General features: G+C 70.3%; 51 protein-coding genes (2 of these 51 only partly in view). 17 read left to right on the top strand and 34 right to left on the bottom strand.

Annotated features, from left to right (window positions below; all coding sequences use genetic code 11):
• Window positions 1-13 carry the 5' end (the start) of a hypothetical protein gene (locus ACIBI9_RS25665; RefSeq protein ID WP_397225419.1) on the bottom strand. It extends 377 nt beyond the left edge of the window, so 13 of the gene's 390 nt are visible here — the first part of the coding sequence; the start codon lies at window positions 11-13; its stop codon lies beyond the left edge, outside the window.
• Window positions 14-281: 268 nt separating this feature from the next.
• Window positions 282-929: a nitroreductase family protein gene (locus ACIBI9_RS25660; RefSeq protein ID WP_397224980.1), complete on the bottom strand. Its 648-nt coding sequence runs from the start codon at window positions 927-929 to the stop codon at window positions 282-284.
• A 61-nt stretch (window positions 930-990) separates the two neighbouring features.
• Here ACIBI9_RS25660 and ACIBI9_RS25655 point away from each other — a divergent pair, with 61 nt between their 5' ends.
• Window positions 991-2,397, top strand: a complete 1,407-nt coding sequence (locus ACIBI9_RS25655; protein ID WP_397224978.1) for an APC family permease — start codon at window positions 991-993, stop codon at window positions 2,395-2,397.
• A gap of 36 nt (window positions 2,398-2,433) precedes the next feature.
• Here the strand turns inward: ACIBI9_RS25655 and ACIBI9_RS25650 are convergent, their stop codons facing one another.
• The 4 genes from ACIBI9_RS25650 to ACIBI9_RS25635 are packed head-to-tail and all read right to left on the bottom strand — an operon-like array spanning window position 2,434 to window position 6,480.
• A complete protein-coding gene (locus ACIBI9_RS25650; protein ID WP_397224976.1) occupies window positions 2,434-3,429 on the bottom strand; it encodes a LacI family DNA-binding transcriptional regulator in 996 nt (331 codons plus the stop codon).
• Window positions 3,426-4,283 (bottom strand): carbohydrate ABC transporter permease, encoded by an 858-nt coding sequence (locus ACIBI9_RS25645; protein WP_397224974.1) that lies wholly within the window; start codon window positions 4,281-4,283, stop codon window positions 3,426-3,428. The genes ACIBI9_RS25650 and ACIBI9_RS25645 overlap by 4 nt, the downstream gene beginning before the upstream one ends.
• Window positions 4,283-5,167, bottom strand: a complete 885-nt coding sequence (locus tag ACIBI9_RS25640) for a carbohydrate ABC transporter permease (protein WP_397224972.1) — start codon at window positions 5,165-5,167, stop codon at window positions 4,283-4,285. Before ACIBI9_RS25640 ends, ACIBI9_RS25645 begins: the two co-directional genes overlap by 1 nt.
• Window positions 5,164-6,480: an ABC transporter substrate-binding protein gene (locus tag ACIBI9_RS25635; protein ID WP_397224970.1), complete on the bottom strand. Its 1,317-nt coding sequence runs from the start codon at window positions 6,478-6,480 to the stop codon at window positions 5,164-5,166. The genes ACIBI9_RS25640 and ACIBI9_RS25635 overlap by 4 nt, the downstream gene beginning before the upstream one ends.
• A 178-nt stretch (window positions 6,481-6,658) precedes the next feature.
• On the opposite strand from ACIBI9_RS25635, the gene ACIBI9_RS25630 reads away from it, so the two are divergent.
• A complete protein-coding gene (locus ACIBI9_RS25630; protein WP_397224968.1) occupies window positions 6,659-8,647 on the top strand; it encodes a beta-galactosidase in 1,989 nt (662 codons plus the stop codon).
• Window positions 8,648-8,755: 108 nt separating this feature from the next.
• Here the strand turns inward: ACIBI9_RS25630 and ACIBI9_RS25625 are convergent, their stop codons facing one another.
• A complete protein-coding gene (locus ACIBI9_RS25625) occupies window positions 8,756-10,087 on the bottom strand; it encodes an IS200/IS605 family accessory protein TnpB-related protein (protein ID WP_397224966.1) in 1,332 nt (443 codons plus the stop codon).
• A 117-nt stretch (window positions 10,088-10,204) separates the two neighbouring features.
• Between ACIBI9_RS25625 and ACIBI9_RS25620 the strand changes: the two genes are divergently transcribed.
• Window positions 10,205-10,477: a hypothetical protein gene (locus ACIBI9_RS25620; protein WP_397224964.1), complete on the top strand. Its 273-nt coding sequence runs from the start codon at window positions 10,205-10,207 to the stop codon at window positions 10,475-10,477.
• 338 nt (window positions 10,478-10,815) lie between these two features.
• Here the strand turns inward: ACIBI9_RS25620 and ACIBI9_RS25615 are convergent, their stop codons facing one another.
• Window positions 10,816-11,037: a DUF397 domain-containing protein gene (locus ACIBI9_RS25615; RefSeq protein WP_397224962.1), complete on the bottom strand. Its 222-nt coding sequence runs from the start codon at window positions 11,035-11,037 to the stop codon at window positions 10,816-10,818.
• Between the two features lie 11 nt (window positions 11,038-11,048).
• Window positions 11,049-11,942: a helix-turn-helix domain-containing protein gene (locus ACIBI9_RS25610; RefSeq protein WP_397224960.1), complete on the bottom strand. Its 894-nt coding sequence runs from the start codon at window positions 11,940-11,942 to the stop codon at window positions 11,049-11,051.
• A 473-nt stretch (window positions 11,943-12,415) separates the two neighbouring features.
• Between ACIBI9_RS25610 and ACIBI9_RS25605 the strand changes: the two genes are divergently transcribed.
• The 3 genes from ACIBI9_RS25605 to ACIBI9_RS25595 all read left to right on the top strand — a co-directional run bounded on the left by ACIBI9_RS25605 (window position 12,416) and on the right by ACIBI9_RS25595 (window position 13,856).
• Window positions 12,416-12,883: an ATP-binding protein gene (locus tag ACIBI9_RS25605; RefSeq protein WP_397224958.1), complete on the top strand. Its 468-nt coding sequence runs from the start codon at window positions 12,416-12,418 to the stop codon at window positions 12,881-12,883.
• A 104-nt stretch (window positions 12,884-12,987) separates the two neighbouring features.
• Complete coding sequence (locus ACIBI9_RS25600) at window positions 12,988-13,215, top strand: hypothetical protein (protein WP_397224956.1); 228 nt, start codon at window positions 12,988-12,990, stop codon at window positions 13,213-13,215.
• 308 nt (window positions 13,216-13,523) lie between these two features.
• Entirely contained in the window at window positions 13,524-13,856 is a 333-nt protein-coding gene (locus ACIBI9_RS25595) for a hypothetical protein (protein WP_397224954.1), read from the top strand.
• Window positions 13,857-13,927: 71 nt separating this feature from the next.
• Here ACIBI9_RS25595 and ACIBI9_RS25590 read toward each other — a convergent pair whose 3' ends face one another.
• From ACIBI9_RS25590 to ACIBI9_RS25570, 5 genes are all read right to left on the bottom strand, one after another.
• Window positions 13,928-14,302 (bottom strand): YchJ family protein, encoded by a 375-nt coding sequence (locus ACIBI9_RS25590; RefSeq protein ID WP_397224952.1) that lies wholly within the window; start codon window positions 14,300-14,302, stop codon window positions 13,928-13,930.
• A 5-nt stretch (window positions 14,303-14,307) separates the two neighbouring features.
• Window positions 14,308-15,144 carry an NAD-dependent protein deacetylase gene (locus ACIBI9_RS25585; protein ID WP_397224950.1) on the bottom strand — a complete coding sequence of 279 codons (837 nt, stop codon included), beginning with the start codon at window positions 15,142-15,144 and terminating at the stop codon, window positions 14,308-14,310.
• Between the two features lie 62 nt (window positions 15,145-15,206).
• Window positions 15,207-16,967 carry an ATP-binding cassette domain-containing protein gene (locus ACIBI9_RS25580; protein ID WP_397224948.1) on the bottom strand — a complete coding sequence of 587 codons (1,761 nt, stop codon included), beginning with the start codon at window positions 16,965-16,967 and terminating at the stop codon, window positions 15,207-15,209.
• Window positions 16,964-18,709: an ABC transporter ATP-binding protein gene (locus ACIBI9_RS25575; protein ID WP_397224946.1), complete on the bottom strand. Its 1,746-nt coding sequence runs from the start codon at window positions 18,707-18,709 to the stop codon at window positions 16,964-16,966. The genes ACIBI9_RS25580 and ACIBI9_RS25575 overlap by 4 nt, the downstream gene beginning before the upstream one ends.
• Before the next feature lie 298 nt (window positions 18,710-19,007).
• Window positions 19,008-21,536, bottom strand: a complete 2,529-nt coding sequence (locus ACIBI9_RS25570; RefSeq protein ID WP_397224944.1) for a hypothetical protein — start codon at window positions 21,534-21,536, stop codon at window positions 19,008-19,010.
• A gap of 313 nt (window positions 21,537-21,849) precedes the next feature.
• Between ACIBI9_RS25570 and ACIBI9_RS25565 the strand changes: the two genes are divergently transcribed.
• Complete coding sequence (locus ACIBI9_RS25565; protein ID WP_397224942.1) at window positions 21,850-22,938, top strand: PP2C family protein-serine/threonine phosphatase; 1,089 nt, start codon at window positions 21,850-21,852, stop codon at window positions 22,936-22,938.
• 88 nt (window positions 22,939-23,026) lie between these two features.
• Window positions 23,027-24,190, top strand: coding sequence for a pyridoxal phosphate-dependent aminotransferase (locus ACIBI9_RS25560; RefSeq protein WP_397224940.1), 1,164 nt, complete (start codon window positions 23,027-23,029; stop codon window positions 24,188-24,190).
• Between the two features lie 60 nt (window positions 24,191-24,250).
• Here ACIBI9_RS25560 and ACIBI9_RS25555 read toward each other — a convergent pair whose 3' ends face one another.
• The gene (locus ACIBI9_RS25555; protein ID WP_397224938.1) at window positions 24,251-25,300 is read right to left on the bottom strand and encodes a glycerophosphodiester phosphodiesterase family protein; all 1,050 of its coding nucleotides are present in this window, start codon (window positions 25,298-25,300) and stop codon (window positions 24,251-24,253) included.
• 212 nt (window positions 25,301-25,512) lie between these two features.
• Between ACIBI9_RS25555 and ACIBI9_RS25550 the strand changes: the two genes are divergently transcribed.
• The 3 genes from ACIBI9_RS25550 (at window position 25,513) to ACIBI9_RS25540 (ending at window position 28,407) form a co-directional block, all read left to right on the top strand.
• Window positions 25,513-27,111, top strand: coding sequence for an ABC-F family ATP-binding cassette domain-containing protein (locus ACIBI9_RS25550; RefSeq protein ID WP_397224936.1), 1,599 nt, complete (start codon window positions 25,513-25,515; stop codon window positions 27,109-27,111).
• A gap of 113 nt (window positions 27,112-27,224) precedes the next feature.
• Window positions 27,225-27,440 (top strand): helix-turn-helix domain-containing protein, encoded by a 216-nt coding sequence (locus tag ACIBI9_RS25545; RefSeq protein WP_020547488.1) that lies wholly within the window; start codon window positions 27,225-27,227, stop codon window positions 27,438-27,440.
• Window positions 27,441-27,591: 151 nt separating this feature from the next.
• Window positions 27,592-28,407, top strand: a complete 816-nt coding sequence (locus ACIBI9_RS25540) for an enoyl-CoA hydratase/isomerase family protein (RefSeq protein ID WP_397224934.1) — start codon at window positions 27,592-27,594, stop codon at window positions 28,405-28,407.
• 115 nt (window positions 28,408-28,522) lie between these two features.
• Here the strand turns inward: ACIBI9_RS25540 and ACIBI9_RS25535 are convergent, their stop codons facing one another.
• On the bottom strand, window positions 28,523-30,394 hold the full coding sequence (locus ACIBI9_RS25535; protein WP_397224932.1) for an ABC transporter ATP-binding protein: 1,872 nt from the start codon (window positions 30,392-30,394) through the stop codon (window positions 28,523-28,525).
• 194 nt (window positions 30,395-30,588) lie between these two features.
• Between ACIBI9_RS25535 and ACIBI9_RS25530 the strand changes: the two genes are divergently transcribed.
• On the top strand, window positions 30,589-31,740 hold the full coding sequence (locus ACIBI9_RS25530; protein ID WP_397224931.1) for an RNA-guided endonuclease InsQ/TnpB family protein: 1,152 nt from the start codon (window positions 30,589-30,591) through the stop codon (window positions 31,738-31,740).
• A 42-nt stretch (window positions 31,741-31,782) separates the two neighbouring features.
• Here the strand turns inward: ACIBI9_RS25530 and ACIBI9_RS25525 are convergent, their stop codons facing one another.
• On the bottom strand, window positions 31,783-32,673 hold the full coding sequence (locus ACIBI9_RS25525; RefSeq protein WP_397224929.1) for a sulfotransferase family protein: 891 nt from the start codon (window positions 32,671-32,673) through the stop codon (window positions 31,783-31,785).
• Window positions 32,674-32,731: 58 nt separating this feature from the next.
• Here ACIBI9_RS25525 and ACIBI9_RS25520 point away from each other — a divergent pair, with 58 nt between their 5' ends.
• Both ACIBI9_RS25520 and ACIBI9_RS25515 read left to right on the top strand, forming a co-directional pair.
• A complete protein-coding gene (locus ACIBI9_RS25520) occupies window positions 32,732-33,625 on the top strand; it encodes an LD-carboxypeptidase (protein ID WP_397224927.1) in 894 nt (297 codons plus the stop codon).
• A 33-nt stretch (window positions 33,626-33,658) separates the two neighbouring features.
• Window positions 33,659-34,528, top strand: a complete 870-nt coding sequence (locus ACIBI9_RS25515) for a hypothetical protein (protein ID WP_397224925.1) — start codon at window positions 33,659-33,661, stop codon at window positions 34,526-34,528.
• A 43-nt stretch (window positions 34,529-34,571) separates the two neighbouring features.
• Here ACIBI9_RS25515 and ACIBI9_RS25510 read toward each other — a convergent pair whose 3' ends face one another.
• The 10 genes from ACIBI9_RS25510 to ACIBI9_RS25465 form a co-directional block, all read right to left on the bottom strand.
• On the bottom strand, window positions 34,572-36,869 hold the full coding sequence (locus ACIBI9_RS25510) for an ATP-binding cassette domain-containing protein (RefSeq protein ID WP_397224923.1): 2,298 nt from the start codon (window positions 36,867-36,869) through the stop codon (window positions 34,572-34,574).
• Between the two features lie 114 nt (window positions 36,870-36,983).
• Complete coding sequence (locus tag ACIBI9_RS25505; RefSeq protein WP_397224922.1) at window positions 36,984-39,566, bottom strand: Tat pathway signal sequence domain protein; 2,583 nt, start codon at window positions 39,564-39,566, stop codon at window positions 36,984-36,986.
• 64 nt (window positions 39,567-39,630) lie between these two features.
• A complete protein-coding gene (locus ACIBI9_RS25500; RefSeq protein WP_397224920.1) occupies window positions 39,631-40,251 on the bottom strand; it encodes a rhamnogalacturonan acetylesterase in 621 nt (206 codons plus the stop codon).
• Window positions 40,248-41,147, bottom strand: a complete 900-nt coding sequence (locus ACIBI9_RS25495) for a carbohydrate ABC transporter permease (protein ID WP_397224918.1) — start codon at window positions 41,145-41,147, stop codon at window positions 40,248-40,250. The genes ACIBI9_RS25500 and ACIBI9_RS25495 overlap by 4 nt, the downstream gene beginning before the upstream one ends.
• Before the next feature lie 12 nt (window positions 41,148-41,159).
• On the bottom strand, window positions 41,160-42,131 hold the full coding sequence (locus tag ACIBI9_RS25490; RefSeq protein WP_397224916.1) for an ABC transporter permease: 972 nt from the start codon (window positions 42,129-42,131) through the stop codon (window positions 41,160-41,162).
• 146 nt (window positions 42,132-42,277) lie between these two features.
• Complete coding sequence (locus ACIBI9_RS25485; RefSeq protein ID WP_397224914.1) at window positions 42,278-43,711, bottom strand: extracellular solute-binding protein; 1,434 nt, start codon at window positions 43,709-43,711, stop codon at window positions 42,278-42,280.
• A gap of 116 nt (window positions 43,712-43,827) precedes the next feature.
• Window positions 43,828-44,457, bottom strand: a complete 630-nt coding sequence (locus tag ACIBI9_RS25480) for a YesL family protein (RefSeq protein WP_397224912.1) — start codon at window positions 44,455-44,457, stop codon at window positions 43,828-43,830.
• Between the two features lie 123 nt (window positions 44,458-44,580).
• Window positions 44,581-45,237, bottom strand: coding sequence for a DUF1961 family protein (locus ACIBI9_RS25475; RefSeq protein WP_397224910.1), 657 nt, complete (start codon window positions 45,235-45,237; stop codon window positions 44,581-44,583).
• Between the two features lie 136 nt (window positions 45,238-45,373).
• Window positions 45,374-46,393: a LacI family DNA-binding transcriptional regulator gene (locus ACIBI9_RS25470; RefSeq protein WP_397224908.1), complete on the bottom strand. Its 1,020-nt coding sequence runs from the start codon at window positions 46,391-46,393 to the stop codon at window positions 45,374-45,376.
• Between the two features lie 560 nt (window positions 46,394-46,953).
• A complete protein-coding gene (locus tag ACIBI9_RS25465) occupies window positions 46,954-47,610 on the bottom strand; it encodes an acVLRF1 family peptidyl-tRNA hydrolase (protein WP_397224906.1) in 657 nt (218 codons plus the stop codon).
• 85 nt (window positions 47,611-47,695) lie between these two features.
• Between ACIBI9_RS25465 and ACIBI9_RS25460 the strand changes: the two genes are divergently transcribed.
• Both ACIBI9_RS25460 and ACIBI9_RS25455 read left to right on the top strand, forming a co-directional pair.
• Complete coding sequence (locus tag ACIBI9_RS25460) at window positions 47,696-48,757, top strand: EAL domain-containing protein (protein WP_397224904.1); 1,062 nt, start codon at window positions 47,696-47,698, stop codon at window positions 48,755-48,757.
• Between the two features lie 262 nt (window positions 48,758-49,019).
• On the top strand, window positions 49,020-50,297 hold the full coding sequence (locus ACIBI9_RS25455) for an aminotransferase class V-fold PLP-dependent enzyme (protein ID WP_397224902.1): 1,278 nt from the start codon (window positions 49,020-49,022) through the stop codon (window positions 50,295-50,297).
• A gap of 14 nt (window positions 50,298-50,311) precedes the next feature.
• Here the strand turns inward: ACIBI9_RS25455 and ACIBI9_RS25450 are convergent, their stop codons facing one another.
• The 7 genes from ACIBI9_RS25450 to ACIBI9_RS25420 all read right to left on the bottom strand — a co-directional run bounded on the left by ACIBI9_RS25450 (window position 50,312) and on the right by ACIBI9_RS25420 (window position 56,015).
• Window positions 50,312-50,917 carry a response regulator gene (locus ACIBI9_RS25450; RefSeq protein ID WP_397224900.1) on the bottom strand — a complete coding sequence of 202 codons (606 nt, stop codon included), beginning with the start codon at window positions 50,915-50,917 and terminating at the stop codon, window positions 50,312-50,314.
• A complete protein-coding gene (locus ACIBI9_RS25445; RefSeq protein ID WP_397224898.1) occupies window positions 50,914-52,056 on the bottom strand; it encodes a sensor histidine kinase in 1,143 nt (380 codons plus the stop codon). The genes ACIBI9_RS25450 and ACIBI9_RS25445 overlap by 4 nt, the downstream gene beginning before the upstream one ends.
• A complete protein-coding gene (locus ACIBI9_RS25440; protein WP_397224896.1) occupies window positions 52,053-52,787 on the bottom strand; it encodes an ABC transporter permease in 735 nt (244 codons plus the stop codon). Before ACIBI9_RS25440 ends, ACIBI9_RS25445 begins: the two co-directional genes overlap by 4 nt.
• Window positions 52,787-53,671 (bottom strand): ABC transporter ATP-binding protein, encoded by an 885-nt coding sequence (locus ACIBI9_RS25435; protein WP_397224894.1) that lies wholly within the window; start codon window positions 53,669-53,671, stop codon window positions 52,787-52,789. Before ACIBI9_RS25435 ends, ACIBI9_RS25440 begins: the two co-directional genes overlap by 1 nt.
• A gap of 93 nt (window positions 53,672-53,764) precedes the next feature.
• On the bottom strand, window positions 53,765-54,610 hold the full coding sequence (hisG, locus tag ACIBI9_RS25430) for an ATP phosphoribosyltransferase (RefSeq protein ID WP_397224891.1): 846 nt from the start codon (window positions 54,608-54,610) through the stop codon (window positions 53,765-53,767).
• A 64-nt stretch (window positions 54,611-54,674) separates the two neighbouring features.
• Complete coding sequence (locus ACIBI9_RS25425) at window positions 54,675-54,938, bottom strand: phosphoribosyl-ATP diphosphatase (RefSeq protein ID WP_192785690.1); 264 nt, start codon at window positions 54,936-54,938, stop codon at window positions 54,675-54,677.
• A 114-nt stretch (window positions 54,939-55,052) separates the two neighbouring features.
• The gene (locus ACIBI9_RS25420; RefSeq protein ID WP_397224889.1) at window positions 55,053-56,015 is read right to left on the bottom strand and encodes an acetylxylan esterase; all 963 of its coding nucleotides are present in this window, start codon (window positions 56,013-56,015) and stop codon (window positions 55,053-55,055) included.
• 152 nt (window positions 56,016-56,167) lie between these two features.
• Here ACIBI9_RS25420 and ACIBI9_RS25415 point away from each other — a divergent pair, with 152 nt between their 5' ends.
• Window positions 56,168-56,252, top strand: the start of a protein-coding gene (locus ACIBI9_RS25415; protein WP_397224888.1) for a LacI family DNA-binding transcriptional regulator. The gene runs 956 nt beyond the window's last position; the window shows 85 of its 1,041 coding nt (coding positions 1-85); its start codon is at window positions 56,168-56,170; the stop codon falls past the right edge of the window.

The raw sequence follows: 56,252 nt of genomic DNA, 5'->3' as shown, positions 1-56,252 counted from the left end.
TGCGCGCGCGCAGGAACCGCAGTCGCCCACCTGGACGGGGGCCGGGCGGCGGATCGGGCCGACGATGCGCGGGACCGGGTTGGGGTGGCCGCTGCGGTCGAGCGCCGTGCCCGGGTTGTCGAGGTCGGGATCCGCCACAGCTCCCTGGCCCGTACGCGCGGCGGGAACCGCCCGGCGAGCCTGGCGCGATCGATCAGCCACTCCGGCTGGGGGTAGCTCCCGACCAGCGACGTCGGCAGGATCACGAGTGCCTCCTTCTCCCGGATCCTCCTACTGTGCGCCTACCAGCGATCGACGTGAAGCACTTCGTCGAGCGGCTGCCGCTTCGCGGGGGCGAACGTCTCGCCGAGATAGTGGGCGGTCGGGATGAGCACGCCCTGGCGGACGTCGCCGGGGATGCCGAGCAGCTCGGCGATCTCGCTCTCGTACGCCAGGTGCAGCGTCGTCCACGCCGTGCCCAGCCCGCGGGCGCGGGCGGCCAGCATGTAGCTCCAGGCGGCGGGCAGCAGCGACCCCCACAGCCCGGCCTGGTTCCCCTGGGGCAGCCCGCCGGCCCCCACCGTGATGCACCCGATCACCAGCGCCGGCACGTCCCCCATGTGCTCGGCCAGGTACAGCGAGCTCTCGCCCACCCGCCGCTGCTGCGCCGCCCGGACCGGGTCGTCCTGGAACAGCGCCCGCGCGGAGGAGCCGGACTCGAAGTACGCGGTGTGCGAGCGCTCGTAGTAGCTCCCGATCGCCTTGCGCAGCTCGGGATCGGTCACCACCAGCCAGTGCCACCCCTGCCGGTTGCCGCCGCTGGGCGCCTGGAGCGCGACGTCGAGGCACTCCCGTACGAGCTCCATGGAGACGGGACGGGTGAGGTCGAGACGCCTGCGCACGCTGCGCGTGGTGGTGAGCAGCTCGTGGTGGCTCAGTTCGATCGTCATACGGCCATCATGCCCCCGCGATCACGGTTTCCCCGCGGCTCCCAGCGAGAAGGACTAACACATGTCCGCAACCAGACCCCCCAGTCCGATCGAGGAGACCAGCGGCGGCGGCGAACCGAGTCTGAAGCAGGTGATGGGCCCGGGCCTGCTGCTGCTGTTCATCATCGGCGACATTCTCGGCACCGGGATCTACGCGCTGACCGGCCAGATCGCCGGCGAGGTGGGTGGTGCCGCCTGGCTGCCGTTCGCCATCGCCTTCGCGGTCGCGTTGATCACCGCGTGCTCGTACCTGGAGCTGGTGACGAAATACCCGCAGGCCGCAGGAGCCGCGCTGTACGTGCACAGGGCCTTCGGCAAACACCTCCTGACCTTCCTGGTGTGCTTCGCGGTGATGTGCTCGGGCATCACCTCCGCCTCGGCGGCGTCCCGGGCCTTCGCCGCCAACCTCGCCACCGGCTTCGGCCTGGACGTCGGCAATGGCGTCATCCTGCTGATCGCGCTGGCGTTCATGCTCCTGGTCCTGGCCGTCAACCTCCGCGGCGTCGGCGAGAGCGTCAAGATCAACGTCCTGCTCACCGCGGTCGAGCTCTCAGGTCTGCTGATCGTCATCCTGGTCAGCCTGTACTTCATCCTCGGCGGGAACGCCGACTTCTCCCGCGTCGTCACCTTCGAGACCGCCTCCGACAAGAGCGTGTTCCTGGCGGTCAGCACGGCCACGTCGCTGGCCTTCTTCGCCATGGTCGGGTTCGAGGACTCGGTCAACATGGCGGAAGAGACCAAGAACCCGGCCCGGATCTTCCCTCGCATGATGTTCACCGGGCTCGGGATCACCGGGTTGATCTACGTGCTCGTGTCCATCTGCGCCGTCGCCGTGGTCCCCGTCGGACAACTCTCCGAGAGCGAGACCCCGCTCGCGACGGTGGTGCAGACCGCCGCCCCCGGCTTCCCGATCTCCGATCTGCTGCCGTTCATCTCGATGTTCGCCGTGGCGAACTCCGCGTTGATCAACATGCTGATGGCCAGCCGGCTGCTTTACGGCATGGGCAAGCAGGGCGTGCTGCCGCCCTTCCTGGCCAAGGTGCACCCGGGGCGGCGCACACCGCAGGCGGCGATCGTGTTCACCACCGTGATCGCGCTCGGGCTGATCACGTTCGTCTCGCTGAGTCCCGACAGCCCGGTCGTGCCGTTGCTGGGCGGGACGACCTCGCTGCTCCTGCTGGCGGTCTTCGCGCTGGTCAACGTGTCCGTTCTCGTCCTGCGCAGGGAACGCGCGGTGACCGAGCACTTCAGCGCGGGGCGCGTCCTGCCCGTGGTGGGCGCGATCACGTGCCTGTACCTGGTCCTGCCGTGGTCCTCCGGACGTCCCTCCGGCCAGTACGAGATCGCGGGCGTGCTGCTCGCGCTCGGTCTGGTCCTCTGGGTGCTCACCTGGTACGCCCGCAGGAAGGAGAACGCGAACGCCGGCTGACCGGGCCGTCCGGCACGCGCCCGGCGGCTCACCGGATCAGGCCGACTCGCGGATCACCAGCTCCGTGGGCAGTATCACCGGGTCCACGTGCTCGGCGCCGTCGATGAGCGCGAGCAGCAGGCGTACGGTCTCCTGCGCCACCTCCGCCAGCGGCTGGCGGATCGTGGTCAGCGGCGGATGCGTCGAGAGGGCCACCGACGAGTCGTCGAATCCGCCCACCGCCACGTCGTCCGGCACCCTGCGGCCCGCCGCCCGCAGGGCGGCCAGGGCGCCGGCGGCCATCAGGTCGGAGGCCACGAAGACGGCGTCGATGTCGGGCGTGCGGGCCAGCAGCTCGGTCATCGCCCGCTCGCCGCTCGCCTGCGTCCAGTCGCCGTGCGCGATCAGCTTCTTCGTCGCCTTGCGGCCCAGCACGTCGGCGAAGCCCTCCAGGCGCTGGATGCCGCCGGGGGTGTCCATCGGGCCGGTGATCATGGCGATGCGTCTGCGGCCCTGGTTCACGAAGTATTCGGTCATCTGGCGGCCGCCCAGGCGCTCGTTGGCCGCCGCGTACGGGATGACGCCCTCGCTGCCGACGACGGCGCCGCAGGAGACCGCGGGCGGCCCCGAACGCAGCGCGTCGATGAACGGGTCGCCGGCGTGCGTCGACAGCAGCAGCACCCCGTCGGCGTGGCCGCCGCGGACGTAGCGGACCACCCGCTCGCGGTCGCCCTCGTCGCCCGCCAGCATCATCACCAGCGACAGGTCCCGCTCGGCGAGCATCCTGATGGCGACCCGGATGGTCGTGCTGTAGTTGGGGTCCTCGAACAGCTTCTCGTGCGGCTCCGACAGCACCATCACGATCGACCCGGTGCGCTGGGTGACGAGGCTGCGGGCGGCCCGGTTGACCACGTAGCCGGTCTCCGAGATGGCCCGCTCGATCGCCACGCGGGCCGCCGGGCTGACGTACTTGTCCCCGTTGAGCAGCCGGGACACCGTACCGCGGGACACGCCCGCGGCGGCGGCGACGTCATGGATCGTAGGGCGCTTCATTTCACGGCTCCGGAGGACAGATCGGTCTTCCAGTATCGCTGCATCGTGAGGAAGAGCGCGATCAAGGGAACGAGCGACAGGAAGGCCCCGGTGAGGATCAGGTTGTAGAGCGAGGGCTGGTTCGCCCCCGACTGCAGCAGCGTGAACAGGCCCACCGTGAGCGGGAACTTGCCGTCGTCGCCGAGCATGATGAACGGCAGCAGGAAATTGTTCCAGATGGCCACGAACTGGAACAGGAAGATCGTCACCATGCCCGGCACCATCAGCGGCAGGGCCACCCGGTACATCAGCCGCCACTCGGTGGCCCCGTCGATCCGCCCCGCCTCCAGCAGCGACTCGGGGATGGCCGCCGCGGCGTAGATGCGGGCCAGGTAGATGCTGTACGGGTGCAGGATCTGCGGCAGCAGCACGGCCCAGTAGGTGTCGGCCAGCCCGACCTTGGAGAACAGCAGGTACTGCGGGATCGCCAGCACCACGGCCGGCACGAGGATGCCGCCGATGAGCAGGTTGAAGATGATATTGCGGCCGGGGAAGCGGAACTTCGCCAGCGCGTACCCCGAGATCGCCGAGACCGCGGTCGACAGCAGCGCGCCGCCGCCCGCGTACAGCAGCGTGTTGGCCGCCCACAACCAGAACACCCCGTCCCGGTAGGCGAACAGCTGGGTCACGTTGTCGGCGAAGCCGGTGCCGAAGGCCAGCGTCGAGGTGGTGAACAGCTCGCCCGGCGACTTGGTCGCCGCGATCAGCACCCAGAGCACCGGGAACAGGCAGTAGATCGCGCCGAGCAGGAGCAGCCCGGTCGGGGCCACCCCCCACGGCCTGCGCGCGACCGTCGCGCGGTGTGTCGTGGCCATCAGCCCTCCCCGAAGGCGCGGTTGCGGACCACGCGCAGGAACCCGAACGACAGGACGAGCGAGATCGCCGCGATGACGATCGAGGTGGCGGCGGCCGAGTACAGGTCGCCGGTGACGAACGCGTCGCGGTAGACCTTCATGAGCGGGCTCCACGTGGAGCTGATCGTGTTGGTCAGCGGCCGCAGCGTGGTGGGCTCGGTGAACACCTGGATGGTCGCGATGATCGAGAAGACCGTGGTCAGGATGATCGCCGGGGTGAGGATCGGGATCTTCACCCGCAGGGCGATCTGGAGCTCGGACGCGCCGTCCAGCCGCGCGGCCTCGTACAGGTCGCGCGGGATCGCCCGGAGCGTGGTGTAGAGCACGAGCATGTTGAAGCCGGTCCCGCCCCACACCGCCACGTTCGCCATGGAGTACGTGACGGTGCTCGCGCCGAGGAAGTCGATGTCCAGGACGTCCCTGATGGGGCTGAGCGAGGGCAGGTAGAGGAACCCCCACAGCAGCGTGGCGGCCACGCCCGGCACCGCGTACGGCAGGAAGATCGCGATCCGCGAGAACCGGGCCAGGCGCACCCGCGCCGAGTCCAGCAGCAGCGCGAACAGCAGGGCCAGCCCCAGCATCACGACCAGCACCAGCGCGCCGTAGCCGAGCACGCGCAGCCAGCCGTGCCACAGCTCGGGGTCGGACAGGGCGGCGGAGAAGTTGTCGAACCCGACGAAGATCTCCTTCCGCGCGCCCTTGCCCAGCCCGAGCCCGGACACCTTGGTACGGCGCATCGCCAGCCAGACGGTGTACCCGATGGGCACCGCGAGGAAGAGCGTGAACAGCACGATCGCGGGGGTCAGGAACAGGTACGGCCACGCCCCCCTCTCGGACTTCTTCATGAGGCGATCTGGAATCCGGACTTGCGCATGTCGGCGACGGTAGCGTCCTGCATGCCCTGGATCGCGTCGGAGAACGATGACTTGTTCTGCACGGCCTTGTCGAAGTTGTCCTTGAAGGCGTTGTACGTCACGCCGACGTTCGGGCCGAATGTGAAGCCGCGGGCGACGGCGGAGACGGCGGCGGCCTGCTGCCAGAAGTCGGGCTGGTTGGAGAAGTAGTCGGGTGCCTGGCCGAGCGACGTCTGGGCCTTGGTGGCGGCCGGGTAGATGGCGGCCTCCTTGACCAGCAGGTCCAGGGCGGCGGGGTCGGTGTTCATCCAGGTGGCGAACTGGGCGGCGGCGGCCTTGTTCGGCGTCTTGGCGGACACGGCCGTGGACGAGCCGCCCCAGAAGCCGCTGAAGTTCTCGCCCGCGTTCCACTGCGGCAGCGGCGCGGCGGCCCACTTGCCCTTGGCCTTGGGCGCGTTGCTCGCCAGCACGCCCGGCGCCCAGACCGCCGACGGCCAGGTCAGCAGCTTGCCGTCGTTGAGTGCCTTGTTCCACTCGGGGGTGAAGTACGGCATGTCATCGATGACGCCCTCCTTGACCAGGCCGCCCCAGTAGTCGGCGACCTTCTTGGTGGGCTCGTCGGCGATGTTGACCTTCCAGGACTCGCCGCTGATCGACCACCACTGGGCCCCGGCCTGCTGGGCCAGGCCCGTGAACGCTCCCGGATCCTTGCTGGAGAACGTGCCGAGGTAGGCCTTCGGGTCCTTCTTGTGCACGGTGCGCGCGGCGTCGGCGTACTCCTGCCAGGTCTTCGGGACCGCGATGCCGTACTTGTCGAACAGGTCCTTGCGGTAGAAGAGCATCATCGGGCCGCTGTCCTGCGGGATCCCGTACACGCCCTCCGTGCCGAGCGTGACCAGGCCCCACAGGCCCTCGGCGAACTCGCCCTTGATCGAGGCGGTCTCGGCCTTGATGTCGGCCACCGCGTCGGCGGCGACGAACGAGGGAAGGTGCTGGTACTCGGCCTGCACCAGGTCCGGCGGGTTGCCGGCCTTGGCCGCGGTGAGGAACTTGGCCGCCGCGTCGTCACCGCCCGCCTGCTTGCTGACCGTGACCTGGATGTCCGGGTGCGACTGGTTCCAGACGGCGGCGATCTTGTCCATGTTGGGGGCCCAGGTCCAGTACGTGAGCTTGACCGGTCCCTTGGCGGCGGCCGTGGGGCTCTGCGCCGCCTCGGTGCTTTGGGCGGGTTCGCTGGACCCGCAGCTCGCGAGAGTGGCCGTGAGCACGACGGCCAGGGCGGCTCCGAGGCGGTTGGCGCGCATGCGTACCTCCAGAAGGTTCTGTGAACGTGCACAGAGTGAAACAACCACGAAACGCCAGTCAAGGGGTCGTTATGCTCTCGTTAATCAGCCATTATCGGGAGAAGTCGGGGCGGCTTCCCGGGAAGACCGGGTTGGCGCTACTGTGCACGTTCACAGAAGAGCTTCTCTAGGGGGATGGATGTATCCGGAGCGTCCTGCCGGCATCGCCTTTGGCGGCGACTACAACCCGGAGCAGTGGCCACGCGAGATCCTGGAGGAGGACGTGGCCCTGATGCGCGAGGCCGGGGTCAACCTGGTCAGCCTGGGCCTGTTCTCGTGGGCGCTGATGGAGCCCACGGAGGGGCGCTACGAGTTCGGCTGGCTGGACGAGATCGTCGACCGGCTGCACGAGGCCGGGGTCGCGGTCGACCTGGCGACGCCGACCGCCGCCCCGCCCGCCTGGTTCATCCGGAAATATCCTGACGTGCTGCCGGTCACCAGGGAGGGGACGCGGATCGGGTTCGGCGGCCGGCAGAGCGCCTGCTCCAGCGCCCCGGCCTTCCGCGCGGCGACCGCGCGGCTGGTGCGCGCGCTGGGCGAGCACTACCGCGGGCATCCGGCCGTGGTCATGTGGCACGTGCACAACGAGTACGGGGCGCCGCTCGGCGAGTGCTACTGCGAGCACAGCGTGGCGGCCTGGCGCGTCTGGCTGAAGGCCACGTATCGCGATATTTCCGCATTGAACGACGCCTGGGGTGCCACGTTCTGGGGCCAGACGTACACCGACTGGGCGGAGATCGACGCCCCCCGGTTCAACCACACGGTCGTCAACCCGGCCCAGCGCCTCGACTACGCCCGCTTCAGCGACGGCCAGCACCGCGAGCACTACGCGCTCCAGCGCGACATCCTGCGCGAGCTCACCCCGGGCGTCCCCGTGACCACGAACTTCGCCGGCACCGTGAACTGCAAGTCCACCGACCTGTGGCAGTGGGCCCGCGAGCTGGACGTGGTCGCCAACGACCACTACCTCCAGGCCGAGCGGCCGGACAACCACATCGACCTGGCCATGTCCGCCGACCTCGCCCGCTCGGTGGCGGGCGGCGCGCCGTGGATGCTCATGGAGCACTCGGCGGGGGCGGTCAACTGGCAGCCGCGCAACATCGCCAAGCGCCCCGGCGAGATGCGCCGCAACAGCCTGGCGCACGTGGCCCGCGGCTCGGACAGCGTGCTGTTCTTCCAGTTCAGGGCGTCGCGGTTCGGGGCCGAGAAGTTCCACTCGGGGATGGTGCCGCACGCGGGGACCGGCTCCGAGCAGTGGCGTGAGGTGGTCCGGCTGGGCGCCGACCTGCGCGGGCTGGCCGATCTTCGGGGCAGCCGGGTGCGGGCCGAGGTGGCGGTGGTCTGGGACTGGGAGTCGTACTGGGCACTGGAGCTGGACTGGCGGCCGTCGGTGGACCTGACGTTCAGGGAGCGGATGGACGCCTTCTACGAGGCGCTGTGGCGGGAGCACGTCACGGTGGACTTCGTCCATCCTTCAGCCGATATTTCGGGATATCGGCTGGTGGTGGCGCCCAGCTCGTACCTGCTGACCGAGGCGTCCGCCAAGAACCTCCACCGTTACGTGGAGGCGGGCGGCAACCTGCTCGTCTCCTACTTCTCCGGCATCGTGGACGAGCACGACACCATCCACCCGGGCGCCCACCCCGGCGCGCTGCGCGAGCTCCTGGGCCTGTCGATCGAGGAGTTCCACCCGCTGCGCGAGCACGAGACGGTGACGCTGGCGGGCGGCGACACGGCCCGGATCTGGTCCGAGCGGATCCACCCTGCGGGCGCGGTCGCCGTACGGGACTTCGCCACCGGGCCCGACGCGGGACACCCCGCCGTCACCCGCCACGACCTGGGCGCGGGCTCCGCCTGGTATCTCGCCACCGCCCCCGTGACGGGCCTGCGCGAGCTGCTCGCGCAGGTGCTCGACCACGCGGACGTGTCCCGGCCGCGCGGCCTCCCCGACACCCTCGAACTCGTACGCCGGGGCGGCCACGTCTTCCTGATCAACCACGGCGACGAGCCCGTGACGGTCGAGGGGGTGACCGGGACCAGCGTGTTCGACGGCGTACGGCACGAAGGATCGGTCACCGTCGCGCCCGGCGCGGTCACGGTGCTCAAGGTCTGGGTGAACCGTTCCTAGCGATGTCGGCCGATCTTGGCCGAATCGCTTTGCGCCGGATTGCGTCCGGTGGTTCCCCGAACGGTTTTGGGAACCTGGAACAGCGCGAGCTGGTCACCTCGGCGCCGGTCAGGTCTTGCCGCCCTCGGCGGGCGTGCCTGCGGTCCTGGGTGGGCTCGCGGTCCCACACGCTTTCGGGGTCGATGCCGGGGCGGGTGGTTGCCCGGATGCGGCCGGACCGGTAGCTCTCCGCGCCGCCATCCTCTGGTGGCGGGCGGTCACACCTGGCCGACGCCGTATCCCGTACCCGAGAGCGCGTCGTCCGATCGCCACCGCGGCGCCATGGTGCCGGGTGGCCCTGCTCTGATTGGTCTGCTGTTGGAGGGGGCGTTGCCAGTACTGGGCGCCCCACTTGGAGGTATAGGCAGGATCGACGGCGATCACGACCAGGCCGCGGTGGTAGGCCATGCCGCGCAGCCGTTCGCGAAACCGGGCGGTAGGGATGCTGGCGACGGTACGGCGGAAGGTCTTGCCCTGGCGCCCGCGTCCCATGGTCTCCCGGCCGGCGGCGCGGGCGTGGTCGAAGCCCAGGTTCTCGATCGCGATGCCGGTGCAGTGGTGTTGGTGGGCCAAGTGGATCAGTTCACTGATCGCCCGCCGCAGCCGCCCGTCGCGCCGGGAGGTGGGGCCGGTCAGTTCGGTCGAGACGGTGATGGGCTCGCCGATCGGGTTGCCACAGGCGTCGACGACGCAGGCGGCCAGGTGGTCGGCGTTGAGGTCGACTGCCAGCAACCGGGCGCCGGAGTCGGCCAGTTGGTCCGGGGAGGGCAGTGCTGCGGTGTCGGCGGACCAGGAGGCGTCCAGATACCAGCGGTCCCGCGCGGGGTCGTGGGTAATGTCGTAACGCACCGCCCGGTTGGCCTGGACTCGGTCCAGCCACTGGTCGCGTCGATGGTGAAAGCGCACGGTGGCGGCCAGCCGGTAGCGGCCCCTGCTGGCGTTGGCCAGGTGCCGCAGCGGCTCGGGCAGCACGATCGACACCGAGCCGTCGCCGGGGTCGACGGTGATGGTGTAGTTGCCGAACGGCGCTCCGGTCTCCCCATCGGCGGTGAGGAACATCCGCTCTGCGTCCCAGCGCTGGCGCCACTGCTGCTCGGTGAGGTCGACGTCGGCAAGGTGATGCCGTATCTTGGCCAGTCGGCGACCGCCGGCCACGATCCCCGGGCGGCCCTGCTTGATGCGGTCCTCCACACGCGCCAGCCTGGCCGTGAGCACCTGTAGCCGACGCTGTTTTTGCCACCGCTCGCTCTGGTCAGCGTAGCCGCGCACGCGCCCCTTGCGTTGCCCGCACGTCACCGCCAGTCGCTTGCCGATCACGGCGATGGCGCGGCGTAGGCTAGCGCGTTCGTCGTGCAGGCACCGCAGCGACAGCTGGTACTGGTCCTCCGATGCGCGGGTCATCGCCCCTGCCCACCGAGACGACGCCACTCTGGTGAGCCTCTTTTTCCGCTCGGCTCGCCGGTTCTCCCTGGCCTTGACGTTCCCGATGCGAATGCGCTCGGCAAGGTCGGCACGGGCATGGTGCCCAAGGTGACGGCCGACGGCGGTGAGAACCTCGATGTCACGGCCTGGCAGCCGCAGCCGATCCCGGATTCGCGCTCCCGCGGGAGCAGCGACGGTGAATGGCGCAGCGATCGTCCGCAGCCGTTTCCCGGTCGTCTGACGCCTGCCCATCCATCACCCTTCGCCGAGTTGCGCGCCGACCAGGCGGGCAACGAGATCAGCACGCCCGAATCAGAAGTGAGCCGGTACGTCTGGATGACGTGCCCACCCTCAAATCCTTCACGCTGAGTGATCAATAGGTTACCAATATTCGGCCATGTGAGTAGAACATGTGAGCGATACCTGGAGTGCCAGCCGCGCACAACCCAGCCTCACTGAGGCCAGCCCGCGTCGGCCCCACCGGCCAGACCGTCTACCCCACTTCTTCAGCGAGAGCATTGGCAGCTCGGCGAGCACATCGGCTACCGGCTTGCGCTGGCTATCTATGGTTGAACCTGGTGCTCGGCGTGATGTTGTTGGGAGCTGATCGATCGGAGCGACCCGCGCCCCAGTCGAGTATGCGGTTGGCGCCGCCACGTCGGACGACTCCCCTGGGAACTCACAGGCGGCCCGCGGGTCAGCAAGGGTCAGCAAGGGTCAGGAGATTTGACCAGATCGAACTCGCCGTGACGCACACCAGCGAGGAAGGCTTCCCACTCGTCTGGCCTAAAGGTAAGCGTCGCAGCGGCCCGATCCTTGGTATCCCGGACCTTGATCACAGCTTCGGTGATCGCCACCTCGACGCAGCTTGCACCGTTCCCGCTGAAGCTGCTGGTACGCCAAGGGAGGTCGGAAGCCTCGGGCTGCATCGCAACTCCTCTCAGTCCTGATCCTCGCTCAGAGCTTTGAGTAGCGTCGCCGTGTCCGAGGGGCTGAGCGCTACGGCGCGAAGATGCTCGAAAACCATGTTATGTCTAATTAGTTCGGCTTCCTCTTCAAGGAAGAGATCGCCGCCCATGCTGTCGATGTAGACGATGTCGGGGGCGATAACGCCGAAGCGCAAGATGATGAAACTGCCCGGCATACCTGGATGCGCGCCAGCCTTGAACGGAACTACCTGGATCGTGATCTGCGGGTTACGCGCCTGGGCGGCGAGGTGGCGAAGCTGGTCGCGCATGACGGTTGGCCCGCCGACACGGCGATGCAAGGCGGCTTCGTCGATGACTGCCCATAGGCGAGGGCTGTCTGGAGCCGTCAGGAGAAGTTGGCGCTTGAGCCTCGCGTCAACGCGGCGCTGCACTTGGTCGTCGGTTGCGGTGGGGAGGACGCCCGAAATGACCTCCCTTGCGTAGTGGGCTGTCTGGAGAAGGCCGGGAACGAAGATCGTCTCGAAGTTAAGGATCTCCCGCGCCTCTGCCTCGAAGTTGATGTAGGCGGTGTACTGCTCGGGGAGGCCAGAGTCGGATGGGTGCAGCCAGCCTCGCTTCCCGGCGTCCTTCTGCAAGTGGACCAAGGCGTCGCGATCGCGATCTGTCACGCCGTAAGCGGTGAGGAGAGCGTGAAGAGTTCGGGGCTGGGGTTTGGTTCGGCCGGTCTCGATGCGGTAGAGGGTTGCGACGTTCACGCCGGTTTGGGCGGTGACGTCTTCTTGTGAGAGCCCGGCAGTCTCACGGAGGCGACGAAGCTCAGCGGCCAACCGGCGCATACGGACGGTAGGCGGCTGACGTCTATGCGGCACTTGGACATCATCGCGCATGTAGGGCTCGTCCTGCATCTTGGTTGGTCTCTCGATTTCTGCAAGGTATGCATATAACTACCTTGCATTCACATGGTAACTGAACGCATACTGGGCGTAGTTGTAAGCCTCCCAGCCAGGCGCGAGCGATGGCGGCAGAAGCCAAGGATTTCTGGGCGTAGATGCAGCTCGGAGACATGGCCTTCCACGCTGTGCATGCAGATGCGGCAAGCTGCGAGACGGGCTGGGGTCGTCTTCGTGAGCAATGAATGCATAGTGGGCAGTCGCCAAATGACTGCCTGGCAGCGAAGGGCGGAGCTGTGACAGCACCTAACCGGGTGGACGAAGAAGTCAGGCAGCGGGTGCGGCCGGCACTGGAGTTGCGGATGAGGGTGTCGGACTGCGGGGTGGTCCTCCTTTCGGGACGAGGCTCGTTCATCGAGATGCCACGCATGTCGGAACCCAATGCGAGTGCGCGTGGCGCGTAGGGCAGATAGCTGGGTCGTCGTGACATGGGGGCGGCGGTGACCGGGCGATTTCTCGCGGAGTTGGTGTTTCCAGGGGTACCGAACTCAGTACCGGCCGCTCGTCATTGCGTCACGTGCGTCCTGAGAGCGGCGGGGCATCGAAACATGAACGCCGTGCAACTCGTTGTCAGTGAACTGGTCGCCAACGCGGTGGTGCACTCCGTCTCGGGCCTGGCCGGTGGCCTGATCATCGTGGACGTCCGGGCGATCGGCGACGATCTCGCGCGCATCGACGTGATGGACGATGGGGGTCTGACCGTTCCCCACGTATGTGAGCCCAGCGAGGTGGATTGCTCTGGGCGGGGCCTGCAGATCGTCAAAGAGACAGCGCTTCGCTGGGGCGTCCGCGACGACGCCCTTGGCGGCGCGGCCGTGTGGGCGGAAGTGCTCACAACCGACGGCTCGCCGCTCGGGCTGTCCGATGCGCCGGTCTGTGTGGCGCATCTGCGATGACGCCGCCAGTGAAGGCAGAAGGGGCCGAACGGACAAGCCGAAACGACAGACCGCGCCAGTGTTTCAGCCCGCACGTCAAACCCCCAACATCACAATGCCAGCAGTTGAAGTGGACGACACCGGACCGATGGGCGCCCAAGGGCCGTGTCCTGCTTTGGACGTGCGACTGCGAAGGGATCTTCTACGAATTGCGCCAAGCCGCTGGCCTGCAGTTCATCCGCCGGACCCAAATCGACGAGCGGGGAGTTCAGATGATCGAGGATAGCTATCCTTGGCGTGCTGCTGTCGCCGCCGCGCAATGGAACGCCCTGCTGATGGGCGAACTCCGATGAAGCAGTCACCGGCGCTCCCTCTATCAGAGTGACAGGCGAAGCGATGTCCCGCCGCAGGTGATCGGGTGCCTCGCCCTCTACGGCGGTGGGCTGCCCGAGGGCAGCCAGGCGGGGCTGTGGGGGTTGGGCGCTTCTGCCCCCGCTGCGACGGCACCGGCCTACGCCTGCGGATCGGCCGTCGCCTCTGGAACCGCGTCTGGCGTCCGTACCGGGAGGCTTCGTAAGCATCCCCTCGTCTGGTCACGATCGGCCGTGCGGTCTTCCGCATAGGCCAGAAGGTGATACCCCCTGCCGGTCGAGGGGAGGTGATGCCCGCGCGCAACCCGCGCAACGACGGACATCTGAGTCCCCGGGCCGACGCGGTGATCGGCGTGGCCGGATGGCAGACCCGCATTCCCCAGGCAGTCCTTATGATCGCGGTCATCAATGCCGATGCCGACGCGCTACGGTGCCGCCTGGGCACCCATCCGCATCCCGGTGTCTTCGCCCTGGCCTTTGCGCCCTGGCCGCTCGCAACAGTGCTGAAATGCCCCCCGGCGGCGCTGCCGACACGGGGACGGCTATCGGTGCATGATGTGCGCGTGACCACGCGTATGGGCCGCACAGTGCGCTATCTGGTCCCCGTATTCACCCCATGCTGAACCCGTCCGCAGCAAGGAGGCCACGCCGTCGCTGTGTGAGAGCGACGTCGCGCGCAAGCCCCGGTGAGGGGTCACAGCGCGCCGGCGTAGACCCAGCGGCCCTCGAAACGGACGAACCTGCTGTTCTCCTCCAGCTCCCCCGGATTGCCGCGCTCGACGTAGTGGGCGCGGAAGCGTACCGTGCCCTCGGTGTGGACGACGCTGCCGCCGGTCGTCTCCAGCACCTCCAGCCGCACCCAGCGCGTCTTCCTGTCCAGGTCGAGCCGGGCGGGGCGCGCGGACGGGTGCCAGGTGCGCAGCAGGTAGGCGGCGTCGCCCACGCCGAACGCGCTGTATCGGGACCGCATGAGCTGCTCGGCGGTGGCGGCCGCCGCCTCGCCCCGGTGGAACCTGCCGCAGCAGTCCTGGTAGGAGGCGGGCAGGCCGCACGGACATGTACGAGGCATGACCCCTATTGTGCCGGGACCGGCAGCCGCGCCGTGAGCTCGGTCAGCGTGGGGCCGAGCGGGGCGTCCAGGGTGAGCGAGGCGTCGGCGTCGCCGCCGGTCGCCCCCTGGTTGACGATGGCGATGGGGATGCCGAGCGAGGCTGCCTTGGTGACGAACCGCAGCCCCGACCTGACCGTCAACGACGACCCCAGCACCAGCAGCAGCCGCGCGCCCGCCACCAGGGCGAAGCACTCGTCCACGCGCGGCCGGGGGACGTTCTCACCGAAGAACACCACGTCGGGCTTGAGCATCCCGCCGCACGCCGCGCAGTCGACCACCTGGAACCCCGCCACCTGCGCGTCGGTGAGCACGGCGTCGCCGTCGGGGTTGATCCGGGCGCCGGCGGCCTCCCAGCCGGGATTGGCGGCCCGCAGCCGCCGCTCCAGCTCGGCGCGGGGCGTGCGCTCGCGGCACGACAGGCACACGACCCGGTCGAGCCCGCCGTGCAGCTCGATCACCCGCCGCGCCCCGGCGGCCTGGTGCAGGCCGTCGACGTTCTGGGTGACGATGCCGGCGAGCAGCTCGCGCCGCTCCAGCTCGGCCACGGCCCGGTGGCCGGCGTTGGGCCGGGCCTGGCCGATCTGCCGCCAGCCGACGTGGCTGCGCGCCCAGTATCGTTGCCGCGCCTGCGCGCTGCCGGTGAAGCGCTGGTACGTCATCGGCTCCGCGCGCCGGGCCCGGCCGGTCGGTCCTCGGTAGTCGGGGATGCCGGACTCGGTCGACAGGCCCGCTCCGCTGAGCACCGCCACGCCTCCCCCGGCGACCAGCTCGGCCAGTCGTGTCACTGTCACGACATCCATGGTGCCCGATCTCCGCGACCGCCCGTCCCCCGGCCCTGAACCAGGAGACGGATGTCACCCGGTCAGTCGCCCGTGCGTTCCTCGGCCTCGGCGATCCGCTCGGCGCTCCACAGCCGCCGCATCTCCGGGCAGCTCTTCAGGAGCTCGCCGAGCCGCCCGCGCCCCGCGACCCGGCCGCGGTCGAGGACCACGATCTGGTCGGCGCGTTCGAGCGCGGCCTGCCGGTGGGAGACGACCAGCAGGGTGCCGTGGCCGGCGATCCGCTCCCACAGGAGCCGCTCGGTCTCGACGTCGAGCGCGGACGACAGGTCGTCCACGACCAGCAGGTCCGGGTCGCGTACGAGGGCGCGGGCGGCGGTGGCCCGCTGCACCTGCCCGCCGGACAGCCGCACCCCGCGCGGCCCGACCACCGTGTCGAGCCCGTCGGGCATCGCGGCCAGGTCCGGCGCGAACGCGGCCAGTTCCAGCGCCCGCCCGATCTCGGCGTCGGTCGCGGGCCGGCCGAGGAGCAGGTTCTCGCGCAGGGTCTCGGAGAACAGCCTCGGGACCTGGCTCGCGTACGCCGCCCGGCCGGGGACGAGGAACGTGCCCGGGTCGTCGACGGGCACGCCGTTCCACGAGATCGTGCCCTCGTCCAGCGGCAGCAGGCCGAGCAGGGCGCGTACCAGGGTGGTCTTGCCCGAGCCGACCGCGCCCGTCACGACCGTGAACGAGCCGCGCTCGACCCGCAGGTCGATCCCCCGCACCCCGCCCGCGCTCAGCCCGCGGGCCTCCAGCACCCGCAGCGGGCCCGGGTGCGGGGGCACGGCCGGAACGGCCGGCGGGTCGCGGCGCAGCCAGACGTCGGCGCCGCGCGACAGGTCGTCGGCGCTCTCGTGCGGCGCCATCAGCCGGGTGAGCCGGTCGGTGGCGACCGCGGCCTGCGGCAGGCGGTAGAGGATGGTCCCGATCGACCGGGGCAGGGCCGTCAGCCAGCCGATGTAGCTGGTGAACAGCGCGAGGTCACCCACCGTGAACTCGCCGCCGCGCATGGCGGGGGCGGCCAGGAGCAGGACGAGCCCGATGCTGAGCTCGACGGTCGCGCCGGTCGTGGCGTCCAGCAGGTCGGTGGCCAGGCGGTCCTTGACGGCGGCCGCGCGCCGCCGCCGGTTGTGCTCGCGCAGCCGCTCCAGTGCCGCCGCCTCGGCTCCCGCGGCCTTGATCGCGAGCACGCCGCCGAAGAGCTCGCCCACGTACGCCGTGACGGCCGCGCCGAGCGTCCTGGCCCGCTGGTGCAGCCGCTCGATGGTCTGCCGCATGAGCCTGCTCAGCACGCCGATCGCGATCATCGGCAGCACCAGCGCCAGCGTGATGACCGGGTCGACGGACGCCATGATCGCCAGCGCCGCGGCGGCGAAGAGCGTCGTCCCGGCCAGGCTGACGCTCTCGTCGGTGAAGTCGACCGCGTCGGCCACGTCGTCCCGCAGGCGGGCGACGGACTCGCCGGCCGAGTGCGGCAGCCGCGCCGCGGCGGGGCCGCGGGCGGTCAGGACGGAGCGCAGGGTGTTGGCGCGCAGCAGGGTGGCCGCCGCGGCCCACCAGTAGACGCCGTACGTCCACGCGATGACGATCATCAGGCCCCGGGCGACCTCCACGCCCACGAACGCCGCGCACAACCACAGCGCCCAGCCCGGGTCGCCGCCGAGCCCGTCGAAGATCCGCTGCAGGACGAGCCCGCTCGCCAGCGGGATCACGTGGACGGGCAGCCAGAGCAGCGCGCCGATGAGATAGCGGCGGAAGTCGAACGTGGCCAGCCTGGTGGCCACCAGCATGACCGGTTTCACCGGCTCACCCCCGCCAGGTCGAGCAGGCGCCCGAACCTGCTGCCGGGGTCGGCGGCGAGGTCGGCGCGGCGGCCGTACTCGACGATCTTGCCGTGGTCGAGCACGGCGATCTTGTCCACGCGCGACAGCGAGGACAGGCGGTGCGCGATGATCACGCCGGTCCGGCCGTCGAGCAGGCGGTCGATGCTCTGCTCGATGCGGCGTTCGGTGGCGGGGTCGAGCCTGCTGGAGGCCTCGTCGAGCACGACGAGGCCGGGGTCGGCGAGGAACGCGCGGGCGAACGCGATGAGCTGTGCCTCCCCCGCCGACACCGCGCGCAGCTCGGTGTCGAGCCCGCCGGGCAGTCCGGCCAGCCAGTCGCCCAGCCCGACGCCGTGGAGGACCTCCCGCAGCCGCCCGTCCCCCGGTGAGGGCCGGAAGAGCGTGAGGTTGTCGCGCAGGCTCGCCGCGAAGAGCTGCACGTCCTGCGTGACCACGCCGATCCGCGTTCGCAGGGACGCCTGGTCCGCCTCGCGCAGGTCCAGCCCGCCGACCCGTACGGCGCCCTCGGTCGGGTCGTACAGGCGCAGCGCCAGGCGGGCGAGCGTGGTCTTGCCGCTGCCGGTGCGCCCCACGAGGCCCAGCGTCTCGCCGGGGGCCAGCGTGAGGGTGACGCCCGACAGCACCTGCTCGTCATCGCCGGGGTAGGCGAAGCCGACGCCGTCCAGGCGCAGGCCGAGCGGACCGGTCGGGGGCAGGGGGCGGGTGCCATCGGGCAGGGTGCGCCGCTCGGCCAGCAGGTCCGCGATGCGGGCCAGGCCGGCCAGCGCCGCCTGGTACTGCCTGATCTGGTCGATGAGCCGCTCGAACGGCGCCCGCACCATCAGCGTGTACTGGAAGATCAGCACGGCAGTGCCGACCGTGAGCGTCCCCGACCGCAGCGCCCAGGCGGCGAGCCCGAGCATGATCGCGGTCCCCGCGGCGAACGCCACCGACGTGCCCGCCAGCAGCGTGGTCCCGATGCGGGCGTCCTTGACCTCGGCGCGGTAGAGGGCGGCGCTGACCTGGTGGAAGCGGCGTACGGTGTGCTCGCCGGCGCCGTTGGCGCGAAGGTCCTCGGCTCCTGCCAGCCGCTCCTCCAGCATGCCGAACAGCCGCGCGCTCGCCGCGCGGGTCCGGGCGGCGGCCGGCACGGCCAGCCGCTGGGCGCGGGCCATCCCCCACCCGATGAGCAGGCAGTAGGCCAGCAGCGCGCAGCCGATGCGCCAGTCGACGCCGAGCACGATGACGACCACCCCTGCCAGGAGCAGCACGCTGGCCACGACGTCCATGAGGAACGCGACGACGAAGTCGGCCACGGCCACGACGTCGCCGTCCACGCGTTCGATCATCTCGCCGGGCGTGTGCCGGCCGTGGAAGGCCAGGTCGAGACCGAGCGCGTGCCGGGCGAGGCGCTCGCGCAGGCGGTTGGTGCCGTCCCAGGCCAGGCGGCCGGCCAGCCACGCGGTGACCAGCCGGGCGGCCTGCCCGGCGACGGCGAGCGCCAGGTAGCCGGCGGCGATCAGGGTCAGGTGCCTGATGCTCGCGCCGCCGATCGCGTCGTCCACCAAGCGGCGGGTGATCTGCGGCGCCGCGAGCGGGAGCGCGGTGGCGGCGGCGATCGCCGCGACGAGCGCGGCGCTCTGGCGGGGTCCTGGGCGCAGCAGGCGCAGGACGGAGGTGCTATGCGGTGGATTCCCTTGGTCGAATGATCTCGACAACAAACGTCATGCCCTTTGGATAGGAGGTCTCATTGCTCTGGCGGGACATGAACGTCGTCCTCATCGCCGACCTCCTTGATCCGATGGGCTCGCTCCAGGGAGTACAGCAGCCCGGCGCGGGCCGGGCAACCGATTTACCCGCTCCCCCTCAACCCCCGGCCCGCGGGCGGCACGCCCCGGTCACCCAGCGCACTTGCTTCCCCGGCCGGGTGTCCGAGGCGTCCCGCAACCGTGCCCCTCGACGGGCCCGGCGTCCGTGTCCTCCCCCTGGCCGACGCGCCACAGGGGTTGGGGGTCTCCATCAGCGGCACTCCCCCTGCCACGGGTACGGATGCGCCGCCCGCGCGCGCGGGACCATCGGGTCGGCCGCCCGCGAGCACGAATCCGCGCGCACGTCCGCCGGACCCGGATAGCGGGCGACCGCCCGCGAGCGCGTCGTCGGCGCGGGAGCGCAGGTGTCGGCCGCCTCCGGTTTCGGCCGGGGCGCCGGGCGGCCGCCGGCCGGGCGCAGGTAGACGCAGCGGAGCTCGGCGGCGAACCGGAGCCCGCCGTCGCGCAGCCAGCACTCCTCCGGCCCCGGCAGCGTCTCGGTCAGCGTGAGACGCTCGGCCGTGGCCGCCAGCCGGCCCAGCCCTTCGACGAGCGCGGGCGAGCGGGTGTCCACGTGGATCGGCCTGCGGTCGCGGGGCGACGCGGCGAAGAACGTCACGGGCAGCTCGTGCGTCTCCCGCAGCCGAGCCATCGCGACCAGCAGCTCGCGATCCCCGACCGCCTGCCCGAGCGTCTCGAACGACGCCCGGCCCACGCGCCACGCGCGCCGCGAGATGACCACGTTGTCCCAGGTCAGCCGGGGCACCCTGGAGAGGTGGCGCAGGTCCGGCCGCCGCACTCTGGGCAGGGCGAGCGCCGTGTGCAGCGCGGTGTCGTCGTGCTCGCCGTTGTGCAGCAGCAGCGGCCCGTCCACCCCCTTGGCCCGCAGGACGGCGCGGCGCCCGTCGCTGTGCACGTACAGCTCGTCGAGCCCGATCCGGCGCCGCCCGCCGTCGGCCGTCACCCCGCCCAGCTCCAGCACCGGCCCGGGGAACTCCAGCGGCGGCCGGCCGGCGGCGCGGCGCGAGATGACGTTGAGGGCGGTGTGGCCGCCGAGCGCCCGCACGATCGCCGCGTCCCGCTCGGCGACGAGCCCGGCGCCGTCGGGGTGGAACTGCAGGGCCCACGGCGTCAGCAGCGCGACGTCGTGGAGGTCGCCGAGGACCAGCGGGGTCAGCCCCGGCTCGTACGCCTCCAGCGACGGCGCGGCCACCATGACGTCGGCCGAGCAGAGCACGGGCGCGGCCGGCGGATCGGGGTCGTCCAGCAGGCCCGCGAGGTCGACGGTGGCGGCGCCGGGCGGCGCGGCCCGCACGATCGCGGCGATCCGCTCGGCGAGGCGGTCGCCGTAGCGGATCTCCAGGTCATCGCTCGCCCCCAGCACCTCGGCCAACCCGAACGTGCCCGCGCCGAGCCGGCCGGCGAGCAGCCGGTTGGTGCGCTGCCTGGTCAGCTCGGCGTCGGCGGCGAGCAGGTCGAGCACCTGGGGCACGCGGCCTTCCAGGTCGGCCGCCAGCCCTTCGCCGACGGTCACCCGGAGCGTGCCGGCGGCCGCCTCGTGCACGACGACGCCGTTGTCGCCGGGCCGGTCCTCGTGCGCCCGCCCGCTGCCGGCCAGCGTCTCGATCCGCCGCTGGAGGGCCAGCTTCACGTCGGGAGAGGCGGCGGGATACTGCGCGAGCAGCTCGGTGATCTCCCGTACGCGCCGCCCCACCGGCAGGTCGCCGCCGGGGCCGCAGGCGTCCGGGTGGGGGGTTTCGGCGGGGAGGCGTTCGCGGAGCCAGGACAGCGGGTCGGCGACCGTGGCCGGCGGACAGAGGTCGTGGGTGAGCAGCCCGCGGCGCACCGCCACCGCCAGGGCCGCGGCGGCCTGCTCCGGCTCCGTCCCCGACTCGGCGGCGATCTCGGCCAGCGTCCGGCTCCCGTCGCACAGCGCCACGAACGGCGCCGCGTCCGGCACGGCGTCCGGCACCGTGCCCGTCCACGTCCGGCGGCGCGGCACCAGCCCCGCCACGAGCCCGGAATCGGCCAGGACGCGCTGCTGGAGCGACTCGCCCACCCAGTCGGCCGGGTACGCGACCCGCCGCGGGCGCGTCAGGTAACCCGACCACGTGTGGCCGCCGGCCACCGAGGGCTCGACGCGGCCGTGGTCGAGCGGCCCGAAGCAGCACGTGGCGCAGAGCCCCTGCAGGACCGAGCCGACCAGGCGCCGCAGCCGGCCGCCCTTGGCGATGCCGCGCCGCAGATCGCGGTAGAGGCCGGGCGCGCGGCCCACGAGGGCGTCGAGGAAGCGTTCGTCGGCCGCGATCCCTGCCACGGCCGCGCGGGCGAGCGCCGCGTCGGCGGCCGTCGTGCCCGCCAGGGCGAGCCGGGCGTCCTCCAGCGACCCGGTCACCTCGTTCCAGGCGGCGAGCCAGCCGGCGGGCGCGGGCGTGTCGCCCGGGAGCGGGCGCAGGTCGCGCAGGCGGCTGCGCAGGCCACGCGGCAGCCGCCCGCCGCCCGTCCCGCGTGCGGGACGGGCGTCCCCGCCTGCGGCGCTGCGGACCGGGCGGGGGTCCTCGGCCGGGGTGCGGTGGGCCGGGGCCTCGGCGAGCAGGTCGAGCGCCCGCCGCTCCAGCCGTACGACCTCGGCGGCGGCCGCCGCGGCCCGCGGGTAGGCCAGGGATCGGACGAGCTCCCAGGGGAAGCCCGCGCTCCGGACGGTCACGGCCGGCAGCAACGTCCAGTCCTGCTCGCTCACACGGCCACCCCTTCTCGCGCGGAACTGCACCCGGCACGCCTTAACTCAAAATGCTTACAAGATCATCTTTGCTTGTCAATGACGCCATCGATGAGAAATCAATAAGCAGGCCATAATGCAGTCACCGCCGACACCGGCAAATCCCGCCATAAGGTGCAGAGTCGTTTACTTCTGGCTTGTATCCCCTTATCTTCCCTGTACAGGGGCCCGATCCAGGCACGACGGCCCGAATTCGGGCGCTCATTTCATGCTTTCTTCCGGACGTTCGAGAAAATCACCGTTACGCCGTTCCGCGACGGGGGATGAAAGACTCGTGACGGCTGGCGGGCGGCGCGAAGGGCCGTATCTCTCGACACCGGTGTTCGTCGCCGGGCTCGTCGTCATCACCGCGATGGTGGCCGCGCTCGACATCTTCACGGGCACGGCGGTGCGGCTGTTCCCGCTGCTGATCTTCCTCCCGGCGATCGTGGCCGGGCTGGGCACCGTGCGGCAGACGGCCGTCGCGTCGGTGTGGGTGGTCCTGGCGGCGGCGGGGGTCACCACGTATCTGGGCGGCGAGCTGGACGACAACCTGCTGGCCGCCGGGTTCACGGCCGTGTTCGGCGCCTTGAGCGTGCTCGGCTGCGCCTACCGGGTGCGGCGCGAGGAGGAGGTGCACCGGCTGCGCTCGGCGGCGGCCGCCCTCCAGCAGCTGATCGTGCGCCCGCTGCCGCTGCGCACCGCCGACGTCGTCATCGACGGCCTCTACCAGCCGGTGGAGGAGGACACGATGGTGGGCGGCGACATGTACGAGGTCGCCGTCTCCCACCACGGCACCCGGGTGCTCATCGCCGACGTGCAGGGCAAGGGCCTGCCCGCCATCGGGACCGCGCTGGCCGTGCTGGGCTCGTTCAGGGAGGCGGCCTACCGGGAGGAGACGCTGGCCGGGGTCGTCGAGGCGATGGAGAACGCCGTCGTCAGGCAGAACACCTTCGCCGCCACCACCGGGGAGCCCGAGCGCCTGGTCACCGCCCTGGTGCTGGACATCGGCCGGCGGCTGGACGTCGAGGCGGTCAACTGCGGGCACATCGCCCCGTACATGCTCCACCGCGGCGACGCGCGGCAGGTGAACCTCGGGGAGCCGTCCGTACCGCTCGGCCTGGGCACGCTCGCCCCCGCACCGCGCAGGGGCGCGCGGTTCGCGTTCCCGCCCGGCGCGGCGCTGGTGCTGTGCACCGACGGCGTCACCGAGGCCCGCGACCCCCGCGGCGCCTTCTACCCGCTGGAGGAGCGCCTGGAGGGCTGGGCCCCCGACCCTCCCGAACGGCTCGCCCAGGCGCTCGGCGAAGACCTGCGCGCGTTCACCAGGACCGCTCCGCGCGACGACATCGCGATCCTCACGCTGCGCCGGACCGAGTCCTGACCCGCCGGGAGCTCCTCGCGCAACCATCATGAACCGGTCGCTCCACCCACGCGTACCTACACACATCGGACATGTCCATGGAGGTGTCGTGGAGCTCAGCCTCTTGCGGGCACAGGCTCACAGCCCGTCGTACTTCTCGTTGATGCGCGCCTCGTCAGGAGAGCGCGCGCCGGTTGACTTCTGCATCCCGTGCAATCCATATTTCCCGACCCCTGAGATCTTCGAGCATCTCGGGAGGAACCTGGAGACGATTCTCAAGTTCTATCCGAGCGACGCGGGCACGATCACCGCGGAGCTCTGCGCCACGCTCGGCCTCCACCCGAAGACGGTCGCCATGGGCAACGGGTCGACCGAGCTGATCACCTGGATCGACCACCTGCTGGTGCGCGAGAGCCTCGCGGTGCCCATCCCGACCTTCGGGCGCTGGACCGACCAGCCGCTGGAGACGGGCAAGCGGGTGGACATGTACCCGCTGTTGGAGAGCCGCAACTTCACCCTCGACGTGCAGGACTACGTCTCGTTCATCCGCATGCGCGGCTCCCGGGTGGCGGTGATCTGCAACCCGAACAACCCCGACGGCGGCTACCTGCCCAAGCACGACGTCCTGCAGCTGCTCGACGAGCTCATCGACCTCGACCTGGTGATCGTGGACGAGTCGTTCGGCGACTTCGTGGACTGCGAGCCGGGCGCGGGGCTGGCGGCGGAGGCGGCGGTCCGGCCGAACGTGATCGTCCTGCGGAGCCTGGGCAAGAACTTCGGCCTGCACGGCATCCGGTTCGGCTACATGGTCGCCAACCCGGCGCTGGCCGGGCGGGTGCGCGACGCGCTGCCCAAGTGGAACCTCAACTCGTTCGCCGAGGTCATCGTGTTCATGATGCGGCAGTTCATGGGCGAGTACCAGAACAGCCTCAGGATGGTGGGCCAGGACAGGCGGGCCATGTTCCAGCAGCTCAGCACCATGCCGGGGCTGTCGGTGTTCGCCTCGCAGGGCAACTTCCTGCTGATCAAGCTGCCGCCCGGGTACGACGGGGTGGGACTGCGCGACCACCTGCTCTCCGAGCACGGCGTGTACGTACGCGAGTGCGGCAACAAGCTGGGCACGACGAGCCAGTTCATCCGCCTGGTCGTGCGGCCGCAGGACGACGTGCGGCGGCTGCTCATCGGCATGACGCAGTTCCTGTACTCCGGCAGCCTGCACGAGATCCCCGTCATCGGGGTGCACCACCGGCACGTCAACCCGCTGTCGGCCTGAGATTCCGCCCGGGCCCCCGGCGGCGCTCCACGGGGGTCCGGGCGGGCCTTGCTCTCAGGCCTACTGCCGGTGGAGCCGGTAACGCTTGGGCAGCTTGAACCCGCGCTCGGCCATGATCTGCCGCAGCCGGTCGGGGTAGTCGGTGATGATGCCGTCCACGCCGTCGTCGATGAGCTTGTTCAGCGTCGGCCCGTCGTCGATCGTCCACGGGATCACCTTGAGGCCGAGGGCGTGGGCCTGGTCGACCATGTCCTTGGTGACGTACGCCTGGTAGCCGGGGTCGGTCACCTTGCCGTTCTGCGGGAACCCGTGCACCGGCGAGAACGCGTCCGCCCCGAACGACCTGACCGCCTTGAGCGGGTCGCCGCCGAAGTCGTCGATGTCGATGCCGCCCAGCCAGGGCGAGGCGCCCGGCTGCCCGGTCTGCAGGAAGTCGCGGTTGGTGAGCGCGACGAGCGGCAGCCGCGGCTCCAGCTCCCGCACCCGCATCAGGGCGCCCCAGTCGAAGCTCTGGACGGTGACCTGCCGCAGCATCCCGGCACGCCGGATCTCCCGCAGCGTCACCTGCACGAACTGCTCCCTGGGGGCCGTCTCGCTCGGCGCCCCGGCCTCCACCTTGGTCTCGACGTTGAGCTTCACGCCCCACGCCCGGTAGCCGCGCACCAGGTCGAACACCTCGCGCAGCGTCGCCATGGGCGCCCCTGGCACCGCCCGCTGCCCCGGGAACTCGGCCAGCGTCCGCGACCCGCAGTCCATGGTCCTCACCTGCCGCAGGGTGAGCGTGTTGATGTACTTGCCGACGTACGGGAACTCGGGGTCCCCGGGCACGGCGGGCGCCGTGTCGCGGCACTTCCTGTCGCTGATCCGCCTGTCGTGCGTGACGACCGCCTGGCCGTCCTCGGTGATCTGCACGTCGAGCTCCAGCGTGCTGACGCCGAGCTCCAGCGCGTTGGCGAACGCGGGCAGGGTGCTCTCCACCACGAGCCCGAGCCCGCCCCGGTGCGCCTGGAGGTCGAACGCGCGCCGCCCGTCGGCGAGCGCCGCCTCGGGCGCGGCCGTCACCGTCACCGCTGCCGCCGCCAGAACCGCGAGCCATCTCTTCGTATTCACACGCGACAAGATCTGGCACGACGGGGACGGCAGGGCGTACGCGAGATGAGCGCGGGACGAAGCCTTCGCGATCAGGCGCCGTGCCCCTGGCGCGGGCCAAGCTGCCGACGCGTGCGGCCGAACAGCCTACACTGATCCGTATGCATACTCCCGATTGATCTGGCGTCGCACGCCCAATCCTCCGTTTCCTAGCTCGGGAGTGTTCCGCCAACATGATCATCGCCAGTGACATAGAGCTGCGCGCGGGCGCGCGGCTGCTTATTGAAAAAGCCTCGTTCCGGGTCAACCCGGGCGACAAGATCGGGCTCGTCGGGCGCAACGGCGCGGGTAAGACGACCCTCACCAAGGTGCTGGCGGGCGAGGGCCTGCCCGCCGCCGGCACCGTCACCACCAGCGGCAGCGTCGGCTACCTCCCCCAGGACCCGCGCACCGGCGACCTGGAGGTGCTCGCCCGCGACCGCATCCTGTCGGCGCGGGGTCTCGACGAGGTCCTGCGCAAGCTGCGCGAGGCCGAGCTCGGGATGTCCTCCGCCGACGACCGCACCCGCGAGAAGGCCGTCAGGAAGTACGGCAGGCTCGAGGACCAGATGCACGTGCTGGGCGGATACGCGGCCGAGTCGGAGGCCGCGTCCATCGCCTCCAGCCTCGGGCTGCCCGATCGCGTGCTCTCACAGCCGTTGCAAACGCTTTCCGGCGGTCAGCGCAGACGCGTGGAATTGGCACGAATTCTTTTCAGCGGGGCGGAAACTCTCCTTCTCGACGAGCCGACAAACCACCTAGATGCCGACTCAATCGGGTGGCTTCGTGATTTTTTGCGTTCGCATCAAGGCGGCTTGGTGATCATCAGTCACGACGTCGGTCTTCTTGAAGCGACGGTCAACAAGGTCCTGCACCTGGACGCCAACCGCTCGGTGATCGATCACTACAACGTCGGCTGGAAGGCGTACCTCGCCCAGCGCGAGACCGACGAGAAGCGCAGGAAGCGCGAGCGCGCCAACGCCGAGAAACAAGCAGGTGCGCTGCTCGCGCAGGCCGACAAGATGCGCGCCAAGGCCACCAAGGCCAAGGCCGCGCAGGACATGATGCGGCGTGCGCACCGGTTGCTGTCGGGCACCGAGGAAGAGCGCAAAAGCGACAAAGTGGCGCGGTTGCGCTTCCCCGAGCCGCAGCCGTGCGGGCGCACCCCGCTCACGGCCGAGGGGCTGTCCAAGTCGTACGGCTCGCTGGAGGTCTTCACCGACGTCAGCGTGGCCATCGACCGAGGTCACAGGGTCGTCATCCTCGGCCTGAACGGCGCCGGCAAGACCACGCTGCTGCGCATGCTCGGCGGGATCGAGGACCCCGACGCGGGCGAGATCCGGCCCGGCCACGGCCTCAAGATCGGCTACTACGCCCAGGAGCACGAGACCCTCGACGCCGGCCGCACTCTGCTGGAGAACATGCGGTCGGCCGGGGGCCAGTTCACCGACACCGAGTTGCGCAAGGTGCTCGGCTCGTTCCTGTTCACGGGCGACGACGTCGACAAGCCCGCGGGGGTGCTGTCCGGAGGCGAGAAGACCCGGCTGGCGCTGGCGATCCTGGTGCTGTCGAGCGCCAATGTCCTCCTTCTCGACGAGCCCACGAACAACCTCGATCCGGTCAGCCGCGAGCAGGTTCTCAATGCGCTGAGGTCCTATTCAGGAGCAATCGTCCTAGTCACACATGACGAGGGTGCCGTTGACGCCCTGTCACCGGATAGGGTGATCTTGCTACCGGACGGAACTGAAGACGCATGGAGCGACGAATTTTCCGATCTTGTGGCACTTGCCTGATCTTAATTTGAGTGGGTACGGATCTTTTCCCGTGGAGTAGGTAGCCGATCCCGCTGAAATGACTGATCATGGCGGAGTAACGCTGCGGAAGTCCGGCACTACAGGAGGTACTCGTGGCCGAGACACTGAAGAAGGGCACCCGGGTCACCGGGGCCGACCGGGAAAAACTGGCCGGCGATCTCAAGAAGCGCTACGCCGCGGGTGAGAGCATCCGCGCCCTGGCCGCTTCGACCGGTCGGTCTTACGGGTTCATCCACCGCATCCTGAGCGAGTCCGGCGTGACTCTGCGCGGGCGCGGCGGGGCGACCCGAGGCAAGTCCAAGCGCTGACGGCCGCCTCGGAACGTGCGACCGCAGCCGCCCGTCCCTAGTCAGCCATACCGTCGCGCCCGGGCCAGAATCATATTCTGTAAGCTCGGGCGCGACGGTCAGCACACTGGGCGCGCACTCCTTGCGCGACCAGGACTGGAGGGAGCGGGCGATGGCGGAAGCGCAGGCGCGACAGCGCGGGGGGAATGCGGACGAGGTCTCCGTTACGGCGGAGCACGGAGTTCGCTTCGAGGTGGACGGTGAGATAGCGACGATCACGCTGGACCGGCCGGAAAAGCGGAACGCGCAGACGTTCGCGACATGGTCGGCGCTGGCTCGGATCGGCGAGAGCCTGCCCGAGCAGGTGCGCGTAGTCGTCGTGAAAGGTGAGGGACCGTCCTTCTCGGCAGGGATCGACCTGCGAATGTTCACAACTGAGGGGGTGCCCGGACAGGGCTCGTTCAGCTCGGCGGCCAAGAGCGACGACGCAACCTTCGAGCAGCGTATAAGCCAGGCACAGGCGGGGTTCCTGTGGCTGCGCCGCCCGGAGATCGTTTCCATCGCCGCAGTGCAGGGGTACGCGATCGGTGCGGGGTTCCAGCTCGCGCTCTCCTGTGACCTGCGGATCGTGGCCGATGATGTTTCCTTCTGCATGAAAGAGCCCGCACTGGGTCTGGTGCCCGACCTGACGGGGACCAAGCCCCTGGTCGAGCTGGTGGGCCTGGCCAAGGCGATCGACATCTGCCTGACCGCCAGGACCGTGCACGCGGACGAGGCCATGCGCATCGGCCTCGCGGAGAAAGTGGTCGCCGGGGGCGACCTGGATCAAGCCGTACGAGACAAGGTCGCGGAGCTGCTGGCCGTAAACCGGGACGCGGCGATCGCGACGAAGCGACTCCTCCAGGGGGCGCAGGGCCGCTCCCTGGAGGAGCAGTGTGCGGCGGAGCGGCTCGAACAGGCGGCCCGCATCAGGGCCCTCTTCCCCTGACCCATCGGCCGACCGCTCGCCACCGCCGTCCTTCGGGGGCGAGAGGCGCACGGCCGCCCAGCACCGGCCTTGTGGAGGAAGGCGATTCCACAACGCGGAACGCTTATTGGTCTCCCTAACTGGCGCTGAACTGGGTGCGGTAGAGCTCGGAGTAGAGCCCGCCGCGCTCCAGCAGCTCCTCGTGGCGGCCCCGCTCGGCGATGCGGCCCTCGTGGATCACCAGGATCTCGTCGGCCTCCCTGATCGTCGAGAGCCGGTGCGCGATCACCAGCGAGGTGCGGCCCTCCAGCGCGGTCTTCAGCGCCACCTGCACGGCCGCCTCGGACTCCGAGTCGAGGTGGGCGGTGGCCTCGTCGAGCACGACCACGCGCGGCGCCTTGAGCAGCAGCCGGGCCAGCGCGAGGCGCTGCTTCTCGCCGCCCGACAGCCGGTAGCCGCGGTCGCCCACGACCGTGTCGAGCTGCTCGGGCAGGCCCTCCACGAGATCGCCGATCTGCGCGGCCCTGAGAGCCTCCCAGATCTCCTCGTCGCTCGCTTCCGGCCTGGCATAGCGGAGGTTGGCCCCGATCGTGTCATGGAAGAGATGAGCGTCCTGCATGACCACTCCGACGGTGTCGCGCAGGGAGTCGAGGGTGGCGTCGCGCACGTCGAGCCCGTTGATGCGCACCGCGCCCTCGTTGACGTCGTACAGGCGGGACACCAGTGACGTGATGGTCGTCTTGCCCGCGCCCGAGTGACCGACCAGGGCCACCAGCCGGCCCGGCGCGGCGGTGAACGAGATGCCCTTGAGCACGGGGTACGACGGGCCGCTGTCCTGCCTGGCGACCGACTCCAGCGAGGCCAGCGAGACCTCCTCGGCGGCCGGGTAGCGGAAGCGCACGTCGTCGAACTCGATCGTCACGGGCCCGCCGGGGATCGGCTCGGCGCCGGGCCGCTCGGCCACCATGGGCTTGAGGTCGAGGATCTCGAAGACGCGGTCGAAGCTCACGAGCGCGGTCATCACGTCGACGTGCACGTTCGACAGGGACGTGAGGGGGCCGTACAGGCGCATCAGGAGGGCGGCCAGGGCCACCAGCGTGCCCAGCTCGAAGACGCCGGACACGGACAGCACGCCGCCGATGCCGTACACCAGGGCGGTGGCCAGCGCGGCCACGAGCCCGAGCGCGACCCTGAAGACGGTGCCGTACATGCCGACCGTCACGCCCACGTCGCGCACCCGGGCCGCCCTGCGGCCGAACACCTCCGCGTCGTCCTCCGGGCGGCCGTAGAGCTTGGCCACCATGGCGCCCGCCACGTTGAACCGCTCGGTGGTCACGGAGCTCATCTCGGCGTCGAGCTGCATCTGCTCGCGGGTCAGCGCCGACATGCGCCGCCCCACGAACTTGGCGGGCACGATGAAGATCGGCAGCAGCACCATCGCGACCAGCGTCACCTGCCACGACAGCGCCAGCATCGCGCCCAGCACCAGGACCAGGCTGACCACGTTGGAGACCACCGACGACAGCGTGCTCGTCAGCGCCCGCTGCGCGCCGATCACGTCGGTGTTGAGCCTGCTGACCAGCGCGCCGGTCTGGGCCCGCATGAAGAACGCCACCGGCATGCGCTGCACGTGGTCGAACACCTCGGTGCGCAGGTCGTAGATCAACCCTTCGCCGATGCGCGCCGAGAACCACCGCTGCACCAGCATCAGCCCGGCGTCCACCAGCGCCAGCGCGCCGATCGTCACCGCCAGCCCGACCACGACGCCCGGCCGCCTGGCCAGGATGCCGTCGTCGATGATCGCCTTCATCAGCAGCGGGTTGGCGATCACGATGACCGCACCCGCCACCACGAGCACCAGGAACGCGGCAATGTGCGTCCTGTACGGCTTGGCGTAACGCGCGATGCGCCGCACGGTGCCGGGCCGCAGCCGCTGCTTGGTCACCGAGCCGTCGCGCCGCAGGGACGCCATAACGTTGGGGCCGAAGCCCCCTCCCATCATCGCCACGGGGATTCCTCCTCCCCGGAATCAGCACCACGTACGCGTACGGCGATTCCCCGGTCAGCTCACCGCGAAATCGGAGCTGTTGTACGCCATGCGCGAGAACTGTGTCTTGACACCCGATGCTGGCGGTCTTGCCTGGATGCATGGGGTTGCCACTCAATGCAGCCATCCAAGAACATAGGGTAACGAGTGCGATTGTGAAACTAGTGGTGCAGGTGAGGCTTCTGCCCACGCCCGAGCAGGGGGCGGCGCTGGAAGCGACCCTGCAGGCGTGTAATGCGGCGGCGAGCCTAGTCGCAACCACGGCGTTCACCACGGGGGCACAGCGCGAGTACCCGCTGCGCAAGCTCGCCTACGGCCTGCTCAAGGAACGCGGACTCGGCGCCCAAGCCGCCCAGCACGTGATCAAGAAAGTCGCCGATGCCTACGCCACGCGCTCGGCCAATCTACGGGCGGGCAACTACGGCCCGGCGCGCTCACCGCGGCGGGAAAAGATCGAGAACAAGCCGATCAGGTTCCGGCTAAGGGCGGCGCAACCCTACGACGACCGCTGCCTGTCGTGGGATCACGGCGCTCGGACTGTGTCGATCTGGACCATCAGCGGCAGAGTAAAGAACGTGGCCTTCACGGGCTCGTCCGCCCAGCTCGCGCTGGTGCGGACCCATCGCCGGGGTGAGTCCGATTTGGTCTACCGGGATGGCATGTGGTTCCTGTACGCGACGTGCGACATCGGTGATCGGCCGGTCGCCGAGCCGCGCGGGTTTCTTGGCGTGGATCTGGGGATTGCCAACATCGCCACCACCTCCGACGGGACGCGGCACAGCGGCAAGCGCCTGAACGCGACCCGCCATCGCAACCGCGAGCTGCGCCGCCGCCTGCAGCAGAAGGCCACCAAGAGTGCCAAGCGGTTACTCAAGCGCCGCCGCCGCAAGGAAGCGCGACTGGCCGCCGACGTCAACCACACCATCGCCAAGCGCATCGTGACCGAGGCAGAACGCACCGGACAAGGCATCGCGCTCGAAGATCTGAGTGGGATCTGCGACCGGGTACGGCTCCGAAAGCCCCAGCGGGTCATGCTGTGCTCCTGGAGTTTCCGCCAGCTCGGAAGCTTCATCGCCTACAAGGCGGCCCGGGCCGGGGTCGCTGTGGTCTTCGTCGACCCAGCCTTCACCTCGCAAAGGTGTTCGGCCTGCGGGCAGGTGGACAAGCGCAACCGTCTTGATCAGGAAAGCTTCTGCTGTACGTCGTGCGGCTTCGCTGAGCACGCCGACGTCAACGCGGCCTGCAACATCGCTTCGCGCGGTGCGGCGGGCTGGGCAGTGAGTCACGCTGCCGACGACGCGGCCTGAAACGTCGAAGCCGTCGACGGCTAGGAGCTGCAAGCTCGGCCCTCAGGGCCGAGAGTTGACGTAGCCCAGGCGCTTGAGCTCCTCCCTGGCCACCTTCTCCACCAGCTCCAGATCGGGTCCCCGGAGCTTGGCGCGCCAGGCACCGACCCTGGGGACACCGGTGTCGTATAGGACGACCTTGGACACCCGCGTCTCCAGGAACTCCGCGAGCATGGCGACCGACGGCGCCGGCTTGAGCACCAGGTCCTCGTAGCGCAGCGTCAGGAGCTGCTCCTCGGGCAGCGTCCTGCGCAGCTCGGCGCTCATGCGCACGGCGCTGCGCCAGCGCAGGGCGCTCTTGCCCGCCGCCGGCATGCCCTTCCAGCGCTCCAGGTGCTCGTCCTTGTTGACGCCGAGGAACGGGTTGGGAAACTCGGTCTGCTCCGTCAGCATGACCGGCTTGAACCAGGCCAGGCACGCGGGGTCGTCGAGCATGCCGGCCACCACGTCCCTGCCGTCGCGGATGAGCTGCACGAACCGCGCGTCGGGGAACGCCTGGAGCAGCACGTGTGCGCTGTAGAGCAGGTCGGGGCTGCCGTCGCCGAACCTGGTGATGTCGCCGGCCGAGACACAGGGACCGGTCCCTGTGACGCCGCCCGCCTCGCGGCACGACTCGGCGCACTGGCCGCACGATCGGGCCAGCACCTGCCACGACTCGGCGAGCGCGTCGCGCATGACCCGCACGGCGCCGGAGGTCTGGCCGATGGACGGCTTGCGGGCGAAGGCGTACACCACGTGCGCCACACTCGCGCGGCCCATGGTCACATGGAAGCCGGGGGATCGTTTCAGGGCGCGGGCCAGCAGGTCCGTACCGGAATGCGGCGCTCCGATCAAGAAGACCGGCCGGCGGACCTTGATGCCGTTGACCACGAGGATGTGAGGCGGAAGTCGCATACGAGAGGTAAGTGTGACACCGTTTGCCACGTGTACGAGCCAAACGAGGAGTTGATCCATGCGACCTGGTGACACCGTCGCGGTCGTCTCGCCGTCGGGGCCGCCCAACGCGGTGCTGCTCAGGCGGGGCGTGGAACGACTGGAGGGCCTCGGGCTGAAGGTGCTGGTGGGCGCGCACGCGCTCGACCGTCAGCCGCTCGACTACCTGGCGGGCGACGACGCCGCCCGGGCCGCCGACCTGCAGTCCGCCTGGTGCGACCCGGCCGTCTCCGCGGTGTTCTGCTGCCGGGGCGGGTACGGCGCCGGCCGGCTCCTCGACCTGCTCGACTGGAACGCCATGCGGGCGGCCGGCCCCAAGGTCCTGCTGGGGTCGAGCGACATCACGGCGCTGCACAACGCGTTCGCCATCGAGCTGGGCGTGCCCACGTTGCACGGGCCGATGGCGGCCTGCGACCTGCTGGCCGGCGAGAACGGGCCCGAGCCGAGCACGTGGGAGAGCCTGCAGGCGGCGCTGTTCGGCACGGCCCGGCCCGTCCGGGGCGAGCGGGCGCTGGTGCCGGGGCGGGCCGAGGGCGTGCTGGCCGGGGGCAACCTGTCGCTGCTGGCCTCGATGTGCGGGACCCGGTGGCAGCCGTCGTTCGCGGGCAGGCTCGCCTTCCTGGAGGACATCGGGGAGGAGCCGTACCGGATCGACCGCATGCTCACCCAGCTCCTGCAGGCGGGGGCGTTCGACGGGGTGCGCGGGATCGCGCTCGGCTCGTGGGTCGACTGCGGGGATCCGTACCCGGTGCTCGAAGACCGGCTCGGGAGGCTCGGAGTGCCTGTCCTGGCGGGGCTCGCGGTGGGACACGGGTCGCCCCAGATGACTGTGTGGCTGGGGAGACTTGGGGTTATCGATACCGAATCGTGCTCGCTAGCGGGCATCGTCAGTGATGAGGGACAGGCAAGGTAGGAGGGACGAATCCGACAGAAGGGGACACGGCGCGTGAGCTTGTTCAAGCGTGACCGCCGGCCCTCGCGCCGGCCGGTCGAGGACGTCGACCTCGACTCGCTGCTCTCGCTCGTCGCGGAATCCCTCGGATACTCCTTCGAGTTCGCCAAGGACGGCGGCTCCGTGACGCTCAGGGGCGACATGGAGCTGGTCGTCAGGCTCACCGGGCTGCGCCGCGAGGCGGGCCGCCGGGCCAGGGAGGACTGGCCCATGCTGGTATCCGAGCACCTCGCGCACGCCGTGGCCACCGCGGGCGAGCGGCTGGACGTGTGCGACCTGGAGCAGGCCCGCCCGCTGCTGCGCACCCGCGTGGACGCCGTGGACGCGGTGCCCGACCTGACCCGCGTGGTGGGCCGCCACCTCAACACCGACCTGGTGGAGCTGCTCTTCGCGGGCCCGCGCCCCGTGCGGCCGGAGCAGGCCGGGTGCTGGCCCGTGGCCGCCGCGAAGGCGCTGGACCTGGCCGTCGCCAACGTCCGCCGCGAGGAGCGGCTGGAGGTGGAGACGATCCTGCTGTCCGGCACGCCGGTGACGCGGCTGACCGCCATGACCCCGGCGGCGGCCACGCATCTGCGGTGGCTGGACGACTACCTCCCCGTGCCCTCCGACGGGGTGCTCGTGGCGCTGCCCGACCCGTACACGCTGCTCGTGCACCCGGTGGACGGGATCGGCGTCGTACGCGCCATCGAGCGGCTGCGGGTGCACGCGGCGCGTACGGACGGGCTGAGCTCGCAGGTGTACTGGTGGCACGAGGGGCGGCTGACGCACATCAGGGCCGACATCGTCACCCAGGAGGGGCAGACCAGGCTCGTGGTGGCGCCGCCGCCGGAGTTCGCCCGCGTCCTGGCCCGCCTGGCCGTCTGAGTCTGCACAGCCGGCCTCGGCGGGCTCCGGGAGCGGGGAACGGTCAGGACCTGGTCACGTAGTCCCGCAGGTGGATTGCGGTGAGCGAGGTGCCGTCGGCGACCAGCTCGCCGGGGGTGCCGGTGAAGACGATCTGGCCGCCGTCGTGACCGGCCCCGGGACCGAGGTCGATGATCCAGTCGGCGTGCGCCATGACGGCCTGGTGGTGCTCGATCACGATGACCGTGTTGCCGTCGTCCACCAGGCGGTCGAGCAGGGCCAGGAGCTGGTCCACGTCCGCCAGGTGCAGGCCCGTGGTGGGCTCGTCCAGCACGTACGTGGTGCCGTTCTTGGCCATGTTGATGGCCAGCTTGAGCCGCTGCCGCTCGCCGCCCGACAGCGTGGTGAGCGGCTGGCCCAGGCCCACGTAGCCGAGGCCGACGGCCACCAGGCGGTCGAGGATCGTGCGGGCCTGCCGCTCGGTCAGGAAGTCGCGAGCCTCGGCCACCGGCATGTCGAGCACCTCGCCGATGTTCTTGCCGCGCAGCGTGTACGTCAGCACCTGCGGCGTGAACCGCCTGCCCTCGCACTCCTCGCACACCGACGCCACGCCGGCCATCATGGCCAGGTCGGTGTAGATCAGGCCGATGCCCTTGCAGGCCGGGCAGGCGCCCTCGGAGTTGGCGCTGAACAGGCCGGGCTTGACGCCGTTGGCCTTGGCGAACGCGGTGCGGATCGGGTCGAGCAGGCCCGTGTAGGTGGCCGGGTTGCTCCGGCGCGAGCCGCGGATCGGCGACTGGTCGGCCACCACCACCCCCTCGCGCCCGGCGATGTACCCGTGGATGAGGGAGCTCTTGCCCGAGCCGGCCACGCCGGTGACCACGGTCAGCACGCCGAGCGGCACCTCCACGCTCACGTCCTTGAGGTTGTGCAGCGTGGCGCCCGTGATCGGCAGGTGGCCGGCCGGCTTGCGGACGTCGTCGCGCAGGCGCACCCGGTGGTCGAGGTAGCGGCCGGTCAGCGTGCCGGAGGCGCGCAGCCCGTCCAGGTCGCCGTCGTAGCACAGGCTCCCGCCCGCCGTGCCCGCGCCGGGGCCGAGGTCCACCACGTGGTCGGCGATCTCGATCGTCTCCGGCTTGTGCTCGACGACCAGCACCGTGTTGCCCTTGTCGCGCAGCTGCAGCAGCAGGTTGTTCATGCGCTGGATGTCGTGCGGGTGCAGCCCGGCCGTGGGCTCGTCGAAGACGTAGGTGACGTCGGTCAGGCTCGAGTTGAGGTGGCGCACCATCTTGACCCGCTGCGCCTCGCCGCCGGACAGCGTGGACGACTCGCGGTCGAGGCTCAGGTAGCCGAGGCCGATCTCGACGAGGGACTCCAGCGTCGAGCGCAGCCCGTCCAGCACCGGGCCGACGGCGGGATTGCCGATGCCGCGGACGAAGTCGGCCAGGTCGTTGATCTGCATGGCCGCGCACTCGGCGATGTTGCGGCCGGCGATCCGGGCGGACCGGGCGGCCTCGTTCAGCCGGGAGCCGTCGCAGGACGGGCAGACGGTGAGCTTGAGCGCCCGGTCGGCGAACGCCCGCGCCGAGGGCTGCATCGACTCCCGGTCCTTGCCCAGCAAGGTCCGCCTGACCTTGCTGGCCAGGCCCTCGTAGGTGAAGTTGTTGGAGCCGTACTTGAGCTTGGTGGGGGGCTTGTGCAGGAAGTCCTCCCACTGCTCGGGAGTGAAGTCCTTCAGCTTGACGGCCGGATCGAACAGCCCGGACCCGGCGATGACCTGCCACTGCCAGCTGTCCACCGGGAAACCGGGGACCTTGATCGCCCCGTCGTTGAGCGACAGCTCGCGGTCGACCAGGGCGTCGACGTCGATGGTGGACGCCTTGCCCAGCCCCTCGCACTCGGGGCACATGCCCTCGGCCAGGTTGAAGCTGAAGGCGCCGGCCCCGCCGACGTGGGGCTCGCCGATGCGGCTGAACATGATCCGCAGCATCGTGTGCGCGTCGGTGGCCGTGCCCACGGTGGAGCGGGCGTTGGCGCCCATGCGCTCCTGGTCCACGATGATGGCCGCGCTCAGGTTGTGCAGCGCGTCCACGTCGGGGCGGGCCAGGCTCGGCATGAACGACTGGATGAACGAGGTGTACGTCTCGTCGATCAGCCGGCGCGACTCCGCGGCGATCGTGTCGAAGACGAGAGACGACTTGCCGGAGCCGGACACCCCGGTGAAGACGGTGAGGCGGCGCTTGGGCAGGTCGAGGGAGACGCCCTTGAGGTTGTTCTCACGCGCGCCGCGGACCTGGATGAGGTCGTGGCTGTCGGCGGCGGTGTGGTCGCGGTGAACGGCGCTGGCCTGGCTGGAAACCACGGAACCCTTCCATCGTCTGGATCTGTTGCCATAAGGGGAAAGCCGGGACAGCGTACAGTGCCGTCCCGACATTTCCGGGGTTCCGTACAGCGTACCGTACGTCATACGGTGCGGTTACGACTCCTTCAGGTGCGCTCCGATCAGGGCGAGGTTGTGAATGGCGGCCAGGCCGTACTGGGCGGCGCCGTTGGTGCTGACGAAGGCCGCCTCGTGCACCGGGGACAGCACGTGCGGCCCGTCCACCACGGTCAGACGCCAGTCCTTCTCCCGCTGCATCGGGTTGCTGTTGAGCTGGTCCCCCTCGTCCAGGGCGAACTTGCGCCACGCCCACGCGGCCAGGCCGGCGTCGCCCGTGCGGCCGGCCGCGTACGCGGTGAGCCTGCTGTGCGCCTGGATCAGCGAGATCCCGCTCAGCCGCTCCCCCACCTCCGCCTCCTGCTGCTCGGGCGGCGCGAGATAGAGGCGGCAGTACTGCAGCCACGCCTGCTCGAACCCGGGCACGTCCAGGTCGAGCGCGATCAGCTCCGCGCACATCTCCGGCAGCCCGAACAGCGACGACAGGTGCGAGACGGAGATCTTGTCCCGGGAGACGTCGAACCGCCCGGTCGCCAGGTCCAGCCGGGCCTCGCCGGTCAGGAAGCCGTTCGGCAGCGCGCCGATGTCGGCCATCGTGCCCAGCAACCGGTCTCTGGCCCGCTCGTCGCCGTAGCGCTCCCACCGGGTCAGCCACGCGGCCGCGAGCGATCCCCAGTCGGTGCCGAGGCCGACCGACAGCGCCGACGGGTCCGGCGTGTAGACGTCCTCGCGCACCTTGCGCTGGGGATCGATGACGGTGAACGTCTCCTCGGGGACGCTCAGCTCGTCCATCAGGTCGCCCGTGCGCTCGTCGGCGGTCAGGTAGTAGTAGAAGCGGCGGTAGGCGGCGTTGGAGATGCGCAGCTGCTTGCAGCTGCACCCCCAGTGCTGCACGTTGTGCCTGCTGCCCAGGCCCTTCCAACGGCCCGCGTGGTAGACGTCGACCTCGCCGGTGTGGCGGGTCATCGACTCGGCGAAGCGGAAGACGTCCGGCCGGCCCGTGCGCAGATACTGCAGCCACAGCCACAGGTCGGGCGAGAGCTCGGAGTTGTCCCAGGCGTAGCCGCCCACGTCGTAGCGCCAGGTGTGGCGGTCGGGGTCGTAGGTGTGCATGACGTCGCCGTAGTCCCAGAACCCGTACCACCTGCGCTGCTCGCGCTCGCGCACGTACAGGTCGAACAGGAAGTCCAGCCGGTCCTCGATCTCGGCGTGGGCGGGCGTGGAGCGGTCGGGCAGCTCCCAGACGCCGAAGACGCCCGCCTCGCGCATCCGCTCGGGCGACACGGCCAGCAGCCCCGGCTGGTTCATCGCGGTCGCGTGCCGGGACAGGTCCTGCGCGGACGGCGTGGCCTCATAGGCGCGCAGGGTCAGCTCGTGCGTGCGCGCCACGCCGTGGGCGTCGCCGAAGCCGGGCTCGTAGTCCTCGTAGGTGATCTCCAGGCCCTCGAGCTGCTCGGCGAAGGTGTCCTGGCCCATGCCGTCGTGGTAGAAGCGCAGGTCCATGGCGGGCGCGGACGGCGACCACAGCCAGACGGTCACGGTGGCCAGGTCGGTGGCCGCGTTCCTGACGTCGAGGCGGGTGGGGTGCAGCCGCCAGAAGTCGCGCAGCCCGAAGCCGAGGCCGCCGCCGGCACCGCCGACGTAGCCGTAGCCGGCCGAGCGGGTGCCGGAGGGGATCGTCACCCAGGAGTGGCCCTCGGCGGTGCGCTTGCGCAGGGTGAAGCCGTCGGCGGAGCCCTGGTCGAGGGTGTAGTCGTTCCAGGTGGGGATGAGGTGCAACCGGTTGGCGACCTCGGGGGCGATCTCCCCGACCGGGCGGCCCTCGACCTGCGCCCGCCGTACGGACTCGCCGGGGTCGCGGCGCAGGCCGGTCAGCCCGCGCACGGCCTCGGTGAGGAAGCCGCCGCTGCCGGCCAGGCGCACGTGCCGGTCGTGCGGCTCGTCCCGCATGACCACGTCGGCGCGCAGCCCGAGCCCGGCCAGGAAGTCGCGCTCGGGGTCGCCGTCCCAGACGAACGTGTGCATGACGCGCACCTGCTCGGCGCCCGCGTGGAAGTACAGGCGCACCGTGAACGGCAGCCAGTCGCCGTGCCGGCCCTCCAGCCGGACGACCGCGCGCAGGGGCCCGTCCTGCTCGACCGTGACCGTCTCGACCTGCCCCGTGGTCTGCGTACGGGCCACCGGGCCGCCGTCGTCCGGCGTGGGCTCGCTCTGGCGGAGGCTGACCAGGCGCACGTCCCTGGCGATCTCGCGGCTCCCGCGCGAGATCGTGCGGGCCAGCGTGCCGCCGGACTCCTCGATCGTCCAGGTGACCGCGCCGGTGCTCACGGTCAGCACGCCGTCCTGGCGGGCGACGGTGACGGGCGTGGCCGCCGCGGCGGGCTCGCGTCCCGTCTCGATCCGGTACGACAGCGCCGCGGGCCGCGCGCCGATCGCGTGGGCCGACCACTTGACCGAGCCGTCGGGCCAGGTGGCGGTCACCCAGCTCTGCACGGGCACCTCGCGGCCCTCCGGGTCGGCCAGCGCGAACGGCGCATCCTGCTCGACCGCGCCGCGCGGCCACGGAACTCCCCAGGTCACCCCCTGCTCCCCCGGTCGGTCCAGCCAGCGCAGTGCGGTCACGAGGCCTCCTTCGTCGGCCTCGTGACCAAGGTGCTGTGTCTGATTGTTCACTCGCTACGCTCGCTCACGTAATCTCCTTCAGTCGCTCGGCGACGATCGCGGCCACCTCGTCGGCGCCGCGGAAGCTGAAGTGGGTGTCGTCGGCCACCCCGTCGGGGTAGAGCGGATGCTCCCCCGGCGGGAAGTGCGTGAACAGGGCCTTGGAGCCGTCGGGGCCGAGCCGCTCGTACAGCTCGGTCGTGGCGGCGGTCAGGTCGATCAGCGGCACGCCCTCGGCGGCGGCCAGCGCCCGCACCCGGTCGGGGTAGTCGCCGTGCGTGGGCACCAGCCGGTCCCCGTCGAACCTGCGCCGCTGCACCGGCGTGCACAGAACCGCCGACGCCCCAGCCCCGCGCGCCTCCTCGACGAAGGCGCGCAGGTTGTCCTGGTACGGGATCGCGGGATCCTTCTGGTCGTTGTGCCCGAACTGGATCACGACCACGTCTCCTGGCGCGATCTCGCGCAGCAGCGCCGCCCACAGCCCTTCGGCCCGGTGGCCGGCCGTGGTGGCGCCGCCCTTGGCGAAGTTGCGCACGGGCTCGCCCGCGTACGCGCCGAGCTGCGCTCCCCACCCGGACATGGGCGCCTCCCAGGCCGGACACGAGGCGACCGTCGAGTCACCGGCCAGGAGGATGGCGCGGCTCACTCCTTGACGCCCCCGATCAGGACGCCCTTGGTGAAGTGCTTCTGCAGGAACGGGTAGAAGAACAGGATCGGCAGCGTCGCGATCACCACGACCGCGAACTTCAGGCCCTGCTCCGGCGGCACGAACGTCCTGTCCATGTTCGCCAGCGCGTCGGCCTGGTCGGCGCTGGTCAGCTGGCGCACCAGGATCTGCAGCGTCCACTTGCTGGGGTCGCTGATGTACAGCAGCGGCGACATGTAGTCGTTCCAGATGGCCACCGCGTAGAACAGCGCGAAGGTCGCGATGATCGGCTTCGACAGCGGCAGAACGATCTTGAAGAAGACGCCCATCTCGTTGCAGCCGTCGATGCGCGCCGCCTCCTCCAGCGCCTGCGGCAGCTCCTGGAAGAAGCTCTTCACGATGATCAGATAGAACGGATTGATCGCCAGCGGCAGGATCAGCGCCCAGTAGCTGTCCAGCAGCCCCATGTCGCGCACCACCAGGTAGGTGGGGATCATGCCGCCGGAGAAGACCAGCGTGAAGATCACCAGGTTGAGCACCAGCGTCCGGCCCGGCAGGTACCGCTTGGCCAGCGGATACGCCATGGAGAACGTCAGCACCAGCTGCACCACCGTGCCGACGGCCGTCACGACGATGGTCGTGAGCAGCGCGCGGACGAAGGTGGGGGTGGAGAAGATGAACGTGTACGTGTCCGTGACGAACTTCTCCGGCCACAGGAAGAACGGCCGCGCGGCGATCTCCGACTCGCTCGCGAAGGACCCCGCCAGCACGTACAGCAGCGGCAGCACCGTGACCAGCGCCAGGCCGACGAGCACGGCGACGTTGATCACGTCGAACACCCGGCTGCCCACGGTGCTGTACTCGGTGTTCAGCTTCTTGTGCTTGATGCTGTTCATATCAAGGGCCCCTTAGAGCAGTCCACGCTGGCCGAGGCGCTTGGCCAGCCAGTTGGAGCCGAAGATCAGGATGCAGCCGACGACGCCCTTGAACACGCCGACAGCGGTGGAGTAGCTGATGGCGCCCTGGGTGATGCCGGTGTAGTAGACGTAGGTGTCGAACACGTCGGCCACGGAGCGGTTCAGCGAGGTGGTCATGAGCCAGATCTGCTCGAAGCCCGTGTCGAGCAGGTTGCCCGAGGTGAGGATGGCCATGACGACGATCGTGGGGCGGATCGCGGGCAGCGTGACGTGCCAGAGCTGGCGGAAGCGGCTGGCGCCGTCCATGCGGGCCGCCTCGTACAGCTGCGGGTCCACACCGGCCAGCGCGGCCAGGTAGATGATCGTGCCCCAGCCGGTCAGCTTCCACAGCTGCTGCAGGATGATCAGCGGCCGGAACCACTCCTCCTGCGCTATGTAGTCGATCTTCGCGGTGTCGCCGAGTATGTCGCGGATCCATCCGGAGAGCACCCCGTAATCCGCGGAGAACAGCAGATACGTCAGCGACGCGACGATCGTCCAGGACAGGAAGTGCGGGATGTACATCACCGACTGGACCGAACGCTTGAGCACGCTGATCCGCAGCTCGTTCAGCAGCAGCGCGACGACGATCGGCGCGGGGAAGATGAAGACCACGGTCAGGAGCGCCAGGAACAGCGTGTTGAACATCAGCCGGCCGAAGTCCGGGCCGGTGAACAGGTCCTGGAAGTGCTGGAAGCCCACCCAGGGGCTGCCGGAGTAGCCGAGGAACGGCAGGAAGTCCTGGAAGGCGATGGTGATGCCGTACATCGGCAGGTACTTGAAGAGCGCGAAGTAGACGACGCCCGGAAGGAGCATCAGGTAGAGCCAGCGATAGCGCGCGAGGGACGCGCCCAATCCCGGCCTCCGGCGTCGGCCGGGCTTGCTCGCCGCCCTCGCGGGAGGCGGCGCCAGGTCGGTGGCCACAACGGCCTCCTTTCCTAATGAGAAACCTGCCAAGTGGACTGCCGCTATGGTCTTGACCACGCACGACAGTAGGGCGGCAGGCCGACGAGCAGGTTTCTTGTTAGCCGTGAGGGGCCCGGGCACGCGGCCCGGGCCCCTCAGGCGGATCAGTTGGTGCCGAGCTTGGAGACCAGGTCGTTGATCTCGGCGGCGACCTGCGTGCCGCCGGCGTCGTACCAGCGCTTGATCTCGCCCTTCAGCTGCTCTTCGGTCATCTCACCGGACAGGTACTTGATCCGGGCGTCGGGGATGATGTCGTCGAGCTGCGCGCCCTTGGCGACCTTCGTGGGTGAGACCACGGGCAGCGCCGGGTTGAACACGGCCGTCTTGAGGTCCTCGTTCATCAGGTCGTAGCCCAGCTTGATGATGTCCTTGTACGGCTGGCCGGACGGCGTGCGCGCGTAGGCGAGGCCGCCGTACGTCGTGTCGCCCTTGAAGCCGAGCTGGGTGAAGGCCTGGTCGACATTGTCCTGGACGACTCTGACCGCGGGGTCGGTCTCGTTGATCAGCGCGGCGGTGTCGCCCTCGGCCTTGAAGTTGCGCCCCTCGATGCCGTTCTGGACCAGGACCTGGCCCTCCTTCGTCCCCAGCTTGTCCAGGACCTTCAGGACGTTGTCGAGGTCCTGCTCGGTCCGCACGTTCTGCTTGGAGATCGCGATGGCGTCGTTGTAGCCGGTGAACGGCAGGGAGAACTTCTTGCCGTCGGCGCGCTTGAGGTTGCCGACCATGGCGACCTTGTCACCGTAGTCCTTGTCGCCGTCGTCCCTGAACTTGTCGAGCAGCGCCCTGGAGCGGACGTTCACATCGATGATGATGCCGCCCTTGCCCTGGAAGAACGGATCGTCCCACTTTGCCGTGTCGTAGCTGGCGAAGTCCGGGTTGACCAGGCCCTCGTCGATCATCTTCTTCAGGAACTTGTTGGCCTCGAGGAACTCGGGGGTGTCGAAGCCGGGGACCAGCTTGCCGTTGCGCTCGCCCCACTCGTTCGGGGCGCCGAACCAGGTCTCGAGCGTGTCGTAGGGGCTGGCGCTGGCGTACTTGCCCGGCCACTTCGGGATGATCAGGCCGTAGGTGTCCTTCTTGCCGTTGCCGTCGGGGTCCTTCTCGGTGAACGCCTTGGCGATGGTGTAGAGGTCGTCGACGGTCTCGGGCAGCTTCAGGTCGAGCTTCTCCAGCCAGTCCTTGCGGAGCATTACCGCCGAACGCAGCATGGGCCGCCACCGGGGGATGGCGAAGGACTTGCCGTTGACGGAGGCGTTGAGCTGGCGGCGCTCGTCCGTCGGCTTCAGGTTCGGGTACTTGTCCAGCTTGTCGGTCAGGTCCCAGAACGCCCCGGCCTGTGCGGCCTTGACGAACGCCGGGCCGTGCGGGTCCACGACCATGAGCTGCGGCACGTTGCCCGAAGCCAGCGTGACGTTGACCTTGTCGGAGTACTCGGCGTTGGGGACCCAGGTGATCTTGAGCTTCTTGCCGAGGAACTTCTCGACCGCCTGCTGCATCTCGCCCTTCGGGTCGGGCGCGGCACCGAACAGCTTGGTCATGATGGTCAGCGTGTTTGGATCGCTGGCGGGCGCGTCACCGCCGGAGCAGGCCGAGGCGGTGAGTGCAGCCGTGAGCGTTAACACACCGGCGAGAAGCCGGCGACGACGGGATGCGCTCATGAGTTCCCTTTCGAATGCAGACGCGCCTCGTTCTCCGCGAAGAAGCGCTGGCAGAGCCACGTGTTGAGATAGATCCACGCGCCGAAGCTGATCACCGGCGCGAGGATGGGCGCCGCCGAGGTCGCGTAGGCGATGGCTGAGAGCGCTAGCAGCAACAGCACGGACGAGGCCGGGCGCAGGAGCGCTAGCTGCACCGCCTTGGGCCAGTAGGCCCGTAGCGGCAGATCGTAGTGCGCATACAGCGGTCCCACGTACGCCCCCACACCGGCCAGTGCGATGAGCGCCACGAAGGTCGCGATCCGCAACGCTCCCATGCTGGGTCCGAGAGCGGAGAGGTAAAGATAGTTGCCGACCAGGACGGTCGCCAGCGCCGCCACGGGCAGGACCAGCAGCGAGGCCCGGACGAACTCCCGTCGGTAGACGGTCCAGAATTCGGCCCAGGCGTGAAACGATTCATTACGAGTCCGCCGCCGAGCCAGCGTGTACGCGGCGACGGTGGCGGGCCCGAGCCCGCCGATCACGCCTCCAGCGAGCGTGAAGACGATCCACATCAGGTTCAGCTGGACCACCCAGATGAGCTCTGAGCAGGCAGCTTGAAGCCTGATAGACATGGCGGGATGGTTCATCCGGCACCACCTCTCGTGGCATGTGCACGGATACGGGGGTGGGGTTGTTGCACCGCGATTCCTGCCCCGTTACAAGCCAGTGAACGGCGGTTGGTGCGAAATTAGTGTTGAATCGACTCAAAGTCAATGACGAGATACCCGGAGATTTGCGTACTCTCCGATCAGCGGGGCCATCTGCCGGAACCCGACCTTGCCTCCTGCCAGGGCGGGACCGCCGATCGAGCCGTCGTCCGCCCATCGGAACGAGACCAAATCGTTGACCGAGAACGTGATCGTCCCGGCCTTGACCTCGAGGCGCATCGCGTACGGGCCCTCGGCGTCCAGCACCGCGGGCAGCGGGTCGGGACCCTGCGCCACCAGGTGGAAGCCGTGGCTCTTGCGCAGGTTGCAGGTGTGCAGGGCGCGCTCCGAGGCCCACATCCGGCGGAAATACGAGACGTGGTAGGCGTCGATGTCGCCATGGTGGTACTGGTCATAGGGCCCGGTGCGGGTGGCCAGGCCCGGGTCGAACAGGTCCTCGCCGTTCCTGCCGCGGGCATGGAAGAACATGATGGCCAGGCCGGGTTCTCGTACGGGCCAGAAGTCCCACTCGATCCGCACGTCGGCGGGGAACTCCTCGGGACACCACAGCACCAGGTTGGCGGCCTGGCCGTCCGAGGGCGGTCTGAGGCTCTCCAGGCGCAGGCGGCCCTGGGGGAACGAGGTGGCGCCGTCCCCCTCCAGGCGGAATCCTGCCAGGTCATCGGGGGTGGCCAGGGGGTTGCTGTAGAGCTCGGTCAAGGGGGCTCCTTCGAGGGGTCGCTCGGCTCGCCAGGAACGCGCGCACGCCGAACGAGGCCGGCGGGCGCGCGGCCGCCGGCGATGAAACGGTTCATGGGGCTCTGGCCCAGGGCCTCGGGCCTGGTGGAGAGCGGCGTCAGGCGCGCCGGTCGAACGCGCTCGACTCCCGGATCACCAGGTCGGGCTGGAAGATGACCTGCCGGTGCCGATGCTGCTCCGGGTCGGCGACCTCCTCGAGCAGCAGGTCGATCGCCGTACGTCCGAGCAGCTCACGGGGCTGCCGGACCGAGGAGAGCGGCACCGCGGCGGCCGCGGCGAAGTCGATGTCGTCATACCCGATGATGGCCAGATCCTCGGGCACGCGTAGTCCGTGCGTGGCCATCGCCTGTAAGAAGCCCAGCGCCATCATGTCGTTCGCACAGAACGCCGCCGTCGGCCGCTCGTCCGCGGGCAGCGCCGCGACGCGCTCCCCGACGGCCCGGCCCTCCGCCACGGTCAGCGTGGGAGCCGTGGAGGTGAGCAGCTCGACCGCGCCGTCCGCCGCGGCGACGGCGCTGCTGATGCCCGCGTGCCGGTCGGCCACCTGTCTTATGGACGTCGGCCCGCCCACGAACATGATCCGCCGGTGCCCCCGTTCGATCAGGTGGGCGCCGGCGATCTGGCCGCCGAGCCGGTCGTCGACCGCCACCGAGCACTGCAGGCCGGTCGCGGGGCTGTCGACCAGCACCACGGGCGTGCCCCGGGCGGCCAGTTCCTCCAGCCAGGGGCTCTCCATCTCCACCGGGGTGATCAGTATGCCCATGACGCGCTGCTGTTCGAGCTGGTCGAGGTGGCGGCGCTCGCGGCCGGGGTCGCCGGCGCTGTTGCAGAGCACCACCATCGAATCGTGGTCGTCGGCCACCGACTCGGCGCCCTGGGCCACGTCCACGAAGAACGGGTTGGAGACGTCGAGCACGACGAGGCCGACCGTGCGGCTACGGCCCACCCGCAGGTGGCGGGCCACCTCATTGCGGACGAAGCCCAGTTTCTTGATCGCTTCGAAGACGCGTTCGCGTGTGGCGGGGGACACGATCTCCGGGCGGTTGAGCACATTGCTCACCGTGCCCACCGAGACGCGCGCCAGCTGCGCGACCTCCTTGATGTTCCTGGTCGCCATCGATCCTCACGAGGCCGTGCTGCTTGAAATGCATAATCCGCTACTTGGCAGTGGTCCGCTGGACGCGGCCCACCGAAGGTGCACAATCCGCAGTCTGCGACGGGCCGCTGTGAACGGTCCACCGTAGATGCGCACTACCGCTACCTGCGGCGATCCGCTGGACGCGGCACGCCGTGGGCGCAGGGACAACGGCTGAACCGCCGATGGCGGTCCACCGTGAACTCTCGCATCATAGCGGCATTCAAGATTCTTTTGAATCGTCTCAAACTCTCAAACCGGTCACGAGGCCACGTTAAGGGATGCCACGAACGCGCCGACGTCCTCGCATCGCCCCCTCGGCCCGAGCCCGGCACAGGAGCACACCGAAGGCCGGCCCACCCACGATCCCGGCGCAAGCCGACCGGCGCACACCACTCAGCCCGCGCCCCGAAGCCCGCGCCCAGGGCACGTTCGCAAGCGCAAAACGCAGGACGCAGCCGCGCAGCCACGCCAGACGCGAGGCGCGACCCGAGACGCGAGGTGTGGGAGTGGAGCGCGGGGTGTGGGGCCCGGACGTGGGGTCAGGGTGGGTCGATGATGCGGATGCGGGTGGCGCGGAAGGACGCCGGGGTGTCCCGGAGCACCGCCAGCCGGGGGTCGGGCACCACCAGGAACGGCTCGGTCTCCAGCGCCAGCAGGGGCGCGAGCCGCCGGTCGGCGCGCAGGGCATCCATGGCCCGGCGGTCCCCGCCCAGCACCACCCCGTCCAACTCCCCCAGGTACGGCGTCAGCACCCGTACCGCCGTCTCCACCGCGTCGTCGTACGCCTGCGCCGCCTGGTTGCGCCGCCGCCGGGCGAAGCGCTGCTGCGACCACCCGCCCGCCGCCGTGCGCCCCTGCACCAGCCGCGACCCCACCTTGGACGCCACCAGCGACGCCCCGGAGAAGACCCCCGCCGCGTAGCCCCCGAGCCGCACCAGGAACACCCCCACCTGCCGCGCGGCCCGGGCATGGGAGACGAGCCGGGTGACGTGCGGCGGCCCCGGCGGCGTCATGGGCGGGAACGGTACGTGCAGCTCGGCCAATGCCCCGTCATCGGCGAGCAGCCGCACGACCCGCTCGTCGCCGGTCGCCGTGAAGGGCCCGTGACGCCCCGCGAACCCGTCGATCCACGGATGCAGGCGCTCCGGCGGCACCGTGACCCACCGGCCGCCACCCCTCGCCGGACGCGCGCCCATGCCCCGAAGGCTAACCGAATGTCATTCCCCGCGGCCAAGCCGCCGCTCCCCGGAGGGAAAACGAAATGTCGGTAAATTCTGCTGGTTGGGCCTTCAACCGCGCCCCGGGCTCCACCACGATCTGTACGTGTCCTCCCTGCTCACCAGCCCCATGGTGGATCTCGACACCGGGGCAGTAATCGCCCACCCGGCCGTCGTCGACTCCGCGGGCACCCTCAGGGCGGCTCCCCTGCCCATGGTGCTGGAGCTGCCCATCAGGGTCGTCCTGGCTGGCGCGGGTGCCCTGGCGCCCTTGCACGAGGCGCTCCGAAGGGCGGGCAGGCATCCGCGCGAGGCGATCCTGCTGCTCACTGGACCGTGCCAGGAACAGGACCGGCCGCTGCTCAAGGTCGGGATCGACGGCCTGCGCACGATCGGCTACCTGCTCGGCTTCGCCGACGTCGGCACCGGCGGGGCGGCCCTGGGCCTGGTCGCCGACGCGAGCCCGTACCTGCTGGCCCTCGACCCTGAGACGGTCACCCGCATCCCGGGGGACCATCGCGCGTCCGCGGTGGCGCGGTCGGTGGTGACGCTGGCCCGCGGCATCGGCGCCCACGTGCTCGCGCCCGGCGTCGAACGCGAGCCGCAGGTCGCGGTGGCCCGCGGCCTCGGCGTACGGCTGGCGCACGGCCCGCTGCTGGCCCCCGGCCCCGACGGCAAGATAAGGGTGCCGCTCCCCGTCACCGACGAGCCGGCCTCGGCCATGCTCGGCCCGCGCGTCCAGGAGCTGCTGATCCCGGCGGTGACGCTGCCCGCGGAGGCCAAGGCGGAGGAGGCGGTGAAGGCGTTCGGGCAGGAGCCGACGATCACCAGCGTGATCCTGGTGGACGAGTTCCAGCGGCCCAAGGGCAGCCTCGACCGCAGCCGGTTCCTGCTGTCGTTCGCGGCCCGGTACGGGCACGCGCTGCACGGCGCGAAGCCGGCGCAGCGGCTGGCCGACCCGCCCCGCACGGTGCCGCGGACGACTCCGGCGATCGCGGCCATGCAGGCGGCGGGCCGGGACGCGGCCCGCGTCTATGACGACCTGGTGGTCACCGACGAGATGAACCGCTGCCTCGGCATCGTCCGCGTCTCCGACCTGATCAGGCAGGTCACCGCGATCAGGTGAGGGAGCGCCGCCGCCTGGACTGAGGAGCGGCGGAAGCGGAGCGACCAGAGCGACGAGGGAAGGCGGCGGCTCCCCGGCGACCGAGCCGCCGCCGCGGAGCGGAGGCCATAAGCAGGTGAGGGAGCGCCGCCGCCTGGACTGAGGAGCGGCGGGAGCGGCCGAGCCCGCCTTGACGGAGTGGAGGCCGTGAGCAGGAGCTGAAAACGACCCGCGTGGGGTCCTGGGCGCGGGCGCGCGGCCGGGATAGGAAGTAGCCATGCGGGTGGACAGGAGAACCCTGCTCGGGGCGGGGATGCTGGCCGGGGTGGCGGCCGCGTGCACGACGACCACACCTCCGGTGAAGCCTGAGTTCGACCCCGGTGACTGGGCGTCCGTGCGGGCCCAGTTCGCGCTGGACCCGGCGTACGGGCAGTTCGCAGCATTCGTGCTGGCGCCCGCCCCGGCCCCGGTCCGCGAGACGATCGCCAAACATCGCGACGCTCTGGACGCCGACCCCGAGTACACGCCGCCCGGCGCGCGGTCACCCGACCAGGCGGTACGCGAGGCCGCGGCCCGCTATCTGGGCGCCAGGGCGGAGGAGGTCGCGCTGACCGACAGCACCACCATGGGCCTCGCCCTGCTCTACTCCGGCCTCAGGCTGCGCCCCGGCCAGGACGTGGTGACCACCGAACACGACTTCCTCGCCACCCACGAGGGGCTGCGGCTGCTGGCCGAGCGCACGGGCGCGAAGGTGCGCAAGGTCAGGCTGTACGACGACCCGGCCCGCGCCGACGCCGGCCGGATGGTGGAGGCGGTCAAGGCCGGCCTCGGCCCGCGTACCAGGGTGGTCGCGGTCACCTGGGTGCATTCGAGCACCGGCGTGCGCGTGCCCGTCCGCGCCATCGCCGACATGCTCGCCGAGGCGAACAAGGGCCGCGACGAGCACGACAGGGCGCTGCTGTGCGTGGACGGCGTGCACGGGTTCGGCGCGATGGCCGACGGCCCCGGCGACCTGGGCTGCGACTTCCTGGCCAGCGGCACGCACAAGTGGCTGTTCGGGCCGCGCGGCACCGGCATCGTGTGGGGCAGGGCCTGGGACGCGCTCTCCCCGATCATCGCCAGCTTCAGCGGAGCGTCGTTCCAGGCGTGGCAGGGCGGCGGATCTCCGGGGGCGAGCACGGCGGAGCTGGTCACGCCGGGCGGTTACAAGGCGTTCGAGCACCGGTGGGCGATGCCGCAGGCGTTCGGGTTCATGACGGCGATCGGCAAGGACCGGGTGCAGCGGCGCACCCAGGAGCTGGCCGCCAGGCTCAAGGACGGCCTGGCCGGCATCCCGCACGTCACGCTGGCCACGCCGCGGGCGCCCGAGCTGTCGGCGGGCCTCGTGTGCTGCTCGATCGAGGGGATGGCGCCGCTGGAGGCCGTCGACCGGCTGCACGCGAGCAAGGTGATCGCGAGCGTGACGCCGTACGACCCGCCGCTGCTGCGGTTCGGCACCAGCATCGTGACCACCCCCGAGCAGGTGGACCAGGCGGTCAAGGCGGTGGCCGGGCTCAAATGATCAAACGCAGGTGATCAGAGCCAGCCCTGGGCCTTGGCGCGCTGCACCGCCTCGATGCGGTTGCGGGCGTGCGTCTTCTGGATGGCCGAGGACAGGTAGTTGCGCACGGTCCCCTCCGACAGGTGCAGTTTGCCGGCGATGTCGCCGATCGTGGAGCCGTCGACCGCCGCCTCCAGCACGTCCCGCTCCCGCGCCGACAGCGGGTTCGGCCCGGCGCTGAGGGCCGCCGCGGCGAGCCCGGGGTCGATCACCCGCTCCCCCGAGTGCACCCGCCGGATGGCCGCCGCCAGTTCCCTGGCCGGGCTGTCCTTCACCAGGAACGCCGAGGCCCCCGCCTCCATGGCGGTGCGCAGGTAGCCGGGCCGCCCGAACGTGGTCAGGATCATCACCCGGCACCCGGGCACCTGCCGCGTGATGCTCGCGCAGGCCGCGAGCCCGTCCATGCCGGGCATCTCGATGTCGAGCAGCGCGATGTCGGGCCGGACCTTGGCGGCGACCGCGACCGCCTCCTCCCCGTCGGCGGCCTCGCCGGCCACCTCGATGTCGGGCTCCAGGCCCAGCAGGGACGCCAGCGCGCCGCGGATCATGCCCTGGTCCTCCGCCAGCATCACGCGGATCACGCGCACGCCTCCTTGCCGGCCGGCACCAGCACCCGCAGCCGGTGGCCGCCGCCCCGCGCGGGGCCCGCCTCCACCGTGCCGCCCGCGCCGGCCACCCGCTCGTTGAGCCCGCTCAGCCCGCTGCCCATCTCGTACGGCCCGTCGCCGCCCGTTCCGTTGTCCATGATCTCCAGGGTGGCGTGTCCGCCGTCGAACGTCACCTTGATCTCACACCGGGTGGCCCGCGCGTGGCGCACGACGTTGGTGACGCCCTCGCGTACGGACCAGCCGAACAGCCCGTCGAGCAGCTCGGGCAGCGGCGTGCCCGAGACCCGCACCTCGGCCGCCACGCCCGCCGCCCGTAACACGGTCCTGGCGTTGTCGAGCTCCTCGGGCAGGCTGCGCTGGCGGTAGCCGGTGACAGCCTCCCGCACCTCCGTCAGGGCCTTCCTGGCGACGGTCTCGATGTCGGCGATCTCCCTGTTGACCTGCGGCGAGTCCTCGGACAGCCGTCCGGCCAGCTCGCTCTTGAGCACGATCAGCGACAGGCTGTGCCCGAGCAGGTCGTGCAGGTCGCGGGCGATGCGCAGCCGCTCCTCCGTGGCCGCCAGCCGGGCCACCTCGTCCTGGGCCAGGCGCAGCTTGACGGTCAGCGCCCTGGTGTTGCGCACGCTGATGAACAGCACGCCGAGCGTCAGCACCTGCAGGCCCAGGACGATGATCGTGCCGGCGTCGTCATGGTTGACGAGACCGGCGCCGACGACGACGGCCAGCTGGGCGAGCACGGCCACGACGGCCCACAAGGGCGGCAGCGCGAACCCGTACAGCACGACGGTGTAGACCGGCAGGCTCAGCCAGGAGCCCCCGAAGGTGATGGCGCCCACCACGCCGAGCACGCTGGTCACCAGGAGCAGCGGATAGGTCAGGCGGCTGTGATCGAAGATGCCCTTGTTGACCAGCACCGTCGCGAGGAAGGACGAGACGAAGGTGAAGAGCAGCAGCCCCGCCCACACCGCCCGGGCCCCCGTCAGGGTGCCTCCCACGATGTCGCTGATGGGGAAGACCAGGTAGACCAGGCCCACGGAGATGCCGATGAGCCGCCGCTTGCGCGACGGCTTACCGTCCGCGTCCCCGAAGGTGATCCTCTCGGCGAAGCTCATGAGCGTACGGTAGCCCGCCGGTAGAGGAAGACGGCAGCGGCCCCGAGCACGATCCCCCATCCGGCGACGACCAGCACGTCCGTCATGGGCAGTCCGTGGCCGGCGACGAGGCTCTGGCCCAGCCTGGCGTAGTGGAACGACGGAGTGATGTCCGCGACCGTGCGCAGGGTGTCGCCGAGCACCTCGGGCGGGAACCACAGCCCGCCGGCGATCGCCAGCGCGAACATGCAGATCATCGCGGCCGGCTGGGCGGCGTCGGCCGAGAGCACGGACCCGATGGCCAGGCCCAGCGCGACGAACGGCAGCACGCCGAGCCAGAGCGCGAGCAGCAGCTCCGCCCACGTGCCGAGCGACAGCGACACGTGCTGCTGCACCACGGCGGCCAGGCTCACCAGCACCAGCGAGGGCAGTACGAGCACCATGGTGGCGGCGAGCTTGGTCACGATGATGGCCCAGCTCGGCAGCGGGGTGATCTGGAGCTGGCGCAGCCAGCCGGACTGCCGCTCGGTGGCCCACGGCACGGCCGAGCTCATCAAGGACGAGGCCAGCGCCCCGTAGGCGGCCATCGACACCATCAGGATGACGCTGTACTTCACGCCGCCCGCATCGGTCTGGTTGCCGTAGATGTTGGCGTTGATGAGGTAGAGCAGGACGGGGAAGGCGACCACGAAGATCAGGTAGCGCCGGTTGCGCAGCATCCTCAGGGCCTCGGTCCGGGCGTAGTGGAGCATCAGGACTCCCTGGTGAGGGCGAGGAAGGCGGATTCGAGGTCGGCGCTGGAGAGCTTCAGCTCGCGTACGTCGAGGGTGGTGCCCCGGTAGAGCGCGGCGAGGGTGGCGTCGGTGTCGGAGGTGTGCAGGGTGGCGACGCCGCCGGCGACCTCCACGGCGGTCACCCCGGGCAGCCGGTCGAGCCCGGCCGCGGGCTGCTCGTCGAGGGCGAAGCTGACGGTGTGGCCGCCGGCCCCGGCCTTGATCTCGGCGGCGGTGCCGTCGGCGGCCAGCCGGCCCCTGGCGATGACGATCACCCGGTCGGAGTGCTCGTCGGCCTCCTCCAGGTAGTGGGTGGCGAACAGCACGGTCCTGCCGCCGGAGGCGTAGTCGTGCATGCCGGCCCAGAAGCGCAGTCTCGATTCCACGTCCATGGCCGCGGTCGGCTCGTCGAGCAGCAGGATCCTGGGCGCCCCCGCGATGGCCAGGGCGAACCTGACGCGCTGCGACTGGCCGCCGGACAGCTTGTTCGCCCGCCGGCCCGCCAGCTCGGTCAGGTCGGCCAGCTTGAGGATCTCGTCCAGGGCGAGGGGGTTGGGGTAGAGGCGGCGTACCAGGTCGATGAGCTCTTTGACGGACAGCTCGGGGATGAGCGCGCCGTTCTGCAGCATGGCGCCCATCTGTCCGGCCCTGACGGCCTCGTCGGGGGTGCGGCCGTGCACGGCGACCGTGCCCGCGGTGGGCTTGAGCAGGCCGAGCAGGAGGTTGATGGAGGTGGACTTGCCGGCGCCGTTGGGGCCGAGCAGGGCCACGGTCTTCCCCGGCTCGATGGCGAGGGAGAGGTCGTCGACGGCGAGCACGTCCCCGTAGTGCTTGCTGACGTGGTCGAACACGATGGCGTTCATGGAAAGAACGCTATGGCCGCATTTTCCGGGCGGTTAGTGCGTTACCTCCGGCGTTGGCCGTGACATTTGTCAGGCCAACGCCGGAGCCGGACGTCACACGCGGCAGGCGTAGATGTCGGTGACCAGGATCGCCCGCGCGCCGATGTCCCAGAGCTGGTCCATCACCCGCTGGTGGCCCTGGCGGCGGACCATGACGCGCACGGCCACCCAGCCCTCGCGGTGCAGCGGGGAGACCGTGGGGCCCTCCATGCCGGGCGTGAGCGCGATGGCCTCCTCGATGCGCTCGACCCGGATGTCGTAGTCCATCATCACGAAGTCGCGGGCGTGCACGACGCCCTGGAAACGGCGGACGAGCTGCTCGACGGCGGGCGTGTCGGGCACGCTCTGCTGCTTGATCAGCACCGCCTCCGAGCGCATGATCGGCTCGCCGAACACCTCCAGGCCGACGTTGCGCAGCGTGGTGCCGGTCTCCACGACGTCGGCCACCGCGTCGGCCACGCCGAGCCGGATGGCGGTCTCGACGGCGCCGTCGAGCTTGATCACGCGGGCGTCGACGCCCTGGTCGGAGAGGTATTTGTCGAGCAGGCCCGCGTAGGAGGTGGCGATGCGGCGGCCGTTGAGGTCTTCGGCCGAGGTCATCGTGCCGGCCGCGGCGGCCAGGCGGAAGGTGGAGCCGCCGAAGCCGAGCGGCATGATCTCCTCGACCGGCGCGCCGGAGTCGACCAGCATGTCACGGCCGGTGATGCCGACGTCGAGCGTGCCTTCGCCGACGTAGACGGCGATGTCGCGGGGTCGCAGGAAGAACAGCTCGCAGCCGTTGGCCTCGTCGACGACGACGAGCTCCTTGCTGTCCCTGCGGGGCCGGTAGCCGGCCTCCTTGAGCATGTTCTGGGCCGCCTCGCTGAGCGAGCCCTTGTTGGGTACTGCCAGACGCAGCATGTTCGGGTCCTCGATCTGTCTCGCTGTTGCTTCTCCAGGGGCTTGGTGGCGGGCGCCGGGCGCCCTAGAGATGCTTGTAGACCTGGTCGAGGCCGATGCCCTTGGCGATCATGAGCACCTGCACGTGGTAGAGGAGCTGGGAGATCTCCTCGGCGGCCCTGTCGTCTGACTCGTGCTCGGCGGCCATCCAGCTCTCGGCGGCCTCCTCGACGACCTTCTTGCCGATGGCATGGACGCCGGCGTCGAGGGCGGCCACGGTGCCCGAGCCCTCGGGCCGGGTCCTGGCCTTCTCGGACAGCTCGGCGAACAGCTCTTCGAAGGTCTTCATGGTCTCTCTCGTCGGTCGGCTGACGTGCTTGTCAAGCCTAGTCTGCGCGAGAGGGTGACGCCGCCCCGCGTCCGCCACGCGAGACGGCCTCACCAAAGGGCCACGGGGACGTTCTCAGCCGAGCGCCTTCCTGGCCATCGCGATCCGCTCCATGGCGTGCGCGGACTCGCCGCCCTCGTGCCCGTTGTACGGGTAGACCTTGATGTCCTTCTCCCCGGCGTAGTGGTTGTAGGCGGCGAACACCGTGGACGGCGGCGTGATGCCGTCCTGCAGCCCGACCGAGAAGAGGGCGGGTGTGGCGGCGCGGGCGGCGAAGTTGACGCCGTCGAAGTAGGCCAGGGTCTCGAAGACGGGCTCGACCCTCTCCTTGAAGGCCCGGCAGTAGGCGGCGATCTCGGCGTACGGGTACTCGCCGGTGATCTGCGTGGCGTGCCGGATGTGACACATGAACGGCACGTCCAGGAAGGCGCAGGCGAGGCCGGGCACCAGAGCCGAGACGGCCAGCGCGATCGCCCCGCCCTGGCTGGCGCCGCCGACCGCGACCGTGCCCACCCTCGGGTGCGCCGTGGCGGCCTCGACCGCGCGCACCGCGTCGGTGTAGAGCCGCCGGTAGTAGTAGGCGTCCGGGTCGTGGATGCCGCTGGTCATGACGCCGGGAGTGGTGGGGCCGGAGCCGGGACAGGGGTCGGCGGTGTCGCCGCGCCGCCACCCGCCGGCGCCCTGGCCCCGGCTGTCCATGGCGAGGACGGCGTAGCCGAGGCTGGGCCAGAGCAGCCAGTCGATCGGCAGCCCGCGTCCGCCGCCGTAGCCCTGGTACTCGACCACGCAGGGCACCGGCCCGGCGGCCTGGTGCGGGACGAGCAGCCAGCCCTTGATCGGGTGGCCGCCGAACCCGGCGAAGGTGACGTCGAACACCTCGGTGGTGGTCAGTGGTGAGGCCACGGGGGTGAACTCGGCGGCGAGGTCGTGGGTGCGGGCCTCGGCGAGCGTACGGTCCCAGAAGGCGTCGAAGTCGGCGGGCTCGGCGCGTTCGGGGAGATACTCGCGTAGCTGGGCGAGTGGCATGTCTACGAACATCGGCACTCCTGGAGGACACATCGGGGTGCCCTCACCGTAACGGTGATCGCGCCGGCGCGATCATCCGGTCGCGGGACGGCGAGCGTTCGGCGCCAGGAGAGCCGCGGTTATCGCTGATACGGTTCAGTGAAAGTTTCAGAGAGGAGCACGGGGTGAAGAGGCCAACGATCGCCGACATCGCCAGACGGGCCGGCGTGTCCAAGGGGGCTGTCTCCTACGCGCTGAACGGCCAGCCCG

This window comes from Nonomuraea sp. NPDC050451 (assembly GCF_044458585.1).
Note: the sequence above shows the minus strand (reverse complement) of the source record. Positions and strands in the feature narration are given on the sequence as shown.

Bases quoted from the DNA above. Each gene is read 5' to 3' on its own strand.
- ACIBI9_RS25660 (WP_397224980.1), bottom strand. From the start codon at position 929: ATGACGATCGAACTGAGCCACCACGAGCTGCTCACCACCACGCGCAGC.
- ACIBI9_RS25655 (WP_397224978.1), top strand. From the start codon at position 991: ATGTCCGCAACCAGACCCCCCAGTCCGATCGAGGAGACCAGCGGCGGC.
- ACIBI9_RS25650 (WP_397224976.1), bottom strand. From the start codon at position 3,429: ATGAAGCGCCCTACGATCCATGACGTCGCCGCCGCCGCGGGCGTGTCC.
- ACIBI9_RS25645 (WP_397224974.1), bottom strand. From the start codon at position 4,283: ATGGCCACGACACACCGCGCGACGGTCGCGCGCAGGCCGTGGGGGGTG.
- ACIBI9_RS25640 (WP_397224972.1), bottom strand. From the start codon at position 5,167: ATGAAGAAGTCCGAGAGGGGGGCGTGGCCGTACCTGTTCCTGACCCCC.
- ACIBI9_RS25635 (WP_397224970.1), bottom strand. From the start codon at position 6,480: ATGCGCGCCAACCGCCTCGGAGCCGCCCTGGCCGTCGTGCTCACGGCC.
- ACIBI9_RS25630 (WP_397224968.1), top strand. From the start codon at position 6,659: ATGTATCCGGAGCGTCCTGCCGGCATCGCCTTTGGCGGCGACTACAAC.
- ACIBI9_RS25625 (WP_397224966.1), bottom strand. From the start codon at position 10,087: ATGACCCGCGCATCGGAGGACCAGTACCAGCTGTCGCTGCGGTGCCTG.
- ACIBI9_RS25620 (WP_397224964.1), top strand. From the start codon at position 10,205: ATGGTGCCCAAGGTGACGGCCGACGGCGGTGAGAACCTCGATGTCACG.
- ACIBI9_RS25615 (WP_397224962.1), bottom strand. From the start codon at position 11,037: ATGCAGCCCGAGGCTTCCGACCTCCCTTGGCGTACCAGCAGCTTCAGC.
- ACIBI9_RS25610 (WP_397224960.1), bottom strand. From the start codon at position 11,942: ATGCAGGACGAGCCCTACATGCGCGATGATGTCCAAGTGCCGCATAGA.
- ACIBI9_RS25605 (WP_397224958.1), top strand. From the start codon at position 12,416: ATGGGGGCGGCGGTGACCGGGCGATTTCTCGCGGAGTTGGTGTTTCCA.
- ACIBI9_RS25595 (WP_397224954.1), top strand. From the start codon at position 13,524: ATGCCCGCGCGCAACCCGCGCAACGACGGACATCTGAGTCCCCGGGCC.
- ACIBI9_RS25590 (WP_397224952.1), bottom strand. From the start codon at position 14,302: ATGCCTCGTACATGTCCGTGCGGCCTGCCCGCCTCCTACCAGGACTGC.
- ACIBI9_RS25585 (WP_397224950.1), bottom strand. From the start codon at position 15,144: ATGGATGTCGTGACAGTGACACGACTGGCCGAGCTGGTCGCCGGGGGA.
- ACIBI9_RS25550 (WP_397224936.1), top strand. From the start codon at position 25,513: ATGATCATCGCCAGTGACATAGAGCTGCGCGCGGGCGCGCGGCTGCTT.
- ACIBI9_RS25540 (WP_397224934.1), top strand. From the start codon at position 27,592: ATGGCGGAAGCGCAGGCGCGACAGCGCGGGGGGAATGCGGACGAGGTC.
- ACIBI9_RS25525 (WP_397224929.1), bottom strand. From the start codon at position 32,673: ATGCGACTTCCGCCTCACATCCTCGTGGTCAACGGCATCAAGGTCCGC.
- ACIBI9_RS25520 (WP_397224927.1), top strand. From the start codon at position 32,732: ATGCGACCTGGTGACACCGTCGCGGTCGTCTCGCCGTCGGGGCCGCCC.
- ACIBI9_RS25495 (WP_397224918.1), bottom strand. From the start codon at position 41,147: ATGAACAGCATCAAGCACAAGAAGCTGAACACCGAGTACAGCACCGTG.
- ACIBI9_RS25485 (WP_397224914.1), bottom strand. From the start codon at position 43,711: ATGACCAAGCTGTTCGGTGCCGCGCCCGACCCGAAGGGCGAGATGCAG.
- ACIBI9_RS25480 (WP_397224912.1), bottom strand. From the start codon at position 44,457: ATGAACCATCCCGCCATGTCTATCAGGCTTCAAGCTGCCTGCTCAGAG.
- ACIBI9_RS25470 (WP_397224908.1), bottom strand. From the start codon at position 46,393: ATGGCGACCAGGAACATCAAGGAGGTCGCGCAGCTGGCGCGCGTCTCG.
- ACIBI9_RS25465 (WP_397224906.1), bottom strand. From the start codon at position 47,610: ATGGGCGCGCGTCCGGCGAGGGGTGGCGGCCGGTGGGTCACGGTGCCG.
- ACIBI9_RS25445 (WP_397224898.1), bottom strand. From the start codon at position 52,056: ATGAGCTTCGCCGAGAGGATCACCTTCGGGGACGCGGACGGTAAGCCG.
- ACIBI9_RS25440 (WP_397224896.1), bottom strand. From the start codon at position 52,787: ATGCTCCACTACGCCCGGACCGAGGCCCTGAGGATGCTGCGCAACCGG.
- ACIBI9_RS25435 (WP_397224894.1), bottom strand. From the start codon at position 53,671: ATGAACGCCATCGTGTTCGACCACGTCAGCAAGCACTACGGGGACGTG.
- hisG (WP_397224891.1), bottom strand. From the start codon at position 54,610: ATGCTGCGTCTGGCAGTACCCAACAAGGGCTCGCTCAGCGAGGCGGCC.
- ACIBI9_RS25425 (WP_192785690.1), bottom strand. From the start codon at position 54,938: ATGAAGACCTTCGAAGAGCTGTTCGCCGAGCTGTCCGAGAAGGCCAGG.
- ACIBI9_RS25420 (WP_397224889.1), bottom strand. From the start codon at position 56,015: ATGTTCGTAGACATGCCACTCGCCCAGCTACGCGAGTATCTCCCCGAA.